The sequence below is a fragment of the Streptomyces sp. NBC_01428 genome (assembly GCF_036231965.1).
Lineage (GTDB): Bacteria > Actinomycetota > Actinomycetes > Streptomycetales > Streptomycetaceae > Streptomyces.
On the sequence record NZ_CP109499.1, the window covers coordinates 288,358 to 346,028 of the forward strand.

The following is a 57,671-nucleotide window of genomic DNA, read 5'->3' on the forward strand; positions in this document are numbered from 1 at the left end:
CTTCGCCCGCGCCCAGGTCCTGCCGTCGTCGTACGAGGCCTCGACGCGGACGTCCACCCCGTGCGGAGCCGTCAACCCGTCCTGGGCCCGGACCTTCACCCCGATCGTGGTCGTGCTCGCGGAACGCACCGTGTTGTGCGCGTCGACCGGTACGTCGTAGTCGAGTTGGAGCAGCGAGAGGGGTGTGGCCTGTGCCGTTCGGCCCGAACGGAAGGTCCAGGACGTCGTCGTGGCCGTGCCGTACTCCCAGTCGTCCGAGGAGCGCGCCGTCGACAGCTCCAGCCGGTACTTCGACGCACCCGCCGGAACCTCCACGTCGGACCAGGCACTGTCCATCTCCCCGATCTTCACTCCGTCCCGGTAGAGCTGTGCGGCAGCACTGTCACCGGCCTGCGCGGCGAGGGAGGTTCCGATGCCACCGTCGCCGCCCACCGCCAGGCGCGACCAGTGGCCGTTCTCCGAGTCGGTGAACTCGGGTATGCGCAGGCGCAGTTGATCACCGTCGCGGACGGTGGGTGTCTCGAAGTGGGCCGGGATCGACGGGCGGGCCACGGACCCCTGCCAGGTCTCGTGCCCCTGCGTACCGGCCTTGTAGGTGCGTGGCGCGTCCCGCAGTCCGACGGCGAGCGGCATGTCGACGTCGAACGTCGTGGTGTAGTGCACGAGATGCTGCCAGCTGGTGTCGTCCGCGCTGACGTATTCGGTCCGGTCGAACCCGGTCGGCACGAAGCGGGTGTACTGGAGCCAGGCCGTGTCCTGGTACGGGCGCCTGGCGAAGCGCTGTTCACTGGCCCACCCACTGCCCCCGTTATCAGCGTAGGCCGCGTGGACGACGGCGGTGTTCCGTTCGGAGACCGTGTAGGCGACGTGCTGGGGAATGCGCTGTTTCGAGACCTGCATGACGTCGTACAGGTAGGGACTCTCGGCCGTGCCCGAGAACCTCACGGTGATCGGGTGGGCGCGAGCCCGTGCCGCCAGCTGGGCGCCTGTGCTCGCTCCGACGCGGACGGTCGGAAGGGCCCACCGGTCGCCGACGGGTGACCAGCGCGTCCAGCCGATGTCACTGAAGTGCACCAGCATCAGTGCACGGACACCGGCGTGTGCGGCTTTCTGGGCCAACTCCTGTTCGTTGACGCCGTCGTTGTTGGTGACCAGCGCCAGGCGGCCTCGGGCGTGGGTGAACGAAGGGTGCGCCGCGTCGCCCGCGTCGACCGCGGTCAGGGTCGCCCCGCTGTTGCCGAACAGCGGCGAAGCGGGCATGTAGTAGACGTCCGGGGCCGGCTTCGTTCCCGGCACCTTCATGGTGAGGAGGGGCGCGACGAGCTGCCATCGGGAGGAGAACTCGAACGTTCCCTTGGTGACGGTGTCGGTGGGGCTGACGTACAGCCGTTTCGCGACGTCGAAGTACATGGTGCCCGCGGTCAGGCTGTGGCCGTCGAGCCGGCGGTACGTCTGGTAGCTGAAGATGCCGCGCTGTTCGGCGGGCTTGGGCGTGCGGATGGTGACCGGCGTGGTCTTGCGCGCGTCCAGGGTGACGGTCCTGTCCTTGGTCACCTCGACCTGGGGCAGGACGACCTGGCGCAGCTCGTCGCCGTCGCTCGCTTTGTCGGTGGTGGCGTAGTCCAGTTGGTAGACGCCTTCCTCGACGTCGGCGACAGCGTTGTCAGGATCCGTGTAGCCGACGAATCCGTCGGCGCCCCAGATGGTCGGCAGCGCCTGAACGCGCTTGCCGTCCTTGTCGTACGTCCTGACCGTGATCCGGTGGATCGGACCGTGCACGACCAGGCTGAGCGTGGTGTGCGCGGCGGCCTTCCCGTCGGAGGACGCGGCGGTCACGTAGCCGTAGTACTTGCCCTGCCGGGCCTTTGCCGGATCGACGGCGACGGGAACCTCGACCGTGCTGTGCGCCGGAAGCCGGACGGATTCGGAGCCGAGCCGCACGGCCCCCTCCCCCGGGGTCGTCCCGCCCTGGGTCGCCAGGTGGACGGTCAGCGCGAGAGTGACCTCGGCGTCGGAGCTGTTCGTGTAACGAAGGGGAAGCGTACGGGCGTTGCCGGAGCCGGTCTCGAAGGTCCCCAGCGTGACACCGCCGGTGGCCGTCACCGAGCCCAGTACGGCGGCCGGCAGGTCGATGCGACCGCCGCCCTGCTCACTGACCTCTTGTCCCGGCATCGTGTGTGCCGTACTCGTCAGGGCGTCCTTGAGCCGGGATCCCGTCCAGTCCGGATGGCGTTGTGCGAGCAACGCGGCCGCGCCCGCCACATGCGGGGTGGCCATCGAAGTGCCGGAGGCCGCGACGTAGTTCGCGTCGACCGGGTCACCCATGGTGGTACCCGCGGCCCGCGCCGCGACGATACCGACGCCGGGCGCCGTCACATCCGGCTTGACGGCACCGTCACCCACGCGGGGACCGCGGCTGGAGAACGGTGCGAGGGAGTCGTCCCTGTCCACCGCGCCGACGGTCAGGGCGGAGTCGGCCGCGCCCGGAGAGCCGACGGTGCCCGCGCCCTGCTCACCGCTGTTGCCCGCGGCCACGACGAACAGGGCGCCGGTACGGTCGCTGAGCTCGTTCACCGCCAGGCTCATCGGGTCCGTGCCGTCGGTGGCCTGGTCCGACCCCAGGCTCATGTTGACCACCTTGGCACCCTGCTCAGTGGCCCATTCCATCCCGGCGATGACCTGCGACTCCGAGCCGAACCCGTCGTCGCCGAGGACCTTGCCGACCAGGAGCTGTGCCGCCGGCGCCACTCCCTTACGTGTTCCTCCGGATGCGGCGCCGGTCCCGCCGACGATCGACGCGACGTGCGTACCGTGTCCGAAGACGTCGTTCGTGCCGGTGCTGCCGGAGAAGTCCTGTGCCTCGGCGATCCGTCCGGCGAGATCCGGGTGGGTCTGGTCCACCCCGGTGTCCAGCACCGCGACCTTGACACCCTCGCCGTGGTATCCGGCGTCCCACACCGCCGGGGCGCCGATCTGGGCGGTACTGCGGTCAAGGACGGCGTTCACCCGGCCGTCGAGCCACACCCGAGGCACGGTCTTGATTTCCGTGGCCTTCGTCCGGCTGTCGTCGGGCCCGGTGATCTCCTTCCAGAACGCGCCGAGGTCTCCGTCGGCCACCCGCACCGACTGGGCCCCGATGCTCTTGAGCCGGCGGACCGGGGACTTGTCCGCGGCGAACGCCGTCAGCCGGCTCACGGCCGCGGCTTCGACCCCGGCGGGCCGACTCACGATGAGCGGAAGAGCACGTGTGTGGGCGGTGTCGTAGTGCTGGGCGACCAGGGCCGTCACGTCGAAGAGGCCGCGGTCGAGCCGACCGGACGCCACCAGGTCACCGGCATCCGAGGGGAGGACCGTCAGGTGCCCGTCGTGTTCGAAGGTCCGGAAGAGGATGCGCTTCCGACCCGGGCCCGGCTCGACCGAGGCGACCTGCTTCCCGTCCGCGGAGGCCGCTACGGTCACACTGTCGCCGGTGAGCAGCCGCACCGTGGCGGTGGTGGTCGTGCTCGCCACCTTCGTGGATCCGGCCGCGTCCGCGCGAGCGGCCACTGGCGCCACCGCTCCCGCCGTCAGGGCCAGCCCCGCCGATATTGCCGCCATCAGGCGGATCCGTCTCATCAGTCTCGTGCCTTTCCTCGAACACAGGCTTTTGTTCACCCGGTTGACAGAATCCGGTGATCACGAGCCGGGTGTCACGCCTATCCGGTGGCACAGGTGCGACATGTCCCAAGGGCGACAGGCGCTCGCGCGATGACGGGGCCCGCAGCGACTGGTGTACGGAAAGGGTGATGCCCGGCAGTGGGGGCTGCCGGGCATCACCGTGGAGCGTCGTCACGTTCAGCAGGCGCCGAGATCCTGCCAGACGCCCCACTCGCCGGTGGTGCCGGGCTCCTCGCCCTGCGTCCACCACTTGGCTTTCCAGTTGTGGCCCTTGTGCGAGACCTGCTGGCCTCCGGTGTAGACCGTGCCGGTCGCCCAGGCGGCAGCCGTGCACTGGGCGCCGGAGCCGCCGGTGACGGTCAGGGCGTAGGTCGCCGTGTGACTGCCGGAGGCGCTCGTACCGGTGACTTTGATGCTGTACGTGCCCGAAGCGGTCGCCTTCGCCGTGCTGAGGGTGAGCGTCGACGAGCCGCCCGCCGTGACGGAGGCGGGGCTCAGCGAGGCGGTGACGCCCGCGGGGGCACCGCTGACGGTCAGGTTCACCGTCTTCGCCGTGCCCGCCGTCACCGCGGTCTTCACCGTGGCGGTGGTCGAGTTGCCGGCCGCCACCGATCCGGAGGCAGGGGCCGCGCTCACCGAGAAGTCGTCGCCGGGCGTGGTGGTGCCGCCGGTGAAGGGCGCGAAGACATGGGTGAAGTCCCAGGTGTTCTGCTGGATGCCGGAGCAGCCGTCGGCGGCCGCACCGCCGGGGCAGCTGCCGTTGTCGCGCTGGAGCGCCCAGAACGACAGGGTGTTGATTCCCTTGGCCACCGCCCAGTCGTAGACCTGAGCGGCATTGGCCAGGGTGAACGTCTCGGCCGGCCCGAAGTCGTCGACACCTGGCATCTCGGTGATGCCGATCATGCCCCACAGCTGGGCGGAGGTCTTGCTCGGGTAGAGCTGCGCGAGCTGGTCGTACAGCCCCTGCGCCGCGGTCTGGGTGTCGGTGGCCATGTTGTGGGTGGCGTTGTCGTAGTAGTCGAACGTCATGATGTTCGCTACGTCGACGCGCGCTCCGTTGGTGACCGCGCTGCGCAGGACCGCGAGGCCCTCGGAGGTCAGGCCGGAGGTGGTCGTCGGGAGCGTGTAGGAGATCTCCACCGTCCGACCGGCGGCCGCCGCCCAGTCCTGGACCAGCTTGATGGCCTTGTTCCGCCGGTTGATCCCCGCTGTGTTGTTCAGCGAGTCGACCTCGATGTCCATGTCGAGCCGTGAGATGTCGTAGGTCGTGATGACCTTCTCGTAGGCCGCGGCGATCTGGTTGACATCGGTGCAGCTGTCCGCGATCTCGGTGCCGGTGGTGTCCGCGGTGTAGCCGCCGAACGAGGGGATGACGTCCCCGCCGTTCGCCTGGATGGTGCGGATGTCGGAGCCGAAGCTGGCGGAGGAGACCGGCAGGCCGGTGTCGCCGCTCCAGTACGGCGTGCAGGAGCCCGCGGACGCGGTCTGGAGGAACGCCATGGTCAGGTGTTTGGCCCCTGACTGGGCGGCCAGGGCAGACGGGCTCTCGCCGGTCCACGCCTCGAAGTAGGGAGCGAAGACGTGCTTGGGCAGGGGGGTTGCCGCCTGAGCGGTACCGGCACCCGCCGCGGCCAGCCCGACGGTGGCCACCGTCGCGGCCACTGCGGCCAGAACCGCGCGGGCGGATCGTATGCGTCTCATCGGTGTCCCAGCTGTAGGGTCCGCCAACTCCGGTCTGTGGCATTGGCGTTCAGGTACGGAATACCGTGGCGGCCGCAGCCGGGTCAATGGTCTGGACCAAGAGAGGACTAGACCAATATCGCCAGTGGAGGGCCCGCTCGCTCTCCAGCAGGCGCATCGCGTGCTGGACCACTCCCCCACCCCCGCGACGATCGGGCGCCACGAGACACGGCGAAGCCGCACCCCGTTCCGATGGCGCCGGGTCCGACGGCGGCGACGCCAGGGCCGCCGGAGGGGTGCCCGCCCTCCCGGAGGATGGGCGGACCGGCCCCCGCTTCCGCATGCGACGGCGAGAAACCGGCCATAACCTCCGAATTGTGATTCCGCCGAGAAACAGGACGCAGAGACGCCCCACCACGGGCGTACCCCTGCGGGCCGGTCTGGCCCTCGCCGCCGCGGTCCTGGCGGTCGGCGGCCTGGGGGTGGCCGGGGCGCCGCAGGCGCAGGCGGACGATCCCGTCACCCTCTCGCAGCAGGGGCAGGTCACCGACCGGGTGGACGCGCTGGGCGACCGGAAGGCCTCCGTCACCTCCGCCCTCGACAAGCTCTACGCCGAGCACCGGATCCAGCTCTTCGTGGCGTACGTACGCGACTTCTCCGGGCGCTCCGCCCAGAGCTGGGCCGACGCCACCGCGGAGAAGAACGGCCTCGGTCAGAACGACGTCCTGCTGGCCGTGGCGACCGGAGCCCGGCAGTACGCCTATTCGGCCGACACCCGGTCCGGTTTCACCGAGCAGCAGCTGGCGACGGTCGCCCAGACCGCCATCGAGCCCGCCCTGAAGCAGAACGACTGGGCGGGCGCCGCCATCGGCGCGGCCGACGGGTATTCCGCCGTCCTCGACGGCGTGCCCGTCCCGGTGCCCACGATCACCCCCGGCCCGGCCGACCCGGGCGGCGCGGCGGACAGCGGGAACGGGGCGGGCGACTTCGTCCTGCCGGTGGTCGCGGTCGGCGCGGCCGGGGCGCTGGGCGCGTACGCCTACTCCCGGCGCAAGCGCGGCAACTCTGCCGGGCGCGGCACGACCACCGGCCAGAACTGGGGCGGCACGACCCCGGTTCCGTTGCCGGAACTGGACTCCCGGGCGAAAGGGCTGCTGGTGGAGACCGATGACGCGGTCCGCACCAGCACCGAGGAACTGGGCTTCGCTTCCGCGCAGTTCGGCGACGAGGCGGTCGGCCCCTTCACCGAGGCCGCGGAGTACGCCCAGAGCGAGCTGACCCAGGCCTTCCGGCTGCGTCAGCAGCTGGACGACGCCTACCCGGAGGACGACGCCACCCGGCGCCGGATGCTGGAAGAGATCATCGCCCGGTGCACGGAGGCGAACCGCAGGCTGGACGCCGAGTCGGCGGCCTTCGACCGGCTGCGGGACCTGGAGAAGAACGCGCCGCAGGCCCTGGCCACCGTCGAGGAACAGTTCCGGGCCCTGTCCGGTCGCACCGCCGCGGCGGAGGCGACGCTGGCCGCCGTCGCGCGGGAGTACGCGGACTCCGCGTCGGCGCCGGTGGCCTCCAACGCCCAGCAGGCCGAGGACCGGCTGCTGTTCGCGACGACCAGCCTCGACGCGGCACGTACGGCGGTCGGGACCGGGGACAACGGCAGGGCCGCCGTGCACGTCCGGGCCGCCGAGAGCGCGGTCGGCCAGGCCGCGACCCTGGTCGACGCGGTGGAACGACGGGCCCAGGAACTGGCGCAGGCGGCCGGGAAGTTGCCGGGCGCCCTCAACGAGGCCGAGACGGACCTCGCGGACGCCCGCGGGCTGCTCACCGGGACCGCGGAGGGTACGTCGACGGCGGATCTGCGCGGCCGGATCGGCCGGGCGGAGGCTGTCCTGGCCGACGTGCGCCGGGAGCAGGCGGCGGGCCGGTACGACCCGATCGACTGCCTGCGCCGGGTCGAGGAGGCCGACGCCGCGCTCGACGAGGCGATGGCCGGGGCGCGCGAGCGGGAATCCGGGCGTCAGCGCGCGGTGGCCCTGCTCGACCAGGCGCTGCTCTCGGCCCGCAGCGCGATCGGCGCGGCCACGGACTACGTCACGACCAGCCGGGGCGCGGTCGGCAGCCAGGCCCGCACCCGGCTGGCGGAGGCGGGCCGGCACCTGGAGCGCGCGATGTCCCTGGCCGCGTCGGACCCGCCCGGCGCGCTGGCGGAGGCCCAACAGGCGGATTCCCTCGCGCGTCAGGCGCAGCAGCTGGCCGAACAGGACGTACGGGGTTATCAGAATCCGTACGGCGGCCGGCGCTCCGGCGGCGGTCAGGGCGGCGCCGTGCTCGGCGGGATCATCCTCGGCGAGATCCTGCGGGGCGGCGGCGGCTTCGGTGGCCGGGGCGGGGGTTTCGGTGGCGGTTTCGGGGGTGGTGGCGCCGGCCCGGGCTCCTTCGGCGGCGGCGGAACCCGGGGCCGTATGGGCGGCGGAGGCCGCTTCTGACCGGCGCGCAGGCGGCGGCCGGGGCACCGGGCAGGCACCGGCCCGACCGACTCGCCGACACGCCGACCTGCTGACCTGCGGACTGCCGACTGCCGACCGGACGTGCCGCGCCCGCAGGTGCCCACCCGAACATCCCTCTCAGGCACACCCGACCCCTCAGGCTCACCAGGAGAGACCACCATGAGCAAGCAGACGATCGTCGGTCGCGTCACCCAGCTGGCCAAGGCCAACATCAACGCACTGCTGGACCAGGCGGAGGACCCGCAGAAGATGCTGGACCAGTTGATCCGCGACTACACCAACAACATCTCCGAGGCGGAGCAGGCGGTCGCCGCCACGATCGGGAACCTGCGGATGCTGGAGGCGGACCACAAGGAGGATGTGGAGGCGGCCGCCGAGTGGGGCGGAAAGGCCCTCGCGGCCAGCCGGAAGGCGGACGAGCTGCGCGCGTCGGGCTCGCCCGAGGTCGCCGGGAGTGCCGACAAGTTCGACAACCTGGCGAAGGTCGCGCTGGGCCGCCAGCTGCAGTCCGAGAAGGAGGCGACGACGGCCGAGCCGACGATCGCCGCCCAGACGGAGGTCGTCGACAAGCTCAAGTCGGGCCTGGACGCGATGAAGGGCAAGCTGACGGAGCTCCAGGCCAAGCGGGACGAGCTGGTGGCCCGGGCCAAGACCGCGCAGGCCCAGAACACGATGATGGACGCGGTGAAGAACATCGACGTGATGGACCCGGCGAGCGACCTGAACCGCTTCGAGGAGAAGGTCCGTCGTGAGGAGGCCATGGCCCTGGGCAAGCAGGAACTGGCCGCGTCCTCCCTCGACGCGCAGTTCGAGTCCCTGGAGGACCTCGGCAAGACCGCGGAGATCGAGGCCCGGCTGGCCGCGCTCAAGCAGGGCCGCGCCGCCTGACCGTTCCGGGACGCGACCCGGCCCGACGCGGACGGAACCTGGGGACCCAGGGTTGCGCCCGCCACACACGGCCGGGTCTCCGCCCCCCGGGAACCGCGCCCGCCCGGATCGGGGTGGCGTGGGCGTGGGCTTTGCCGTTGGGACGTTGAGACATCCGGACCAGTGGGCCCGGACCGGTGACGCGCCATCTCCTCGTCCGGACCGACACCTTGACACCGGATGGCGCTGATGGTCGCCGGCCCCGGCATCACAGCCGGTCCGAGCCTCGGTCGGCCGTCGTCGCCGCGTCGGGACGAGCAGACCGGGCAGACCTCGCAGACCTCACAGCAGGCGCATCGGCCTTCCCGGTAAGGGAGTTGAGCCGAACCAGAACTCGTGACCATCACCGAGTCGTGGGTCCGGGTACCTCCTCGCCTCCTGAACACCGGCTCCCCGGCCCCCCGAACACGGACCCTCCGCCGGTGACGTGAGCTCGGCTCCCGGCTCCCGCCGCCCGCGCGTGGACAAGGGTTTTCCCCGATGCCGTACGTCTCGGGGCGGCGCCACCCTGATGGGCAGACCGGTCTTCCTCCGGCCTCTCCCCCGTGAAGGGCTCTCCCTGCCATGAACCGTGAAGTGCTCTCCCGTGCGCGGTGGACGCGTGCGCGCCGCCCCCTGCTCGCGGGTGCCGCCGCCACCCTCCTGCTCACCGCCGGCCCGGCCATCGCCTCCGCCGGTGCCGTCCAGAACGACGCGCCCTCGTCCTCAGCTCCCGCACCGCTCGTCACCGCAATGCAGAATGACATGCACCTGACCTCCACGGAGGCGCGGTCCCGGCTCGCGCACGAGAACGACGCCGTTCACGTGGCGACCGCCCTGAACGCCACTCTCGGGCACCGCGTGACCAGCATGTGGTTCGACGGGCGCAGCGGACGGCTCAATGCCGCGGTGACCACGGCCGCCGACGCCCGCGCCGTGACACGGGCAGGCGGTCAGGCCCACCACGTGCCCTACAGCCGAGCCGAATTGGACGCTGTCGCACGGACCGTGGCTTCCCGGGCTCACGGTGTCCCGGCCGTCGTGGGCTGGGGCATCGACGCCCGTACGAGTCGGGTGGAGGTGATCCTCGACCGCACGCGGCGTACTTCCGCCACCGAGCGCTTCGCCCGGCGTATCGGCGAACTCGGTGACGTGGTCCGTGTGACGACGATCGCCGACGCGCCGGTGCAGCAGCAGGGCGACGTGGTCGGCGGCGAGAAGTGGATACCGGGCAGCGAAAGCCCCTGCTCCGTCGGGTTCTCCGTCAACGCGGCGGGCGGCGCCAAGGGCTTTCTCACCGCCGGCCACTGCACCAATGACGTGAACCAGCCCGCCTACGGCAAGGACGGCAGCCGGCTCGGCACGTCCAACCAGGGTGGCACGCACAGCGTCAACGCGCGGGAGGGCGACTTCGGGCTGGTCTCCGTGGACCAGGCGGGCTGGAACGTCAGCCCCACCGTGTCCGGCTACGGAAGCGGTGACGTGACCGTCACCGGCTCCGCCGACGGACTGGTCGGACAGACGGTGTGCCGCTCCGGCCAGACCAGCGGCTGGCACTGCGGTGAGATCACCAAGGTCAACCAGACGGTCGACTACGGCACTGTCGTGATCGACGGACTCTCCTGGACCAACACGTGCTCGGCCGGCGGGGATTCGGGCGGGTCGTACGTCTCGGCGACCGGCGGCAAGGCCGTCGGCCTGCACTCCGGCGGTGGCAGCGTCATCTGCGGACAGAGCGGTGAGACCAACACCATCTTCCAGCCCGTCAACGAGGCGCTGCAGAAGTGGAGTCTGACGCTGGCCACCGGTGCCCCGCAGCCCGGAGCCGTGACCGTGACGGCCGTCGGCGCGCAGAGCAGCACCGTCGGACAGAAGATCACCCTGGCCAACAGCGCCCAGGGCGGAACGGCTCCCTACACCTGGAGCGCGACCGGGCTGCCCGCCGGGCTCACCGTCGACCGCACGTCGGGCACCGTCAGCGGCACGACCACCACCGCGGGCTCCGGCTCCGTCACGGTGACCGCGACCGACGCCGCCGGCAAATCCGGGTCGACCACCTTCACCTGGACGGTCGGCGACACCGGCGGCGGCACCCTCTCGCTCGCCAACCCCGGCGGGCAGACCGTCTACGTAGGGCGTTCCGTCACCCTGCCGCTCAAGGCGACCGGGGGCACCGGGGTCCGCACCTTCACGGCCACCGGCCTGCCCGCGGGGCTGACTCTCAACAGGACGACCGGGGTGATCTCCGGGACACCCACCACCTGGGGCCTGGCCAACAGCCGCGTCACCGTGACGGACTCCGCCGGCAAGAGCGCCTCGCTCTCCATCAGTTGGAGCGTCTTCAGCTGATGCCCGGGCGTGAGGGGGACCGTACGCCGGTACGGTCCCCCTCACGACGTGCGCAGGGCGGCCGCGAGCTGGTTCCGGGAACGGACGTCGAGTTTGCGGTAGACCCTGCTGAGTACGGCCTCGACGGTCTTGACCGACAGGAACAGCCGCTCGGCGGCTTCCTTGTTGGAGGCGCCCGCCACGACCACTTCCACCACCTTGCGTTCCGTGGCCGTCAGCGTCGCAGGCCCGCGACGTGACAGATCCCCGCCGTCGGTCGCACGTCTGAACGTGAGGGCCAGATCCAACCACGGGCGGGCCCCGGCCTCCTCGAACAGTGCCGTCGCCTCGTCCACGGCCCGGCGAGCCGCCGCGCCCCTGCGGCGCGCCCGCTCGACGCGTCCGCGCGTCAGCTGTGTGCGTCCCTGTTCCAGGCGCAGCCCCAGCTCCGCGAAGCGGCTCGTCGCCCGGTCCAGCAGATCGATCGCGTCGTGCCGACGGTCGGTCCGCGCCAGATGCACGGCCTCGGACCGGTCGAGGCCCGCGCCCCAACCGGCGCCCAGGGCCGTTCCGTCGGCCCCGCGGCGCAGCGACTCCAGGACCCGCTCGGCTTCCGTGTGCCGCCCGCTCAGAGTCAGGGCCTCGACGAGTTCGGGCTGCCAGCGCAGCATCGTCACGTCCCGGACCCGCTGGAGCCGTTCCAGCTCCGCCACCTGCCCCAGGAGTGTGGCGGCCTGCGCGGGACGGCCGGTCACCAGTTCCACGGTGCCCAGCGCCCACAGATTGCGGGAGGTGAACACCAGGTCCCCCGCCTCGCGTGAGACCAGCGCGCCCATCCGCGCGAAACGTGCCGCGTCCTCGAAGGACGACCCCGCCGCGGCGGTCAGCGCACAGGTGTACCAGGCCGGGCCGAGGGACAGTCCCGCACCCCTGCCGATGGCGAGGGCCCGCTCGCTCCACCGCGCGGCTCGGACGCACGCGCCCCTGCGGACATCCAACTCCGCGAGGCTCCGCAGCACTTCCTGCAGGTCGTCCGCCGAACCGGACACCTCGGCGAGCGGGAGCAGGGTCATCAACGCCGTTTCCGCCTGGTCGAGTCGGTCGTCGAACAGCGCGTGCCGGCAGGCGAGGTATCGCGGTGTGTCCCGCAACGCCAGTGCGGTGGCGGACTGCTCCGCGCCGAGCGCGCGGCGCAGTGTGCGCTGCGCCGCCGGGTGGGCGGTGATGCGCTCCATCCGGGCCTGCATCGTGAGGGCCGCGACCGCGATCTGGGGCTCGTGCGCGGCGGATGCCTCCCGGGCGGCCCTGCGCGCGGCCCGCCGGGCTTCTTCGGGCCGGCCTCCGAGGTTGTGGCGTATCGCGCTGCGCAGGTCGACCGCGGCGAGCAGTCCCATGTCGGCCCCCGCGAGCCGGCGGGCGCGCGGGAGCAGTTCGTCCATCTCCGTCAGCTCCTGCCCGCTGGCGTCGACGGCGGCCAGCAGTGCGCCGACCTGGGCCCGCCCCGCCCGAGCGGTGGCCAGTGCGTCGGCGGCGCGCCGGGCGAGGTCGGCGCGGCCCGCCGCGCCCGCGTCCCGCGCCGCCTCGGTCAGCCGGCGTACACGGGACGCGCGCCGGTCGTTCGGGGTGCGTTCTGCCGCGGCGAGGAGGATGTCGGCCGACAGGGCGCAGTCTCCCCCGGCTCTGGCCAGCGCGGCGGCCTCGTCGGCACCGGTCAGCACGTCGTCGCCGGGCCGGTCCTGGCCGAGCAGGCGGTGACGGGCGGCGTGGACGGGGTCCGGGGAGGTCGCGGCCAGGGCCCGGTGCGCGTCGCTGGTGAGCCGCTCCGACGTGCCGTCGCCGGCCTCGTAGCGAAGCGCCTCGGCGGTGAAGACGACGCGGTCGCCGGGCAGCAGTCCCAGGATTCCCTCCTGCACGGCCGACGCCACGTGCGCGTCGCTGGAGGATCCCCAGGTGCGGCGCACCTGGAGCCTGGTCGGTTCGTGCGCGAGCGCGACACGTGCCAGCGTGCCGCGCACGTCGTCGTCGACGGTGGTGAGCCATGCGGAGGCGGCCTCTCTCACGCGCGTCCCGGCGGCGTCGGAGTACCGGCCCGCTGTCACACGCCGTCCTTCGGCGGCATCCTCGGCCAGTGCCCGGACCAACAGGGGGTGGCCCCCGCTGAGGTGGTGGAGCGCGACCCCGGCCGCGGCCCGTACTCCCCGGCTTTCGAGGTGGGCGACCGTCTCTTCGAGGGTGAGCGGTTCCAGGGCGATCGTCGGCACGTGCTCGCCGGTCACCCGATGTCCGAGCGCGGGACGCGTGACCGTGCGGACCGCGACGACCACCCGCAGCCGATCGGGAGGGACAGACCCCACGACGTGGCGGAGCACCTCGGCGCTCGTTCCGTCCAGCCACTGCGCGTCGTCCACCATCAGCAGCCAGCCGGGGCTTGCCCCGCTCGCCGTCACCAGCGAGGCAAGGGCGAGCCGTACGGCGAGAACGTCCAGGGACGGCGCCTCCTCCCCCACGATCTGCCGCAGGAGCGTCCGCTGCTCGCGCGGCAGAACGTCGGCGGTGTTCTGCGGCAGTGCCGCGAGCATCTGGGCCAGTCCGCTCAGGGGACGCCCCTCGTCGCCCGGTCGTGGACACGCCCGTACGACGAGGGCGTCCCGCTCGACGGTTCGGCCCAGTTGGGCCAGCAGCGTGCTGCGTCCCGATCCCCACGCCCCCGTCACGACGACGCCCTGGTGATGCTCCAGTGCCTCCCGGGCGGCTCGCAGCCGCACGTCGGCCGCCGGCCAAAGGAGGGCGTGTACGCGCTCGCCACTGAGGGGAGTTGATCCGCTGACAGCCACGCGACGACGGTACGAACGACCGTCCAGGTGTTCAACCCCGCTTCACGGTCGACCGGGGGGGTGACAACACGGCGGGAAACAGGACCGGTTGAGTTCGGAGACCTGGCGACCGTCCAGCCTGGTTTCCGGTCGGCCCGGCGCCACCCAGCCTTCGACCGGACCGGAAGTGCGACCTCCTGGGGCCGCTCACCTCCGACACACGGGAGCAACTTCCGCAGACAGTCGCGACGAGACCTCAAACCTGCCGTCCGGCAATCAACTGCCTTGCACAGGAGCCGCGTTCATCCGACCGGCACGGTCAGGCAAAGCCTTTCGTGATCTCTTGATCCCCCTCGTCGTTCACCCGACACTGTGGTCCCTGCGCACCCGCATCGGCGCGTGCCACGGAGGGGGACCACGGGGACATGAACAGACCGACAACGAGCACCGTCGACGTCTCGGTACGTCACATCCTCAGCGACCGGACGACAGGCTTCCTCACGCGGACGCGCAGGATCACCTGGCGGGACAGCCTGCACCGGGTGCGCCGGCCCGCCTCCGGCAAGCAGAGCGTCGAACTGACCTGTCCCGTGTGTGACGCCTCCCTGCTGGCCGAGGTCCGTACGGAGGCCCGCACCCGCCGAACCAGCGCCGTCCTGCTGGTCCTGGCCGCCCTGAGCGTCGTCGTCTTCTTCGTGGCCTTCGTCTACGCCGTCCACGAAGGCGGCCGCACCCTGCCGGAGGGCCAGTCGCTCTCCGTCCTGTTCCCTGTCAGCATCCTGTCGATCTTCGTCACCTTCGCCGCCGCTCCGACCCTCTTCCTCAGAGGCCGCCACTACAACGGCGTCACCATGCTGGACGCCCCCAAGCCTCGTCGGATGCACGGCATCAAGCCCGTACGCGGGTGAGCAGGCGGCCGGGCGGTGCGCGGCACCGGTCGAGGCGCCGGCTGTCGGCGCGGCCGGGTCGCAGCACTGCCCGCAGGTGATGTCGCCGGCGCAGCACGAGAACCGCCGTCGGATCGTCCGACCTGACCGGTCGGACGGACCCGGCGGAAACGGTGAGCTTCGTGGACTGCGGCCGCGCGGGGGATGATGGGGAGGGAACGACGGAACGCGAGGTCAGGAGCTTGCATGGCGAAGCTGGTTCACCAACCCCGTGAGGACGCGGAGTTCGATTTCATCCTGGGGATGAGCAAGGTGCCGGTCCTCGCCTACTTCACCGGGACATGGCCCAAGGCGATCGAGCCCTGCCGGGCCATGGACCTTGTCATCGGTGGCATCGCCGACGAGTACTCGGGCCGCCTGACGGCCGTCCGCACCGACATCACGCGCTGTCCGTCCGCCACCGAGCGATACGGGGTCACCGGAGCCCCGTCCTACGTCCTGCTGAAGCAGGGCGAGGCGGTGGCACACGGCACGGGACCGATGACCAGCTCCGAGGTACGCGACTTCCTGGACCCCCACGTCTGAGCGGTCGCTCCCACCGCCGCAGGGCACCCGGCACACTGCCGCCCCGAGCAAGCCGCGTGCCTCGGCCGGCCACGCACCGCTCCCCGTGCACGTCCCGGCACCTGTAGCCACCGAGGTTCCGCGCCGTCGGCGTCGGGCACGTGGGCCCGCGGACACCTCCTGTCGATCTTCACCAGTCGCAGGACGACTCCTCGAAGATGTCCGGGTCGGTCACCCAGCCCGCGTTGAGGACGAGCCGGGAGGTGCGGTGCAGGGCGAGGAAACCGAAGGGGCGGTCGAAGCGGACGCTGATCTCGCGGGCCCGGTGGGGACGCAGCGTCGGGCCGGCGGCCACCGCTCCGAAGGCGGTGACGGCTGCGGAGCGGAAGCCGCGTGCGCCGAACGTCGCCGTCATCGCCTGCGCGGCCTGCCGGACGGCCAGGGGCTCGGCGCTGATGCCGGGGAAGTGGCCCTGCGAGGCGTCCGTCGCCGTGCGCAGGCCGAACAGGTCGGGGTGTTCGAGCAGGTCGTGATGGGCTTGGACGGTGAAGGCCACGGTCGACACGTCGAGCGCGGGTTCGCCGTCGACGCTGGGGACGCGGCTCACGGTCAGCCCGGGGCCCGGGGCGCCGTAGGGGAGCCTGTCGCCGGGGACCACGGCTCGGCGGTTGTGGAGGGTGGCGACGGCGCCGGGCAGTACCTGTCGGGCGGTGGCGTCCGAAGTTCCGAGGTAGAGGTGGACGTCCATGCCATGGGCGCCGATGACCTGGAGTTCGGTGAGGGGGCCGGCCGGTGTGTCCGCGACGCCCACCCGATTCAGGAGGCTGGTGCTACGGAACAGCCCGGCCGTCTCCCTGCCGTGCCACGGCCCGGTCCCGGCTTCCATCACGCCTGAGGTGAAGGGCCGGATCCAGTCGGTGCGGAGGGTCAGAGCGCTCGCCAGCACCAGCTGGGTCTCCTCGTCCACCGTGACCGGCATCGCGTCGATGCGGCCGTCCGTATACCTGGCCGCCCAGGCGTCGAGGTGCGCCTGGTCGCGGACGTGGTCCCCGGTGAGCTGCCCTTGAACGGCGGCGGGCAGCTTGTCCCGCCAGGCCGGTTCGAGGGGGAAGGTGTCGCGGGTCCACAGGCCCAGGGCCGTCCTCAGGCCCCGCGTCGAACCGAGGACGGAGAGCAGGTCCCGTGCGGCTGTGGCGGCGCCGTCGGCCGGGACGCCGAGTGCGTCCGAGAGTTCGTTCCTGGCGGGACCCGCGGCGCCGTCGGCGAGAAGACCGAGAAGCGGCCACACCCCCGCTGCGGCGACCGCCGTGCCGGCGTCCGGAAGCGTCGCAGCCCACCGGGCGGTCAGTCCGTTGACGGCTTCGACTGTGCCGTGGCCGATCATGCCCGTCCCCCTCGTCGTTTCAAGATCCCCGCGAGAGTAGGGCCGGAGGCTGCCGGTGGGCGAATCGAGGGCTCCATCGACATCGCCGCCGACGGCCGGGGCACGCATCCCGGAGGCGGACACCGGGCCGAGCGTCCGCCGTACCGTCTCACCTCGTCATTGCGACCCTGCCGCCACGAGCGTCGCCGTGATGGGTTCGAGCTCGGCGATCAGTTCGTCGAGCTCGGCCGGGGACAGGGCATCGAACGGCGGGGCGGCGAGCTCGTCGGTCAGTGCTTCGATGCGTCGCTTGGTCTCGCGGCCGGCGTCGGTGAACCGGCCTTCGGCGTCGACGAGTCCACGCTCACGCAAGCCGTCCATGACCGCGGCGAGCCGCTCCTTCGGCAGGTGGTGGATGCGCCCGAACGATTCCGGCGGGTGGATGCCGCTCGCCAGCGCGCTGAGTACGTGGGCCTCCGTGCCGCCGATGCGCATGCCGACGAGAGCGGCGATGTGCCCGTCGCCACGGTGCTCACGCAGCATGGTCGCCGAGTGCCACAGGCGGGCGACCGGGTCGCTCGGCACGGCGAGGGTGCGCATCCCGGCGTACATCACCCGGCCTTCCGTGGGCGCGTTCGTCGCGGCCTTGGTGGTCAGATCGGCGGCGCGCACCAGGCCCGGGGAATCGGCCGACTCCTCGCCGAGGATGCGCCGCAGCGAGGCCGCGCTGCCCCGCTCGCGGGCGGCGACGGACGCCTCGGGCGGGATCGTCTCCCACGCGCTCGGGATGTGCCGCGCGGCCTCCCCGTCGGCGAAGTTGTAGAAGGCCGCGTGCACGACCTGCGCCGGGACCCGCCCGAGCGGCGCCGCTCGGCTGGCGAAGTATCCGTCCCAGTACGTGCGATGACCGAGCGCGGCCAGTTCCTCGTTGCATTCGTCCGCGAAGAAGGTGACCAGGCAGATCGGCTCCAGGAGCTCGAACATGCGACGGGCGGTGCCGGTCACCGGAACACCCGGTTCACTGTCTGTCATCGTGCAACCTCCATGAAGTCGGTGGAGCCGATCCGACGGGCCGGCCGGCTCGGTCGAGACGTCCCGGCTCGCGTTCGTACGGGATCTTCGTGCCGTCCTGATGATGACCCGAGTCCGTCGGGAAACTCATCGGTCCCTGCGCGGTCCACCTCGGGGGGGGGGGGGGGAGGCCCACGGAGGGAGCCGTCGAAGGGATCCGGCCGGGGCGGCGGCGGGACGGCCGGTGCACGGACCGACGACCGCCTTTTGACGCGAATTGTTCAAGAGGACACGCCTGTTGCGCGACGGCGCGGTAGGGTCGCGCATTCGAACGGTGTCCGTTTTCGTGGGGCAGGCGTCCACGCGGGCCCGTCGAGCGCGACGGCGCGGCCGACCGCACGGTCGGGGCCGCGGCATCGTCGCGCCTCACTCTGGGGGGTTCATGCGCAGGGCAGTCATGGGAACGTCTCTCGCCGTCGCCGGCGGGCTCGTCGCGGCCGGCGTCGGCCTGTGGACCGGCGCCGACCGGGCGACGGCGACCTCCGCCCAAGTGCGGTTCACCGCGGACGCTCTGCCCACCTGGCAGACGAACGGCATCGTGTGGGCGCTCGCGCACTCCGGGTCGACCGTCTTCGCCGGCGGTACGTTCTCGCAGATCCGTCCGCCGCAGGGCGGCTCGGGGGCCGCGCGGAACGCGGTCAACTTCGCCGCGTTCGACGCCGCGACGGGCAACCCGACGAACTGCAACCTGTCGTTCACCATCGGCAGCGGCACCGCGACCGTGCGCGCGCTCGCCGTGTCACCGGACGGCAAGACGCTCTACGCGGGCGGCTATTTCAGTGCCGTCAACGGCACGTCGGCCGGGAGTCTCGCGGCCATCGACATCGCGAGCTGCACGCCGAAGACCTCGTTCCGTCCCCAGATGAACGCGACCGTGCGGGCGCTCGCCGTCACCGCCGACACGGTGTACGCGGGCGGCGACTTCACCCAGGCGGGCAGCGAGAGCCGCGGCAGGTTCGCCGCCGTCGACGCCTCCAGCGGATCGGTCCTGCCGTTCGACGTGAACGCTGACGCGCCGGGCCGCGCCGTCACCGTCGCACCCGACGGCAAGCACGTCGTACTGGGCGGCGACTTCTTCACGGTCAACGGGACAAGTACGCACGCCCTCGCCGTCGTCGACGCCGCCAGCGGCGCGGTCACCACCCCGTACCCGGGGTTCATAGCCGACAACTCCGTGGTGAAGTCCCTCGCGGCCGACCAGGACGGCGTCTACACCGGCAACGAGGGCACCGGCCACCACGCCTTCGACGGACGGATCGGTCTCGACCCGGCCACGTTCGCCCAGCGCTGGCGCGACACCTGCTACGGCGCCACCCAGTCGGTGCTGCCCTACCGCAGCGTCCTCTACAGCGCCTCGCACGCCCACGACTGCTCCGAGGTCGGTGAGTTCCCCGACGGGGCGCGGCATCACTTCCTCGCCCAGTCGACCGGCGGCACCAGCCACTACGGCTGGTTCCCGCAGACCAACGACGGCCTCGGCGAGCAGATCGGCCCCCGCGCGCTCACCGTCGCGACCTCGGGGAGCACCGACTACCTGTGGTCCGGTGGCGAGTTCACCACCGTCAACGACGCACCCGCGCAGGGACTGACCCGCTTCGCGTCGACCGGCGACAAGGGCGCCCCGTCCACGCCGGTGGTCACCGCCGAGAGCGTGAAGCCCTCGGAGATCGCGGTGCACGTCCGCTCCGCCTTCGACACGGACGACTCCCGTCTGACGTACCGGATCTACCGGGACGGCGGCACCACCCCGGTCGTCACCCTCACCGGTGACTCCACGTTCTGGTCGCGCCCGCAGCTGACCTGGACCGACAAGGGCGTCACCGCCGGAGCGAGCCACAGCTACCGGGTCACCGCCACCGACGCGGCGGGCAACACCAGCGCCCTTTCGGCCTCGGTGTCGGCCAGCGGCGTGGCGAAGGCGGACGCCTATGCCTCGGCGGTCCTCGGTGACGGCGCCCAGCTCTACTGGCGCTACTCGGACACCTATCCGGGACTCGCCGCGGACACCAGCTCCGCCAACAGCAACGGCGTCCACGTGGGCGGCCCCGCGCTGCGCCAGTCCCCCGGCGCGGTCCCCGGCTCCACTGCGCTCGGCCTCAACGGCACCAGCCAGTGGGTCTACAGCGACCGCCGCTTCGCGCAGCCGGCCACGTACAGCATGGAGACCTGGTTCAAGACCTCCACCACCACCGGTGGCCTCCTCACCGGCTTCGGCGACAACACCGCGAAGGCGAGCGCCGCGTACGACAAGCAGGTGTGGATGAACAACGCCGGCCGCGTCGTGTTCGGAGTGAACTCCGGCGGCTGGAAGACCCTGTCCAGCAGTGCCGCACTCAACAACGACGCTTGGCACCACATGGTCGCCACGCAGAGCCCGAACGGCATGGCCCTGTACATCGACGGCAAGCTCCAGGCGAGCAACACCGTCGCGGCGAGCCGCGCCTACAGCGGCTACTGGCACGCCGGATACGACAACCTGCGTGGCGTGCCCGGCGCGCCCACGTCGTACTGGTTCAAGGGGCAGCTCGACGAGACGGCCATCTATCCGACCGCACTCACCGCCGCGAAGGCGCTGAGCCACTACAACCTGCGGTGAACAGGCCGGTCTGGGCCCGCCCGGTGGTTCGCCGGGCGGGCCCAGTCGTGCGCCGCCGGGGGCGGGCGCCACGTCGCGCCGCGTGCGCCGGTCGTGGTCACCGGTTCGGTCAGGAACGTGGTTCGAGAATCTCCAGCGCGCCGGTTTCGGTGTCGTAGCTGCGCAAGGTGGTGAGCCGGACCGACAGCGGCGGAGCCGGCAGGAGGTCGGGAACCCGTGGTCCGGCGAAGGCACCGGGCCGCCGCGTCCGGCCGAGGGTGACGTGGGGGTTCCAGCGCCCCGGCTCGTGGAACGGGTTGAGGGTGGCGGGCGGGCTGTCCGAGGCGACCGCCTCCCACACCCGGCGGTGCAGTTCGGCCAGTGTCGGGTCGAGGTCCAGTGCCCAGGCGAGCACCGAGGTCGGCCGTTCGAAGCGGACCACGCCGGTGAACCGCACGGGCAGGGGCAGAGCGGCCGCCACCTCGGCGAGCTCCCAGCGAAGGGGCGCCGTCAACTCCGCACAGGCGGCCAAGGTGAGGTGCGGGCTGTTGGTGGGTGAGGGGTGGAGCGCCTGGCTGGGCAGCCCCGCGTCCGCCAGCCGCAGCCAGGCCTCCCGGACGGACCGGTCCGCCGCCTCGTCCAGCAGAACTTCCACGGTGCGCACCGTTGCAGCGTAGCGGCTCCGTGATCCACGACGGCTAACGAAGCATGTGCGAGCGGTGCACCGCCATGTCGTCCGGGACGGATGGCGTCGGGCGCGCCGGTCACGCCGGTCACGCCGGTCACGCCGGTCACGCCGGTCACGCCGGTCACGCCGGTCACGTCCAGGATCTCAACAAGACGTCCCTGGGGTTCAACCGAGCATGTGGTGGGGCACGGCAAGCTCGCCGGTCGAGAAGAGCCGGGCCAGATCGGCGGCGTCGCCCCGGGCACAGACAGCGGCGGTGACGTCGATCAGGTTGTCGTAGGCGGCCGGCATCCGGCCCTCGTGGACCTGTGCCATCCGGCCCCAGACGTCCTCGGGCAACATCTCCACCTGACAGAGCGCCGCGAGGTCTCGGACCGTGGTGCAGCTGATCTCGACCGGCCCCCAACTCCGCTCGGTCCCGGTGCCTTTGTGCGGCATCCGTGTGAGCAGTCCCGCGCGATACCGCTGCCACGCCTCGCCCCCGGACAGGAACTCCCCCGGTGCCGGCTCCCTCGCACTGCCTCCGTCACCGGGCAGCTGCGGAAGCGTCCGTATCCAGCGCTGTTCCGGACCGGCCCAATGCTCGGTGATCCACAGGTCCTCACCCGTCAGATGGCCACCACGGGCCACGAATCCGGCTCGCACCCGTGACGGATAGCCCCTCGCCCTCATCAGCGTGCAGGCGAGCACGGCCGCATGGCGGCTTGGTCCCACGACACGCGCGGCGGGCGGCCGAGGGCGGTGCAGGCGCTCCGGGTAGAGCTGTGCGAGAACGGCGATGAGACTTCGTGCGGGCCTGATGTTCCGCTCCTCGATCCTGTGCTCGGGGAGGCCAAGCGCCCGGGCTTCCTCCGGGCGCACGACCAAGGCCTGGGCGACGGCGCAGATTTCCACGGGTTCGGCCGGTAGTTCCTGCAGCACCCAGGCATGAGCGGCGTCCACCCCGGTCAGTGGACCAGGGTGGAGGTAATCGATTACGTGGGCCATGAGCCAACACCTTAGGCTTCGGCTGTGCGCCGGTACATGGGTACGAGGGGAGTGGCTGAAACCTGACCGACCGATTGGTATGTACTTGAGGAGCCCGCTGCGTCGCATCGGATGGCACCAGGCCCGGAGAGCCGAGGACATCGTTCGGTCATGTGGTGCCGACCCGGCCGCGCCGCCAAGGACCGGGCCGCGAGGAACGCCGCACGTGCGCGCCGATGCTGGGGCGTTGAGGCGCCGGCCGGACGGACGCTTTCGAAAGGGATGAGCGTGGAGAGCATCACGAAGAACAGGCAGTCGCCCGCGACGCTGAGGGCCATGGTCGAGCGCGCGTACGGCCCACGACAGGTCCCTGAAGGGGACGGGTGGGCAAGCGAGTTGGGGCATGGCTGGTTCAACGTCGCCTACCGGATCCGGCTGAGGGACGGTGCCGAGGTCGTGTTGAAGATCGCCCCGCCGCGAGGGGTGGAGGTCTTGACCTACGAGCGCGGCGCCATGTCGATCGAGCTGAACACGCTGGACATCATCCGCACGCGGACGTCGGTTCCGGTCCCGGCCGTCGACTTCCACGACCGGAGCCACGAGCTCTGTGACGCCGACTACTTCTTCATGCCGTACATCGACGCCGACAACCTGGGGGTGATCACTGAGCGGCTCCCCGTCGCCGAACGCGACGCGTACATGGAGCAGCTCGGTGCACTCAACCGGGAACTGAACTCCGTACGGGGCAAGGCCTTTGGCCCACTGACCGGCCCGGGTGATCCACTCTGGCGACGGGTGTTCACCGGCCTCTTCGAGGACATTCTGCGCGACGGCGAGCGCCGACGGATCGACCTGGGCTGGGACTACGACCTCATGCGGACGATCCTCGCGGAGCATGCGGAGAGCCTGGACGAGGTCACCGAACCGTGCCTGGTCGAATGGGACTTGTGGGACAGCAACGTCATGGTCCGCGACGGGCGGATCGTCGCCGTCATCGACCACGAGCGGGCCTTCTACGGCGATCCGCTGATCGAGGCCGGCTTCGCCGCCACCCAGATACCCGCGTTCGGCGATTCGGCCGCCTTCATGCGCGGCTACGGCCATCCTCCCCTGACGAGGACGGAGGAGGTCCGCCGTCGGCTCTACGGGCTTCACCTGCTGCTGACCATGGTGATCGAGACGTCGTACCGGGGTCACTCCGACACCAAGCAGTACGACTGGTCCCGCACTCAACTCGACGCTCTGCTGGCGTTGTTCGGGCACCGCCACGCATGAGATGGGCGAGATCCGCTCCCCGGACGCGGCCACCGCCCGGCTCGGCACCCGTCCGCTGGGCCCGCTGCTGTGGTCGTCCTGCCTCCAGACCACGGCTGCGACGGGTGTCTACGGCGTGTACGCCCTCACCAACGCCTGGTTCGTGAGCCAGGGGATGGGCGACAACGCGGTGGCCGCGGTCAACCTCGTCGCTCCGCTGCTGCTGCTTCTCGGCGCGGTGTCCACCACGGTCGGTGCCGGCGGCGCCTCTCTGGTCTCCCGTGCTCTGGGTGGGCGAGACCGGGGCGCCGCGGCCCGGGCGGCGGGCAACTCCTTCACCCTGTTCTGGATCACCGCCGCCACGACCACGGTGGTGGGCCTCGCCCTGCTCGACCCCTTGCTGACCCTGCTCGGCGCCGACGATGCCCTCCGCGACGACGCACGCCCTTACGCGGTGGTGCTGTTGTGCGGGGCCATCGTGTCCACGGGGTTCTCCAGCCTGGTCCGCGCCGAGGGCCGGATCGGGTTCTCGACCCTGCTGTGGCTCGTGCCGGTCGCCGTACAGATCAGCTTGGACCCGCTGCTGATCTTCGGGTTCGGTCTGGGGGTCCGCGGGGCCGCGCTGGGCACTGTTGGCGGTCAGGCCGTCTCGGCCGCCATGAGCCTGTGGTTCTTCTTCGGGCGGCACGAGCGGCCGTACCGCGTGCGGTTCGAGGACCTGCGGCCCCACGGTCCCACGCTCAGGACGCTGCTCAACGTCGGCATGCCCTCGTTCCTCGCCGGTATGGGAGTCACCCTGCTGGCCGCACTGGTCAACGCGACCCTGGCCGCCACGGGCCCCGCCACCGCGCTGGCGGCGTACGCCGTGTGCGCCCGTCTGCAGACCTTCACGATGATGCCGCACATCGGTATCAGCCAAGGCCTGCAGCCGATCGTCGGCTACAACGCGGGAAGAGGCCTGCGCGAACGCGTCCTGCGGGCACGCTCCCTCGCCCTGAGAGGCTCACTGCTGTACGGACTGGTGACGGCCGCGCTGCTCGCCCTCCTGGCAGAGCCCTTGGTCGGGCTGTTCCTCCACGACCCCGACACCACGGGCACCGCCACGCGGGCCCTGCGCATCCTCGCCCTCGGCCTGGCCGTCGCCGGCATCGCTCCCCTGGTCGCCGCCTTCTTCCAGGCCACGGGACGCCCCGCCCCCGCGTACGTGATCTCCATCGGCGCGGTCGTGGTGATCAAGATGCCTCTCACCGTCGCCCTGGCACGCTTCGGTACGACCGGGGTCTGGACGGCCCTTGCGGCGGGCGAACTCGTCACCGCCACCCTCGCGTTGCTGCTCCTGAAACGCCTGACCGCGCAGTGAGGCCGTCGCCACCCCGACGTCGTTCCGAGCCGGCGTCCTGCTCAAGCCGTACGCCGCTCCGAGGCAGCGGCCTACTCGAGCCGTCGCAATCCGCTGAGCACCTTTTCGAGCAGCGTCACGTGAGGTCTGCCCCCGTCGGCTTCGTCCCCCTGAGGCTGCTGCACGACCACGAGACTCGTCTCCGCGAGGTCCGCCACGAGGATGCGGGCGACACCGAGCGGGACGGCGAGGAGCGCCGATATCTCCGCGACCGACCGGACCTCCCGGCACAGGACGCAGATCCGGTACGCCTCCGGCGACAGCCCACGCGCCTGCGCCACGTCGACTGCGGTGCTCACCAGCGCCTCGATGGCGAGGTGATGGCTCGGCCGGGTACGGCCACCGGTCATCGCATAGGGCCGCACCAGCGCGGACGGCGTCCCGCGACGGCCCGCAGCGGCCTGCGCGGGGGTACCGTTCGATGGGCCCGATGGATGGCGGTATGTGCCGTACTGGTCTCCGCCTGGCGACATCACCGTTCAAGCTCCATTCGAGTAGCGCACCCGACCCTCGGGCTCCGGCCACGGGCCTGCACCGGTGGACGCTGCGCAAGTGTGCGGGCTTGACCCGCCTCGGCCATAAGCGGCGCGACGGAACACCTTCCGGCACGGCACACGCCGGGCGGGGGCGTCCAGGCGCATCGGTCACGCGCACGCCACCGGTGTCGTAATCGATTACGACACCGGTCACAGGAGGACTGTAAACGGTGACTGTCACGAACGGTGGGGCTTCAACCAGTTAGTGCCATGACAAGGAAATCGGCATATGCCATGACCTCAGGGCCCGGTCTTCTTACCGGAGTTGCCGGGGAGGCGGTCGCCCGCTCCGGTCCCGGCGTCATCGGTCCCCGGCACATCCCGCGGACCGGGGAAGCGGGGGACGCGTCGACATCGGACGCCGTCAGACGCTGGCCCGCGACACGAACCGAGCGGCGACGTGAACCGTGCGGGGCTCGGTCCTCCCCTCGATCTGCTCCAGCAGCAGGCGAGCCGCGGCGGCGCCGACCTCCCGGGCCGGGTATCGAATGGTGCTGAGCCGCGGCCGGACGAGGGCAGCGATATCGATGTCATCGTGCCCGAGCAGCGCAACGTCACCGGGAATGTCCAGACCGAGGCGCTCCGCCGCGTCCATCGCGCCGACGGCCGTGACGTCGTTGACACACATCACGGCTTCGGGACGCTGAGGCAGGCGCATCAACTGCTCGAAGCCGGCCGCTCCGGCCTCACGCGTGTGCTCCCCGTGAACGATATGCTCGGGCAACACCGACAAGCCCAGAGCCGCTCCGTGCCGGGCGATGCGATCGAGTCGTGGATCTCCTCCGGTGGCATCGCCGGGCCCTGCGAGAACCCCGACACTGCGGCGCCCGGAGGCTGCGATGTGGGTCATGGCGTCGACGACAGCTCCGTCCGAGTCGGGAGTCACCAGGTCGACGTCCCCGAAGGGCGTGTCCGCGCTCACCACGACGGGGATCCCGGCTCCACGCATCGCCTCGAAGGCGTCGGTGGCAAGCCGGAACGGCGTCATGACCACGCCGGCGAAGCGCTGATGGAGCGCCTCCTCGAGCAGCGCTTCCTCCTCGTCCCGCTGCGCTCCGGTATTGGAGACCACCACGTGATAGCCACAGCCGCGCAGTTCGTCCTGTATCGAGCGGGCGAGCAGCGCGTAGAAGGGGTTGGCCAGATCGGGCACCACGAGAGCGACCATCGTCGAACGGCCCGTTCGGAGACTGCGTGCGACGGGATTGAGGGTGAAGCCCAGACGCTCGATGGCCGACTCCACCGACTTGCGCGTCTCCTCCGTGACCGGACGTTTCCCGCTCAACACGTATGAGACGGTCGCCGACGACACTCCGGCCGCACGCGCCACGTCGTTCATGGTCACCCGTTGCGCCATGCGGAAACACCCCTTCACCATCGCTTCGATCCCGGCGGGCAGCTGTTCTCAGCGCAGCTTCCCACGTACACGTTCCGCGACCACGATCTCCTGCTTCAATGATCATGAGTGAGACCAACCGCGCCCGAGAAGGCCGGGCTTCGGGGCCACCCGCTGCCGCTGCGGTCTCGTGCCCCATCTTCACGCCGTCACCACGTCAGCATCGGCGCCGACCTGCGACGGTGTACGGACCCCACCGCGCGGGTGTCCCTCCGGGATCGACCCGATAGAGGATCGTGGTCCCGGGGGACTCCCGCGCATCGGCGCCCGGCAGGCCGCCGGCTGCCGTTTCCCCGGGCGAAGTTCTACTCATCGGAGGATGCCAGGTGCTGCTGTTCGCCAGTGCGAGGAAGGGTGCGGCCATGAGACGCACGAAGAGGACGACGGCGGCAACGCGGCTGGCGGTCCCCGCCGTCGCCACGCTCCTCGCGGGCGGCCTTCTCGCCGGCTGCGGAGGCACGGCGTCCTCCAGCGACGACGGATCCGGGCGGGTCCTGAGGAAGGACGACGACTCCACCCTCTTCGAGCGTGCCGACGGCATACGCGTCGAACTCCGCTACCGCCCCGGCCGCGGACTCACCGAGCGGCACCGCGGGGACGGCGACTGGTCGGCGGAGAGCTTCGTGCACCGTACGAGGACGAAGCCCTGTCGCGGGATCACGGTGCGGGCGCACGGCGAACTGATCGCCGCCATCGCCGACTTCGCCCCGTACTGCCGCGACGGCGATCCGCCGACCGAGAACCTCGCCGTGGTCGGCGGCGGCCACGATCTGACCGACTGGGCCGCCAAGGCCACCCAGGGCAGCGACGGTTGGGAGAAGATCGAGTTCGGGGACCGCCGGGTCGAGTTCGAAGAGAGCTGGACCTCGGGATCGAGCACCCTGACGTGGACGAGCGGCAAGGGGTTCGGCTCGAAACGCACGCGGTACGAACCGATCCGGGCGGCCTTCATCGGCACATGGAAGGCCGAGGACGGCTCACACCAGCTCGTTTTCGCCCAGGCCGGTGAAGAACAGCCCCTCCTCACCATCAGCACGCTCAGCGGCGCGCCCTGCACGGTAGAGGTGCCCGTCCGCCAGGTGGGCGACACATCCGTGGAGACAAGTGGCGAGCCCCGCGTCACGCACGGCAGCAAGCAGCGCTTCTGTCCCCCGAAGCCCTTCGAGACGGCGTACGAACTCCAGGAGGACGACGGCTCGCTCACTCTCGTCGACTTCACCAGCAGCCCCCGCAAGCACCTGATGAGCTACAAGCGGGCACGATGACCGGCTCACAGAGCCACGACTCCGCCGTGGAGCCGGCCACGTCGTTCACCTGTGAACCGCGCCCTACGTACTCCCCCGGCGGGGCGCGCCGGAACGCAATCCGGCCATGACCAGGTCCAGAAGGCGGGACGCTCTCGGTTGCCAGTCCGTGTGCGGGTCGATGAGCCACAGGCCCGCGATCGCGAGCATGAAGTCGTCCGTCGTGACGCCCGGGCGGATGGTGCCGGCCTCCTCGCAGGCGGTCAGCAGCCGGCCGACGGCCTCCGTGAGGGGGCCGTGGGCCAGGCTCTTCAACGTGCCGGCGGCCGTCGCCTCCCGCAACGCCCCCGCGAGCCCCGCCTTCGCCATCGCGTACCGCGCGAGCCGGTCCATCCACTCGCGCAGCGCCACCTCCGGTGGACCGGTCTCCAGGAGCTGGCCCGCGGCATCGCAGACCTGCTGCACCTCGTACCGGTACACCTCCAGGACCAGCGCCTCGCGGCTCGGAAAATTTCGATAGAACGTGCCCTGCCCGACGCAGGCCTTCTTCGCGATGAGGCTGAGAGGCGTTTGGGCCGATCGGGTCAGTTCTGCGAGGGCAACCTCAAGAATGCGCTCGCGATTGCGCTGTGCGTCGGAACGGAGCGGTGTCCGCTTCGGCGGGTTGCTCACGTGTCCTCCAACGGTCGTGGCGCGGATACCTCCTTGATGAGCGGACAGTAGTCCACTACGTTCGGGAGATGCCCAGCGGACAACTGTCCGCTTTTTCTGCTCGTCCCCTTCGTCCGACCAGCGCCGCTTCTCCTCGCACCCCGAGACGCGAAAGAAGGCACTCCATGTCCCCAGCCGGGACGACGCCCCACCTCTCCCCCACGTCCAGCACCGTCACCCTGCACATCAACGGTGACAAGCACACCCTGCCTGTCGACCACCGCACCACCCTTCTCGACGCGCTGCGCGAACGCCTCGACCTGACCGGCACCAAGAAGGGCTGCGACCAGGGGCAGTGCGGCGCCTGCACCGTCCTGGTCGACGGCCGCAGGACCGTCTCCTGTCTGCAGTTCGCCGTGGCCGCCGAGGGCCGCGAGATCACCACCGTCGAGGGCGTCGCCCAGGACGGCCGACTGCACCCGGTGCAGGAGGCTTTCGTCGAACTGGACGGCTACCAGTGCGGCTACTGCACCCCGGGCCAGATCTGCTCGGCGCTCGCCGTTCTGGAGGAGCACGCGGCGGGCTGGCCGTCCGCCGTCACCGACGACGTACGCCCCGAAGCCGGGCCACCCGCGCTGACGCCGGAGGAGATCCGCGAGCGGATGAGCGGCAATCTGTGCCGGTGCGGTGCGTACATGTCGATCGTGCGGGCCGTCGCCCGGGCGGCCGAGCTCACCACGGCCGGGACCACCGGGGCCGAGGACGCCAAGGAGAACCAGGTATGAGGGAATTCGGATATGAGCGCGCCCGTGACGTGCCGGGCGCCGTCGCGGTCCTCGGCGCGGATCCTGACGCCCGCTTCCTGGGGGGTGGCACCAACCTCGTGGACCTGATGAAGGCGGGCGTCGAGCGCCCCGCCCATCTGGTCGATGTACGTGGACTGCCCCTGGACCGCGTCGAGTCGACCCCCGACGGCGGCCTGCTGATCGGGGCCACGGTCAGCAACAGCGACCTCGCCGCCCACCCCGAGGTCCGCCGCCGCTACCCGGCTCTCACCCAGGCCGTCCTCGCGGGCGCCTCCGGGCAGTTGCGCAACATGGCGACGGTCGGCGGCAACCTCCTGCAGCGCACGCGCTGCGCGTACTTCACCGACGTGACCAAGCCGTGCAACAAGCGCACCCCGGGAAGCGGCTGTCCCGCCGCGACGGGCGAGCACCGCAACTCCGCGATCCTCGGCGCGAGCGAACACTGCGTGGCCGTGCATCCGTCCGACCTGGCCGTCGCCCTCACCGCGTTCGACGCCGTCGTGCACTACGAGACCATCGACGGCGAGGGAGAGTTGGCGTTCGCCGACTTCTATCTGCCGGTCGGTGACACCCCGCACCTGGAGACCGCGCTGCCCGCCGGCGCGCTGATCACCGGCATCACCCTGCCGCCCGCGGCGGTCGCCGCCCACTCCCGTTACCGGAAGGTCCGCGAACGCGCCTCCTACGCGTTCGCCATCGGCTCGGCCGCCGCCGCCCTCGACGTCGAGGACGGTGTCGTACGGGACGTGCGGCTCGCCCTCGGCGCGGTCGCCTCCCGGCCGTGGCGGGCCCGCGCCGCCGAGGCAGCGCTGATCGGCCGGCCCGCGTCCGGTGAGACGTTCGCGCTCGCCGCCGACGCCGAACTCTCCGCCGCCGAGCCGCTGCCCCAGGCCGCGTACAAGGTGCCCCTGCTGCGCAACCTGCTCGTCGCGCTGCTCACCGAACTCAACGAGGAGGCCGCCCGATGACGACCGTCGCAGGAACGGACGCGGTCGGCGTCGCCCACACCCGGATCGAGGGCCGCGACAAGGTCACCGGCGCGGCACGCTACGCGGCCGAGATCCCGTTCGCCGACCTCGTCCACGGCTGGCTGGTGCTGTCGACCGTGACGCGCGGCCGCGTCCGGACGATCGGCGACGAGGCCGTACTGGGCATGCCCGGAGTCCTCGCCGTGCTGCACCACGGCAACGCGCCCCGGGTGCGGGACGACGTCGTGGGCGCGCTAGGCCGCCCCGACCCGATCATCGAGGTGTTCCAGCACGACCGGGTGCCGCACGCGGGGTGGCCCGTCGCCCTCGTCGTGGCGGAGACCTCCGAGCAGGCCCGTGAGGCGGCCGACGCGCTCGTGGTCGAGTACGACCGGGAGCCGCACGACATCGCCTTCCGCGCGGACCACGACGGCGCCCGCCAGGTGCAGGACGACGAGGTCGTCAAGGGCGACCTGGAGGCTCAACTCGCCGCGTCCGAGGCCGTGGTGGACGCCACCTACACCACGCCCGAACAGCACCACAGCGCCATGGAACCGCATGCCGTGACCGTGTGCTGGGACGGCGGGCGTCTGGAGGTGTTCGACTCCAACCAGGGCTCCAAGTGGATCGCCGACGACCTCGCGCACCTCTTCTCGCTCGACCCGTCCGCCGTCCACGTCCGCTCCGAGCACGTGGGCGGCGCCTTCGGCTCCAAGGGGCTGCGCTCCCACCATGTCGCCGCCGTGATGGCCGCGACCGAGCTGCACCGGCCCGTGCGGATCTCCCTGACCAGGCGGCAGGTCTTCGCGATCACCGGATACCGCAGCCCCACCAGCCAGCGCGTGCGGCTCGGCGCCGACGCCGGGGGACGCCTGCGCGCCTTCGGCCACGACAATCTCAACCTCACCTCCACGCTGCGCGAGTTCGTCGAGGGCAGCGCCGGGTTCGGGCGCACGATGTACGCGAGCGACGCCCACCACAGCGTCAACCGGGTGCTGCCCCTGGACATGCCCACGCCCACCTGGATGCGGGCCCCCGGTGAGGCACCCGGCTCCTTCGCCGTCGAGTCGGCGCTCGACGAACTCGCCGAGAAGCTCGGCATCGACCCGATCGAGCTGCGGGTGCGCAACGAACCCGCCGTCGGCCCCGTCTCCGGCCTGCCGTTCAGCAGCCGCAACCTCCTCGGCTGCTTCGAGGAGGGCGCCCGCCGGTTCGGCTGGGCAGGGCGGGACCCGCGCCCCCGCGTGCGCCGCGAAGGCCGCTGGCTGATCGGCACCGGCGTGGCCGCCGCGTCCTTCCAGGCCGGCGCGGCACCCACCACGGCCTCCGCCACGGCCGAGACCGACGGCACCTTCACCGTGAAGGTCACCGCGGCCGACGTCGGCACCGGTGCCCGCACCGCCCTCACCCTGATCGCCGCCGAGGCCCTGGAGGTCGCGCCGGACCGGGTCCGGGTGCGAATCGCCGACAGCGACTTCGGGCACGCCTGGGTCGCCGGCGGCTCGATGGGCACGCGCTCCTGGGGCTGGGCGGTGAGCGTCGCCGCCCGCCAACTGCGTGAACGGCTTGCGCTGTTCGGATCCGACCTGCCCAAGGACGGCGTCACCGCCACCGCTGACACCGCCGATCTCATCGCGGCCCTCGCGCAGAAGGAACGGCACGCGTTCGGCGCACAGTTCGCCGAGGCGGCCGTCGACGTCACCACGGGCGAGGTACGGGTCCGGCGCATGCTGGGCGTCTTCGCGGCCGGCCGGATCATCAACCCCCTCACCGCACGCAGTCAGCTGGTGGGCGGCATGACGTGGGGCCTGTCCATGGCCCTGCACGAGGAGGCGGTGCGCGACGACGCGTTCGGCGAGCACATCGGCGCCGACTTCGCGGGCTACCACTTCGCGGCCAACGCCGACGTCGCCGAGATCGAGGCCGACTGGATCGACGATCCCGACCCCGACGACCCCGTCGGCATCAAGGGCATCGGCGAGATCGGCATCGTGGGCGCCGCCGCCGCGATCGCGAGCGCGGTGTGGCACGCCACCGGCGTCCGTCACCGGGAGCTGCCGATCCGCCCCGACCGCGTCCTGCTCGCCGAAGCGGCCCGCACCGATGCTTGACCTCGCCGCGGAGCTGGCTCCCTGGGTCGCACAGGGGCGCGCGTTCGCCGTCGCGACCGTCGTCTCGGTGAGCGGCAGCGCGCCCCGCCCGGTCGGCGCGGCGCTCGCCGTCGACGCCGCGGGCGAGGTCATCGGCTCGGTGTCCGGCGGCTGCGTCGAGGGCGCGGTGTACGAGCTGTGCGTGAGCGCCCTCGCGGACGGGATTCCGGCACGGGAACGGTTCGGGTACAGCGACGACGACGCGTTCGCCGTGGGGCTGACCTGCGGCGGTGCGGTCGAGGTGCACGTCGTGCCGGTCCGGGTCGGCACGCCTGCCCGTACGACGCTGGAGACCGCGCTGGACCTCACAGCGCGCGGCGAGGCGGTGGCCCTGGCGCGTGTCCTCGACGCGGGCCCCGGGCTGCTCCTCGTCCGGCCGGACGGCACGTACGAGGGCGACCTCGGCACGGCCGACGACGCCGGGCTCGCCGCGCAGGCCCACGCGCTGCTCGACGTCGGGCGCACCGAGGTGTGCGCGGTACCGGAGAGCGCGGCGGACTGCGGCGCCGACATCACCCTGTTCGTGGAGTCGAGCGTGCCGCCCGCCCGGATGATCGTGTTCGGTGCGGTCGACTTCGCGGGAGCCCTCGTGCGGGTCGGCAAACTGCTCGGCTACCACGTGACGTTGTGCGACGCGCGGAGCGTCTTCGCGACCCGGGCCCGGTTCCCGGAGGCGGACGAGGTCGTCGTCGAGTGGCCCGACCGCTATCTCCGGACCACCCGCACGGACGCCCGCACGGTCCTGTGCGTCCTGACCCACGACGCCAAGTTCGACGTACCACTTCTGGAGGTCGCTCTGCGCCGGCCGGCCGCGTACGTCGGGGCGATGGGTTCGCGACGTACGCACGAGGACCGCGTTCGTCTCCTTCGGGAGGCGGGGGTGAGCGCGGCCGAGCTGGAGCGGCTGCGGTCCCCCATCGGCCTGGACCTCGGCGGGCGCACGCCGGAGGAGACGGCCGTGTCGATCGGGGCGGAGATCGTGGCGGTGCGGCGAGCGGGAAGCGGGGTGCCGCTGCGGGAACTGGACGGGGCGATCCACCGTCCGGCTTCGCCTCCCCATCGCTGAAGGCCTCTCGCCTTGGCCGGAACGCTGGGGATCGCGGCTTCAGCCGGCCCGTGGGCCTGCCGAAGCCGGCCTCGAACTCGCGGCCCCGCGCGGCCGGTTCAGCCGCCCGGCACCGGGACCGGTCTGGCCAGCAGCTGGTCCAGGATCTCGCCGAGGAAGCGGGTTCGATCCGTCACCGTTGTCGTGGTGCGCAGCGCGACGATCCCGTCCGGACGGACGAGCACGGCGCCGTCGTCGGGGAGCCACGGGACCGCGACGCGGTGCGCGGGAAGTCCGACGTCCGCCGCGGCGGTGAGCCAGCGCTCGCCGGCGACTCCGGCCAGCAGGGTCCACCGGGACGCCACCAGGTCGAGCGTGGACGTCCCGTCGATCCAGGCGTGCGGCACGCGTGAGCCCGGTGTGCCGTCCAGCACCAGGTCGACGGTGGACGGGAGTTCCGGTCGGGGATCGACGATGGCGGCCGAGTCGTACCGCTGGCCGAGGTGCACGACCGGCGCCGCCCACACCCCTGCCGCCGCCCTCGCCGCGTCGGCCTCCGGTCCGCGTCCCCAGTGCAGTTTCGGGTCGGCGACCCTGCGCAGCGCCTGGTCCAGCGTCGCCGCCGCGACCGGTTCCCGTTCGTGCGCGTAGGTGTCGAGCAGCCCGGCACCCGCCTCGCCGTGGTGGACGGCGGCCAGCTTCCACGCCAGGTTGTGCGCGTCGGCGACGCCGGTGTTGAGCCCGAACGCGCCCAGAGGCGACACGGTGTGCGCGGCGTCGCCGACCAGGAACACGCGGCCGACGGTGAAGCGTTCGGCTGCCGCGCTCCGGGGCCGCCAAGGGAGCACACTGCGCACTTCGACGTCGAGGTCCGGGTCGCCGACCGCCGAGCGGATGATCGTCGCGCATCGCTCGTGCGTGAAGTCCTCGGGGCGTTCGCCGCCGTCGGTGTCGCAGGCGACGTGGAAGACCCAGTTCGTCGCGCCGTCCACGGTGGCCAGCAGGCCGGGCGCCTCCGGTGTGGTGATGGTGCAGGTGGCGAAGGACATCCCCCGCAGATGCGGTCGGAGGTCGGCCCGGAACAGGATGTTGATCATCGACTTGCCGAGGTCGCCGGGCCCGGAGACGCCCACCCCGAGCGCCGTCCGTACGGTGCTGTGCGTGCCGTCGGCGGCGACCGCGTGCGTGCACCGCAGCGAGTAACGCCCGTCAGGTCCCTCCAGCTCGACATCGACTCCGTCGGCGTCCTGCCTGATGCCTGTCAGGCGGGTCGACCAGCGCAGGTCGGCCCCACGGCGTGCCAGGTCGGCCGCCACGACGGCGTCGAGCCGGTCCTGCGCGCAGACGCCGCGCAGTCTGAACGGCGTCGCGTCCAGTCCGTCTGCGGAGGGGGTCGGCATGGGCACCGTCACGACGTCGCCCTCACCCATCGCGACGACGGTCGGCGCGACGGCCTTGCCCACGGCGCCTCGGAGATCGACCGCGGCGGCGTCGACGGCGGCGTCGAGACCGATCTCGCGGAGGATCTCGACGGTGCGCGCTCCGATGCCGGTGGCGCGTGGGTGCACCGACGGCCCGGACCTGCGTTCGACGAGCACCACGGGGACTCCGTGGTGGGTGAGGAGTGCCGCGGTGAGCAGGCCGACGCTGCCGCCTCCGACCACGAGCACTGGCACTGGCACTGGCACTGGCACGTCTGGATACGCCGTTTCCGTCATGGCTACACCGTAGCCAGAAGGTAGGATGCGGGTCAACGAGGAAAGGAACCGCCCTGATGACCGAGCCCGTCCCCTCCTCGGTGTGGACCCGCCCGCGCCCCGAGCCACGTCGGCGCGCGCCCGGCGTGGACCAGTACGTGGCCGCCGCGCTGGCCGTCGCGGACGCCGAGGGACTGGCGGCGGTGTCGATGCGACGGGTCGCGGGGGATCTCGGCTCCGGAACCGCCACGCTCTACCGGTACATCACCAACCGCGACGAGCTGGTGGACCTGATGATCGACGCCGTTCAGGGCGAGGATCCGCTTCCCGAGCCCACCGGGGAGTGGCGTGCGGACCTGGGGACGGTCGCGCGCGCCTTGCGTACGACGCTGCTGCGGCACCCTTGGCTGGCCGGTGAACTGACGGGACGGCCCGCGCTCGGCCCCAACTCGTTGCGGCGGTCCGAGTCCACGTTGCGCGCCGCCGTCGCCCTGACGTCGGACATCACCCTGGCCTCGCAGGCGCTCGGTACCGTGCGCGCGTACGTGCTGGGTTCGGTCGCCGCCCAGCAGGCCGTTCGGCACGCGGAGCAGCGCACCGGGCTCAGCGAGGAGGAGTGGCAGCGCAGCGTCGGCCCCTACATCACCGAGGTCCTCGCGGCCGGTGAGCACCCGATGCTCGCCCGCCGCATCATCGAAGCCGAGGAACTCGACCCCGACGTGGAGTTCGCGTTCGGCCTCGACTGCGTGCTCGACGGACTCGCGGCCAGACTGGCCCGCTGAGCGGTGGGAACGCGCAGGGTCGACACCCTGGCGGGGGAACATCCCGGCGGGGAGGACACGAGACGCGGCCGGTCACCTGTCGACGGGCTCACCCACTGCCGGGCACCGCGCGACAGCCACGCTCCTCACCTCCTCACCTCGTCACCACCGCGCCGGCCCGGCCGTCGAGCCCGCAGCGGACAACTCCTAGAGGTCCGGGCCCAGAGCGCCACGGACCGCGGCCAGGATCGCTTCGGTGTCGGCGCCCAGGGCGCGGGCGGACGAGGTGAAATCGCGGGCGAGGGTGGCCAGTTGAGAGGCGTGCGGGGGCGTCGGGCCGGCCGGGGGTGCCGCGACCCGGGAGCCCGCCCCACGGCGGGTGCGGATCAGGTCGGCGGCTTCAAGTTCGCGGTAGGCCCGGGCCACGGTGCCCGGCGCGAGGCCGAGGTCCGTGGCCAGCTGGCGCACGGTGGGAAGCCGGTCCCCCTCGGCGAGTTGTCCGGTGAGGATCAGGGCACCGAGCTGCGCGCGGATCTGGGCGTACGGCGGTACCTGGCTGGTGGTGTCGACGCGGACGGCGGGCTCATTCATCGTCGGGGAACCCGCCTGCCACGTTGTCCCCGACGGCTCGCGGGGCCACCACGGTGACCAGGGACCACGCGACGGTGAACAGGTTCACGAGGGCCAGCGGGTAGAACACCCAGAAGGTGAGCAGTCCCATCGCGCCGGCGCAGCCGGTCTCCGTCAGCGAAATGGAGACCATCACGACGGCGTACAGCTGCTGGCTCGAGACCAGGAGGCCCCAGGCCCCGGTCACCGCCCACGCGCGGTCGCAGCGCTGTTGCTTCCCGCCCGGTCCGTCGGCGATGCGGCGCAGGGCCCACATGCACGTGGGAGTGGCTATGGCGAGTGCGCCGAACATCGGGAGGCTGTAGTACAGGCCGGGCCACGGGCCGAGGAGTGCCCGCATCCCGTTGCAGGTGACGGCGACGACCTTCCCGGCACTGAAGGTGCGGCCTGAGTCGATGGACGCCGTGATGGCCGTGATCACCAGCAGCACGGTGAGCGAGACGCCCTGAAGGACGATCAAGGGGCCCATCCGCGGCGGTACATGTTTTCTGACCAGGCGTGGCGCGAGGCTCGCGGTGCGCACCGCGTCCTGCGGGACCAGGGTCAGCGCGTCGGCGAGGAGGACTCCCGCCACCGCGCACAGGCCGAAGGCGGTGATGCAGAACACGACGCGCTGCTCGAACTCGACCTGCCCCAGCGTGGACAGCGCCTGTGCCGCGATGACGCCGATGGCCAGGCCGGACCAGCGGGCGTAGTGATCGGCGTGATCGAGGAAACGGCTCTGGAGCGGGGCGGTGCCGAGCATGGAGAGGTCCCCTCAGACATCTTGTATCAAGCGGTAAGCACAAGATGCCCTAGGCGGAATCTTGTGTCAAACAATCGATACAAGGCGGTCCAGGGGGATACGCGCGAGGACGGGGAGGGCGGGTCAGGGGAACGCCAACCCCTGACCCGCCCTCACGGAACAACGCGCAGGTACGACGGCCCATCGCACGGGCCACCTGCTGCGGGAAGCCGTCTACGCCGACAGCTCCCACACCGCGTACGCCAGCGCGTCCGCGTTCCGGTTCAGCGCCGTGTCGTTGATGTTCGAGGAGGTGTCGCACGAGGAGTGGTAGCAGGCGTCGAAGGCCTTGCCCGCGGTGCCACCCCACTTGGCGGCCTGTGCGGACGTCTTGATGTAGTCGGCACCGCTGAAGAGGCCGCCGACGGGGATGCCCGCACTCTTGAACGGGGCGTGGTCGGAACGTCCGTCACCCTCGGTCTCGATCTCGGTGGAGACGCCGATGCCGGTGAAGTACGTCTTGAACGTCTTCTCGATGGCCGGGTCGTCGTCGTAGACGAAGTACCCCGGGTTCGGCGAGCCGATCATGTCGAAGTTCAGATAGCCGCTGATCTTCGCACGGTTCGCGGTGGTGAGGCTGTTGACGTAGTACCGCGAGCCCACCATGCCCAACTCCTCGGCGCCCCACCAGGCGAACCGTAGGTGCTTGGTGGGCTGGTAGCCGGACCGGGCCACGGCGAGCGCCGTTTCCAGCACGGCCGCCGAACCGGAGCCGTTGTCGTTGATGCCGGGACCCGCGGTCACACTGTCCAGGTGGGAACCGGCCATGACGACCCGGCCGGTGTCGCCACCGGGCCAGTCGGCGATCAGGTTGTAGCCGGTGCGGCCGCCGGAGGTGAACTGCTGGACGGTCGTGGTGAATCCGGCCGCGTCCAGCTTGGCCTTCACGTAGTCCAGGGACGCCTTGTAGCCGGTGCGGCCGTGCGCGCGGTTGCCGCCGTTGGCGGTGGCGATGGACTGCAACTGGGTGAGGTGGGCCTTGACGTTGGCCACGGGGAGGTCGGGCGCGGCGGCCGCAGCCGTGGGGGCGGGGGCCGCCCCGGCTATGGAACCGCCGGTGAGCAGCGCGGCGACCGTGACGACAGCGGTCGCCGAGGCACGCCCAGGAATGGAGAGCTTCATGTGGGGGGCTCCGAATTCCAGGAAATCCGGCGGACTCCCACGTGGGGTGCGTGGGGTCCCTGGATTCCACGGTGAATGGGGTGCCTGGATGGTGAAGGTGGGACTGACTCACCGTCAAGAGCGGTATTCGGTCACGCGCGTTCGTATGTCGGAGGACTTCGGGTCGCCGAGTCGTTCCGACGCGGGCCAGCACGGCCGACTCGCGCGGTTCACGGCGCCCGCGGGGCGGCTCGACCGACGCCGGCCGCCACCGCTGACGCACGGGCCTGTCGCCCCTCGGACCGGCCGAGCATCGCCGGGACGCGACCGTCTCTCGCAAGGGGGCCTGCCCACCCGGCCGACCGGCTCGGGCGACGGGAGCTGTTCACCCACCCGGTGGGCTCGCTCGCGGTGTGATCCGGCCGGCCGCCCTCGACGGCGGCCCTATCGCCCCTGGGCTGCCCGCTCCACGTTCGACCGGTGCGGGCCCTGGAGCCACTCCGCGTGCGGCCCCAGACGCGCGTCGACCGGTTCCTCTCCGCGCCGGAGCGCGTCGACGTAGGCGCGGTCGGCCGCGAGGCGCGCCGCCACCTCGGGTCCTTGGGCCACGGCGCCGTGACCGGGAACCACGACATCGACGTGCCCGATAGCCTCACCGAAGCGGTCGAGCGCGGCCTCGTAGGCGGCCGGTTGACCGTCCTGGCGCACGTCGAAGAGCGGGATCAGGACGTCGGAGAGCATGTCGCCGGCGAGCAGGACGCCACGGTCCGCGAGGAGGATCGCGGCGTGGCCGACGGCGTGCGCCCGGTGGTCGATGATCTCCCCCGGCACCGGTCCGCCGTCCGCGGGCAGCGGGGTCACCTGGGCGACCAGGTCCAGAGGAATGCCGGACGCGCTCTCCGCCGCCATCGTCCGTGCCCGCTCGCGGGCTTGACGGGCGACCTCGGCGGCGGCCGGCGTGGCGTAGCGCGGGACGTCACCGAACCGGGGATGCCAGAGCAGGTGGTCCCAGTGCGGATGGGTGGCGAATCCGGCGAGCACGGGAAGGCCGAGCTGCTCCACGTCATCGGCGAGTTGGCTCAACTCCGTGCCATGGATGCCGGGATCGATCAGCACCAGCCCGTCGTCCACCCGCACCACGATGGAATTGCTCCAGACCCATTCGCTCTGCCGGACCCAGACGCCGTCGGCCACCTGATTCAGCTTGCCCATGTCCGCTCCCATCGTCGTTCGGTCACCCTGCCGAGACCGCGATCCGCGGCCACACTCATCGCTGTCCGCGGCCACTACCGGCCCCGGCTCCCCGGTGGAGGGGGAGGACGGTCGTGGTCGCCGCCGTGCGGATGTGCAGCCGACCGGCCGTCCGCGGCATGAGTCAGCCCGCATCTTGCATTAAGAGGACCGCCCCGGCGGGGAGGCGTTCCCGAACGCGGCCTCGGCAGCGTGAACGCGCTGATCGAACCGGAGACATCGTCTTCGCGGCCCGAAGGTCGGATCGCGAGCCATGACCGGCACGGCGCCCTTACGGACGACCGGATAAAGTGCGCGGGTTGCCAGTCTGGCTCCATGAGGAGGGGAAGCGTGACCGACACCGACAAAGCCCGATCCGCGGACGATGCAGCTCATGCCACCCAGCAGAGCCGACTGGGCCGTCTGATGCGTTACATCCCCTTGATCGCCCCCGTTCTGCTGTGGACCGTGCCCTGCGTGGTGCTGCTGTACACCGGCCAGCACTGGCCGCTCCCCGTGGCGCTGGGCGGCACCGCCCTGTTCGTCCTCGGGTTGGTCGCCATGCCGCTAGCGATGGCGCGCGGCCACGGCCGCCGCCAGCAGGACTGGGCGGCGATCGTCGGAGACACCCTTCTCGGGGGCAGCTGGATTCTGTTCACCTGGTCCGTCCTGGTCGGCATCGTGCTGCGCCTCGCCCTGACCGTGGCCGGCGTGGGCGACGGCCAGGACCGGGCACGGATCGTCACCTGGGCGGTCCTGGGCGTGGCAGCCGTGCTGCTCGTCTGGGGATACGCCGAGGCGCGCCGCGTACCGCGCGTGCGCCGGCTCGACGTACAACTCCCCCGCCTGGGCGCCGGATTGGACGGCACCCGGGTCGCCCTGATCACCGACACCCACTACGGCCCGCTCGACCGCGCCCGCTGGTCGGCGCGGGTCTGCGAGAAGGTCAACACCCTGGACGCCGATCTGGTCTGCCACACCGGCGACATCGCCGACGGCACGGCCGAACGCCGCCGCGCCCAGGCCGCGCCGCTCGGCACCGTGCGGGCCACCCGGGCCCGGGTCTACGTGACGGGGAACCACGAGTACTACAGCGAGGCCCAGGGCTGGGTCGATCTGATGGACGAGTTGGGCTGGGAGCCCCTGCGCAACCGTCATCTGCTGCTCGAACGTGGTGGCGACACCCTCGTGGTCGCCGGTGTGGACGACGTCACCGCCGAGTCCTCGGGCCTGGCCGGCCATCGCGCCCACCTCGCCGGAGCCCTGGACGGCGCCGACCCCGACCTGCCCGTCCTGCTTCTGGCCCACCAGCCGAAGTTCATCGACCGGGCCGCGGCCGGCGGCGTCGACCTCCAGCTCTCCGGCCACACCCACGGCGGCCAGATCTGGCCCTTCCACCACCTCGTCCGGATCGACCAGCCGGCCCTCGCCGGCCTCAGCCGGCACGGCACCCGCACCCAGCTCTACACCAGCCGCGGCACCGGTTTCTGGGGTCCGCCGTTCCGCGTCTTCGCCCCCAGCGAGATCACCTTGCTCGTACTCCGCTCACCGCACCAGTCCCCCACGCCGTAGACACTTCGCACGGCCTGGGCGTGCGGCCGCCTCGTTGCTCAGCCCTCGGTGCGGCTCGGCTCGGCACCGTCCTCAGCGGAAGGTGTCGCACCGGGCGACGCTGCCCGAGGTGTAGCCGGTGGAGAACCACTGCTGACGCTGCTTCGCGGAGCCGTGCGTCCAGGTGTCGGGGGTGACTTTGCCCTGGTACCGCTCCTGGATGCGGTCGTCGCCGACGGCGGCGGCCGCGTCGAGACCGCGGTTGATGTCGTCCTGGGTCAGCTTGGTGATCAGCGGCTTCCCGCTCTTCGGGTCGGGTGTGGTGGTGGCGTGGTGGGCCCACACTCCGGCGTAGCAGTCCGCCTGGAGTTCCAGCTTCACCGAGCCGCTGTTCCGGCCCTGCCCGCTGCCCCGGGAGATCGTGCCGCTCAGGTCCTGTATGTGGTGCCCGTATTCGTGGGCGATGACGTAGGCCTCGGCGAAAGGGCCGCCCTTGGCGCCGAACTTGCTGCTCAGGTCGTCGAAGAAACCGAGATCGAGGTAGACCTTGTCGTCGGCGGAGCAGTAGAAGGGGCCGACATCGGAGGTGGCGTTCCCACACCCGGTGTTCACGCTGCCGGTGAACAGGTACGTCGGCGCCTGCTCGTAGGACTTGCCCGCGGCCGTCTCCGTCTGCTTCCAGTACGCCTGGACGCTGTCGACCACGGCGACGATGCGGCATTCTTCCTTGCTGTTGGCGTCGGCCCCGGTTCGGCAGTCGGCCGCCAGGTCCGCCGCGGACGCGCCCGATCCCGAGCCGGTGTCCGGCGCGGTGGTGCCGTCCGAGCCGAGCAGGCCCGGATCCACCCCGAAGATCACCGACGCGATCACGACCAGGAGCCCGACCACTCCACCGCCCACGGTCTTGCCGCCACCCGGGATCCCGCCCAGTGCTCCACCACGGTTGTCCTGCACCTCGGACGTGTCCAGGCTGGCGTTCTCGTCGAATTCCATTCGCTGACTCTCCCTCAAGCAGCGCGTCGGCCCGCCCCGCATCGTGACGCCCGACTACCCCGTGCAAGGGGGTTCACGTCCGTCCCGTCGCGGTGGATCGAAGCCGTCGGAGCGACCGTCGGGGCGTTGCCGTCCCGTCCGGCGTGGTCCACGGCGGTGTGCGTCCTGATCGCTGAACGGCGGCCGGCACGATTCTCCTGGCCGGGGACGGGCCAGATGTTTACCAGGCGGCGCAGGGGTCACGCAGACAGGGCGGAATTCACTGCACCGCTGCGAGAACAGAGCTGGACGACGTCCTGAGGGAGGGCGTGGCCGCGAAGGCCGGGCGATGTTCCGACCGGGTGAAATCGCGCGCGTTTCCCTGCGCTGCTTCTGCTGCGAAGTGATCCGTGATGACTGACTCGCATGAGCCGGAGGGGCGCGGCTCAAGGACCCTCCGAGCCCCGCCGGGACCGCCACGGGCAGATGACGCTTTTGGCACCGGACAACGCTTCCCCGAGAGGTACGACCATGACTGAATTCGCCACTGCCGACCAGCTGCGTGACCTCACCGTCCTCGACCCGGAGGGCGAGAAGGTCGGCACCGTCGGCAAGGTGTACCGCGACGACGCGGACGGCCGGCCCGAGTGGGTCACCGTGAAGACCGGCCTGTTCGGCAGCAAGGAGACGCTCGTGCCGCTCACGGGCGCCCGTGTCAGCGGCGACGAGCTGCACGTCCCTGTGACGAAGGAGACCGTCAAGCACGCGCCCCGGGTCGACGCGGACGCCCGCCTCGACGCCGACGAGGAGAGCGGTCTGTACGCCCACTACGGGTTGACGCAGTCCACGTCCGCGCCGGTCGGCGTGGCCGGAACGGCTGCCGAGAGCGGCCGGCACACCGGTTCCGTGGACGGGGTCGACGACGACCGGTCCAGCACGGATGGAACCACCCGGGCCGCTGGCGGCCGCTCCGCGGCGGACCCGGAGAAGTGAGTGAGCACCTCCCGCTGACATCGCCGAGGTTCTGACGGTGCTCGCGGCCGCAGCGTGCGACGCAATGTCCCGCCTCCGGCGGGGCCGGTAACCGGTCGGACCGCGGTCAACGACGTTCGACGGGCCTGTGCGCATCCGCGCGCAGGCCCGTCGAACGTCGTCCTGTCAGCGATATCCGATGGTCACCGGTGTGTGCACGCTGCGCGGCGGCAGCGTGAGGGTGAGCGTGTGGGCGTCACTGTCGTAGTGCCATGCCTGGGACGACAGCCCTTTGCTCCCGACGGTGATGCTCTTGGGCGAGGTCACGCCGAGCAGCGTCACCGTCCACCGCCTGCTCTTGACCTGACCGCGGAAGGAACCCGTGGCAGGGCCGATGGTGACGGTGTGCCGGGCGCCGCTCTCGCGATAGTGGATCTTCGTGGTGGCGCTGTGCCCGGGACCGGTCGTGGTGCCGTCGTCCTCGTACAGGGACGAGGTGCCGTCGGCGCCGGTCGCCACGGTGAGCGTGGCCTTGGTCAGGGGCGCCTTGTCATGGCTGGTGACGTTGCCCGTCCGGGTCGGGATCGTGGCGCCCGCCTTGACGAACACCGGCATACGGTCGAGACCGGTGGTGATGTTCTGCGTGGTGCCTCCGGTGTAGGTCTGTCCGGTGAAGTAGTCGGTCCACCAGCCGGGCGGGAACCACACCGACGTGGTGGCCGTGGTGCCGGGCGTCGTCACGGGTGCCACGAGCATGTCCGAGCCGTAGAAGTACTCGCTGCCCGCGGTGGCGTAGGCCTGTGGCTCGTCCGGATACTCCAGGTACGTGGCGCGGACCACGGGGGTCCCGGTGGTGGCGGCCTCCTGCGCGAGCGAGTACGTGTACGGCACGAGGTTCTCGCGGAGGTTGAGGAAGGTGTCGGCCGACCGGCGGGCCTCGGTGCCGTACTGCCAGGGAAGGCGGTCGCTGTGGTTGCTGTGCAGGCGGTCGATCGGCTGGAAGGTGCCGAGTTGCACCCAGCGGGCGTAGAGGTCGTCGGGCAGTTTGTGCGTGGTGCGGGTGCTGCCTCCGTCGGTGTAGGTCTCCGAACCCGTCAGCCCCGTCGTGTCGTTGTGGCCGCCGATGTCGTGGCTGACGGCCGACATGCCGGTGGCTGCCGACTCGCCCGGTGTGTAGCCCACTTCGGAACGCAGGGTGCCCCAGGTGGACGAGGTGTCCCCGGTGAAGTGCACGGTGGTGCGCTTGTCCGCCCACGGCCCGGTCGGCAGGCCCTGCTGGCCGCTGTAGCCGCCGGCCTGGAGCGATCCGTAGGCACGGGAGATGACGAACCCGCGGCCGATCGCCCGGTCGGCGTCGGCGGCGTACTGCTGGTTGATCCACGCGTCCGGTGTGACGCCCGGCACCGACGACTGGGAGTTGTCGCAGCACCAGTCGAGCCACCAGAAGTCGTTGCCCTGGTCGTCCAGGCTGCGGTGCAGATCCATGTACGCCTTGAGCTGGTCGGGGTCACCGAAGTCGAAGGTGTAGCAGTCGCCGCCGGCGCTCGCGCCGGACGCGCAACCCCCCTTCGTCAGCTTGCCCTTGGCGGTCGCCTGGGCCTGCGCGAACTGTGGGTCGGAGGCCAGGATGCTCGGGTGGGTGTTGAGCGTGTTGTGCAGTCCCTGCGATGCGGACCAGTCGAAGAAGCCCTTGGGGTCGGGGAACTTCTTCGTGTCCATCTCCCAACCGCTCCAGGTGTTGGGTGACTTGAAGTCGGTGTCGGTCACCAACACGTCGAGCGGGACGCCTTCGGAGCGGAAGGCGGGCAGGATCGTGTTCTCGTAGTCGGCGGCCGTCCGGTCGATGTACTCCGAGTACCAGGTGCCGTACGTCCACTCGGGCAACAGCTTCGGCGGGCCGGTGAGGATGGCGAGGTCGGACAGGGCCTTCTTGTAGTCGTGGCCGTAGCCGAAGACGTAACCGTCCTGGTAGGGCGTGCCGTTGTGGGACGGCCGCTGCGTGACCTTCTTGGTGGCGGTGTCGTACAGCGCGGACGTGGTGTCGTCCAGCAGATACCAGCCGTCCTTGTGGAGCAGGCCGGGAGTGGTGGTCGGGTCGCCGTTGTCGCCGTTCAGCCCGTCCAGGCTGCGCCGGTAACCGCCCAGGGCGAGATGCGGCTGCGGGGCCGCCGCGCCGGATGCCGTCACGGACACGGTGTCGAGGTTGATGTGACAGCTCGCCGCCGCCGGGCAGCCGATGGTGATGTCGTCGGCGCCGGCCTTCAGTGCCACGGGTACCGAAGCGGTGCGCCAGGTGTCCCAGCTGCCGGTCACCGGGAGCGACAGTGTCTGTGTCGTGCCGCCGGAGGTCACCGAGGCCGTGCGCGTCTGGTTCAGGCCGTCGCCGCCGGCCGCGTTGGCGTAGCGCACCTGGACGGCGTACGTGCCGTCGGAGGGAACGCCGACCACGTGGGCCGACACGCTCGACCCCTGGTTCAGTTCGGCGAGGAAGCCGTCGCCGGAGTACGAAGCGTGGTCGCCGGCCACCTTCGCGGAGCCCGCGATCCGGTCGTCCTCTGCTTCGCAGCTCGTGCCGAAGGCGCAGTCCGTGATCGCGGTCGTCGAGGTCGGTGGGAAGGTGCCGCCCGGGGTCACCAGGGCGACGCTGTCGACGTTCACGTTTCCGGAGTCGGCGGCGGTCTTGGTGAGCGTGACGGTGTGGTGCCCCGTGCCGAGCTGCACGGCGCTGTTCGCCAGGCTCCAGGTGTCCCAACTGCCGGTCACCGGAAGGCTCAGCGTCCTCGCCGTGCCACCGTCCACGGTCAGGGTGAGGGTGCGCGTGACGTTCTTCCCGTCACCCGCGAGCGAGTTGGCGTACCGGACGTCGAACTGGTAGGCCCCGGCGGTCGTGACGTCGACGTCGGCCGTCAGTGAGCTGCCCGTTCCCTGGAAGCCGGCCAGGAATCCGGCGCCGGTGTGTCCGGTGTGGTCCGAGGCGAGGCCCAGCCCTCCGTACGACAGGCTCTCCGCCTCGCACAGCGCGCCGAGGGTGCACGTCATCTGTCGCCAGGGCGCCGCGGTCACCGGCTCGGCCCCGGCCGTCAACCGCACCGCGAGATTGCGGGCGTTGAACGGCCCGGAGCCCACCTGATAGCGCAGGGTCACCGCGCTGGTCCTCACCGTCAGCCACCCGTCGACGGTGCTCGACGTGTACGCGGTCGGCGTGAAGTCGGCGCGGCCGATGGCGTTGTACGTCGCCTGGTCGGTGAACTGGCCGTTCTGCGCGTACTCGGTACGGATCAGGGTCGGCGACAGCACCTGGAAGCGCGCGTTGCCCGAGGTCACCGCCGGGACGGTGCGCTCGCCCGGATGCTCCGCCGGTCCCGCGGCGGCCTGCCCGGCCAGGGTCATCCCCGCCAGGCACGCGGCGAGCGCGACACCCGTCATCCGTCGCCGTAGGAAGTGCGCCCCGCGCCACGCTGGTCTCGTTCTCACGGAAGACTCCGTCCTGGAGCGGGCCTCTCGGCCCGTCACGGGTTCCTGCTGACATCGAGCTACTGCTGACATCGTTGTCACCTTCGCCCCTTCCGGGGCGCCGGCGGGATCGGCTCAACCTGCTGCGCGCACGACGGAAGGGGGGAAGGCACTGCGGGTGCCCCGACAAGTTCTATCGATGTAAATGATGCCCGTGGCATGACAACACAGCCGCGGGCGGGTGTCCATATGCGGGGCGGACAACGCCGGGAGGACGCCCGGATCCGGCCGACACAGCCGACGCGCGGACGTCGGGTCCCGGGCAGCGGCACGGCCCGGTAGCGTGATCGTCTGCCGCGTGGAACGTCCATGCGGCCGACCGGCCCGCGCGAGGGATTCCGGTGGCGAGCGACGGGACCGTGATGAGCGAACTGGCAAAGCCCCGCATCGAGGTCCCGGAGGGCGAACCGCCGGCCGAACTGACGATCCGGGACTTGGTGGTCGGGGACGGACCCGAGGCACAGCCCGGCAGGGTGGTCCAGCTTCACTACGTAGGGGTCGCGTTCGCGTCCGGCAGGGAGTTCGACTCCTCCTGGGAGCGGGACCAGCCGTTCAAGTTCGCCGTGGGCGGCGGCAGAGCCATCAAGGGCTGGGACCGGGGCGTGCGGGGAATGAAGGTCGGCGGCCGCCGCGAGATCATCGTTCCCCCGCGTCTCGGCTACGGCAAGCAGTCACCCTCTCCCTTGATCCCGCCCGGCTCGACCCTGATCTTCGTCGTCGACCTGCTCACGGTCGTGGGCGGTCCCCCGCAGCGAGTGACGGCCTGACCGGCTCGGCCTGAACTGGCGCTCCGGAGGAACGGGGAAGCACCACGCCGCCGCCCCGTTCGGACAGCGGCACTCCGAGCGCCAAAGAGCCAAGACCGCCTCTCCGGCCGGGGCGAGACGTCGCTCGAGCGCTTCCCGACACGGGGCCGACCCACCCCATCCGCCGCTCTTTTCTCCAGAGAATCAGATCCACCCCCTTCCCCGTACCGACTGGTCGGTACTAGCGTCGCCGCGTCGAGCACGCACTGCCGCGTGCCATGGCGACCTCCAGGGAGGCACTGTGTCGATTTCTCCTCCGGCGACCGACGGGCCGCGAGCCACGCGGGCGTCGGCGCCACTGCGGGGCCTCGCCGAACGACGGCTCCAGCACTATCCCGAACGCGGAGCCCGCTACTGGTACTTGGCCCTCGTCGTACTCGTCACGATCGTCCTGTACTACCAGTTGTACGTGCAGTACGCGGTCTCCACGGCCGTCATCGCCCAGTACCACATGACGTTCATGTACTTCGTCTACATCTCCGTGGCAGCGAACGCCGTCGGCGCCTTCGCCTCCCTCGCGGCCGGACTGGCCGACCGCTGGGGCCGGGCGAACATCGTGGTCTACGGCCTGCTGGTGGTCGGCGTGCTGACCACCTTCGCACTGCCCAACGCGCCGGGGAAGCTGAGCTACCTGCTCATCTACAGCGCGATCGCCCTGGTCGAGGGCATGATCCTGGTCGCCACCCCCGCGCTCATCCGTGACTTCTCGCCGCAGTTGGGGCGCGCGTCCGCGATGGGGTACTGGACCATGGGACCGGTCATCGGCAGCCTCGTCGTCACCGCCGTCACCTCCCGTACGTACGGCACCTCGGCCACCTGGCAGGACGAGATCCGTTACGCCGGGATCAGCGGTCTGGTGCTGTTCGTCGTGGCATTCGTCGGGCTCCGCGAGCTGGCACCGGCGCTGCGCGACCAGATCATGGTGAGCCTGCGCGACCGAGCCCTGGTGGAGGCCCGCGCGCAGGGCATCGACACCGAGGCCGCCCTCAAGGGGCAGTGGCGGCAGATGCTGCGGCTCGACGTCATCGGCTCGGCCGTCGCCGTCGCGCTCTTCCTGCTGCTGTACTACGCGGCGGTCGGCAACTTCGTCGTCTACTTCGCCACGACCTTCGGTTACACGACTCAGCGCGCGAACGCCCTGCTCAACTGGTACTGGGGCGCGAACGCCGTCTCCCTGGTGGTGGCAGGTCTGCTCTCGGACCGACTGCACGTGCGCAAACCGTTCATGCTCGGCGGCGCGTTGGGCACGATCGGATTCACCCTCGCGTTCACGCTGCGCGCCACCGAGCCGGACACCGGCTATTACACGTTCGCGTTCATCGTGGCCGGCATCGGCGTCACGAGTGGCTTCGCCTACTCGCCATGGATGGCGAGCTTCACCGAGACCGTCGAGCGGCACAACCCCGCGGCCACCGCGACGGGCCTGGCGATCTGGGGCTGGATCGTACGCATCACCGTCGCGCTGTCGGCCGCCTTCCTGCCGCTCGTGGTCAACACCGTCACCCCGATCGTCGAGCACGGCGCCGAGGTCAAGCAGGCGTCCGTACAGGCCACCGACGCGCTCGCCATCACCCGGGCCCACCCCAAGGTGTTCGCGGAACTCGGCCGCTACGCGCCGGGCAAGGTGCCGCCGGCGCTGCTGAAGCAGGCCGTGCAGGAAGTCGGCGCGCAGGACCTGGCCACCGTGCAGAAGGCCGCGCCCCAGCTCAAGGTTCTCCGGGAGCACGGGGCCGAGGTGCAGAAGGCGAGCGCCGACAACCCGGGCAAGTGGCAGATCTGGTGGTGGGTGTCGCTGGCCGGACAGGTGTTGTTCGTACCGTTCGTCTTCCTGATGTCCGGCCGCTGGCGACCCCGTGACGCCCGGCGCGACCTGCGCGAGCACGAGGAGGCGGTGGCCCGCCAGGTCGCCGGGATGCGCCAGGCGGACTCGCAGGAGGGTGCGCCCGCGTGAGCATCCCCACCGCACCGCACGCGCTCACCGCCCTGGAGCAGGCCGCCGCCGTCCGCACCGGCGGGATCTCCCCCGTCGAGCTGGTGCGCCACCACCTCGCCCGCGCCGAGGAGTTCGACGGGCACTACGGGGCGTTCCTCACCCGTACGCCCGAGGCAGCCCTGGACAGGGCGGCCGCGCTGGAGAAGACGCCGCGCCGTGCGGCGCCGGGCGCCCTGACCGGCGTACCCACCGCGGTGAAGGACCTGGTGGAGACGGCCGGGGTGGTGACGACGTACGGCTCGAAGGTGTTCGCGGGGCACGTGCCGGAGGTCGACGCGCACAGTGTGCGGCGGATGCGGGAGGCCGGCACCGTCAGCCTGGGCAAGACCAACACCCCGGAGTTCGGCTGCTGTTGCTACACGGACAACGATCTGGCCGGCCCGGCCCGCAATCCGTGGGACCCGTCGCTGTCGGCCGGCGGGTCCAGCGGCGGTGCGGCCGTCGCCGTGGCGCTCGGCCTCGTGCCCGTCGCGCACGCCAGCGACGGCGGTGGCTCGATCCGGATCCCGGCCAGTCTGTGCGGGCTCTTCGGCCTCAAGCCCGCGCGGGGACGCGTGAGTTCGGGGCCGGCCGGAGCCGAGGTCACCGGGCTGGCCGTGCAGGGGCCGTTGGCCCGCTCCGTGCGCGACGCGGCGGCGCTGCTCGACGTCCTCGCGGGACCCGAGCCCGGCGATCCGCACTGGGCGCCGCCGCTGCCGCCCGGCGAGACGTTCCTCCAGCACGCCGAGCGTGATCCGGGCAGACTCCGGATCGGCCGGTACGCGACCCCTGCGGCGAACGGGATCGCCGTGGACCCCGAGTGCGTGGCCGCCTGGGAACACGTGTCACGCCTCCTGGAGAGCCTCGGTCACGAGGTGGAGGACATCCCGACCCCCTTCGGTCCGGAGATCGGCGACCACTTCGTGACGGCCTGGGGCGTGCAGTCGCTGGGCCGGACGGTGGACCCGGAACAGGAGGAGTTGCTCCGACCGGTGACACGGGCCTGGCGGGAGTACGGACGGCAGGTGACGGGCGAGCAGTTCGCCGTCGCGGTCGACGGGATGCAGCGCGCGGCGCGACGTGCGGTCGAGGCGACGCAGGCGTACGACGTCGTCGTCACCCCGACCCTGGCGACGCTGCCCCAACCCGTCGAGCACTTCGACGAGTCGGGCGACCCGCTGGTGAATCTGCGTCGCCAGAGCCCGTTCAGCGCGTTCACCAGTCCGTACAACATGACGGGTCAGCCCGCGGTCAGCCTGCCGCTCTATTGGACCGCCGAGCACGGACTCCCCGTCGGAGTGCAACTCGTGGGCCGCCCCGCCGGTGAGGCGACCCTCGTCGCGCTCAGCGCACAACTGGAGGCGGCGGCGCCGTGGCGGGACCGGTACGGGGCGCTGCTCTGAGCACGGGGCACGGGGCACCGGCGAGGCCTTGCCCCTTCGACATCGAGGAGCAGCGGTCCTCACATGCTCGCCGGGATTCGGGCATCCGACCTGTGCTCGGCTCCCGGGGGCGGTGCACGTCGAGGGCGCCGTCCGACCGTGTTCCCCCGGGCCGTCGTGGTGGAGTCGATGTCACGACCTCCACCACGACGGGCTTCGACCTGTCCGTAGGTCCCTGGGTCCTCACAGTGCGCAATACATGATGTGAAGGCCTACGTAGCCGTGCCGGGGGTGGTGAAAGCCTTCCGGCAGGGTGCCGAGCACCTCGAACCCCAGTGACCGGTACAGCCCCACGGCCCGCTCGTTCGTCTCCACGACCGCGTTGAACTGCATGCCCCGGAAGCCGGCCGCTCGGGCCCACTCCATCGTGTGTGCGCACAGCGCGCGGCCCACTCCCCCGCCCTCGAAGGCGGGATCGACCATGAAGCTGGCACTGGCGATGTGCGAGGCGTTGCCCAGGTGATTGCGGTTCATCTTGGCGGTTCCTACGACCTTGCCCGCATCGTCGACGGCGACGACGGTCCGGGCCGGTGCGGGCAGCAGCCACCACTCGCTCCCTTCCTCCTTCCCCAGGTCGACGGGGTAGGTGAAGGTCTCCCCCGCCGTGACGATGGGCTGGAAGAAGGCCCAGATCGCAGGCCAGTCCGTTGCTTTCGCTTCCCTGATCACCATGCGGGCAGCATGCCAGTTTCCTGCTGTCCGTACCGAAGCAACGATCGAAGATCGATGGGCGCGAATCCGCCATCTCGTTGCCTCCCCCAGCACGGCGCTCGGTGTGGCCCGCCAACGCCACAGGTCGTGAGGGGCGTTCGCGGCTCCAGCGCGGTCTCGATGGCCGGGCTCACACGAGGGCGACGACCAGCAGGGCGAAGGCGGCGACGATGACGGCCACGCGGACGTAGTGGTAGCGGTTCCACTGGTTCACCTGCTGCTTCCAGTCGGCGGGCCGGTTCTCGGGGGTCCACGTCTTGTTCCGGTTGTTGATCGGGACGAGCAGCAGGATCGACATGATCACGCTGAGGAGCAGGAGCGCGCCGGCGGTGACAACAGGGCCTGTGCCGTCGTGGTGTCGTCCGGCGACGGCCCAGACCGAGACGAGGACGAGGGAGCCGATGTACCAGACCGGCATCACGGCACCGAGCATCCGGCCTCCGTGGGCGTGGGCGAGTTGGGTGCTGTCCTCGGGGAGCGCGTTGAAGATCGGGTTCATGACGAAGGCGACGGAGAACTCCACCCCCACCATCAGTCCGACGATCACGGTGGTGACGACCTCAAGTGCGTTGAGCATGATGACCCCTCCAGAATCTAGCGGCGCTAGATGACAGTGCAACGCTAGACCTACTGCCGCTCGATTGTCTAGCGATGCTAGGATCGGGTCATGTCGGTACAGGAACGCAAGCAGCGCGAACGGGCCGAGCGCGAGCGCCTCATCGTGGCGACGGCCCGCGAACTCGCCGAGCAGCGAGGCTGGGACGCGGTCACCACCCGCCTCCTCGCTGAGCGCATCGAGTACAGCCAGCCGGTTCTCTACAGCCATTTCCGCGGGAAGCGCGAGATCATCGGCGCGGTGGCCATCGAGGGTGCGGCCGAAATGGCCGCGGAGCTACGGACCGCGACCTCCGCCGCGGCCGGCCCGCGCGCCCGGGTCACCGCTCTCGCTCACGCCTACCTCGACTTCGCCGAGCGGAACACGGCGGTGTACGACGCCCTGTTCCAGCTCGACGGCGGCCTCACGTTCGCGAACGAGGACACCCCGGAACCTCTGAAGGACGCCTTCGCCGCTCTGATGGAGACATTGGGCGAGGTCGCCGGGGACGGCGTCCACCCAGGGCTGTTCACCGAGGTGTTCTGGGCGGCCCTGCACGGGCTGGCGACCCTGACCCGGGCGGGACGACTGCCACGGGGGGACGCCGAGCGGAGGGTGGAGCTGTTGGTGGACCGGCTCGCCCAGTTCTGACCCGCGACCAGGCGGGCAGGCTGGGCCGTTCCGGCGGATGCGGACGAGTGCCGCACCGGCCGGAACCTCGTCAGCGCGCCGGGATCGGCTGGGTGAGGTTCACCGGGTTGCCGTCGGGGTCCTTGATGTGGGCGACGCGCTGCCCCCATGGCATGTCGTTGGGACCGCCGCTGACCGAGCCGCCCAACGCCGCCACCCGGGCGAGCGTCTCGTCCACGTCGTCGACATCGACGCTGAGGAGGATCCGGGACGCCGCGCCGGTCGCAGCGTCCTCCCTGGCCACGAGACCGAGGTCGGAGTCGCCGATGCGCAGGCCCACGTAGAAGGCCGGGCCCTCCGCCGGCACCCGGAAGCTCTCCTCGGCGCCGAACAACTTCGTGTAGAAGCCGAGCAGGGCGTCCTGGTCTGCCGTCACGATCACTGGCTGGATGGTGGACATGTCACTCCTGTCGTGAACGGTCGTGTCGTCGGGTAGACCGCTCGAAAGCGGCGAACTCATCGGCCTTCATCGGCGGACCGTCCAACCGGGAGATCAGCAGTACGGCGATGTGGAAAGCCCCGAACCCGCCCTCACCGCCTCGGATCTGCACGTGGTGATGTGCTGTGCGATGTGCACCGTTACCTGTACGCCATGCTGAGCTGCACTGTGTAGGGGGAGTCGAACCCCCGCGTTGCTCTTCACGCGCCAGGAGTGGGCCGGAAAACCGCCGGCCCTCGGCGTACGCACCTGCATTTCGCCCCGCCAGGTCCCTGACCAGCCACTCCAGGGGGCCGCAAGGGTCCGGAGCCGACCGCCCGTCCCCGCCCGGCCGCCGCGGCTCCGACAGGCCGCCTCACTCCCTGCGAACAGCCGTCACGTCGCCGCCTCGCCCCGATCGCTCACGTCCCCGGTCAGAGCCGTCCGCGCCAGGTCGCGCAGCCACGCGTGTGCGGGGTCGGTGTCGTAGCGCTGGTGCCAGGACAAGTACACGGGAGCCGACGGCAGTTCGAGCGGCAGCGGGAGGAGAACCAGACCCAGGTGCGCGGCGGCCGAGCGGGTCGTCGTTTCGGGAGCCGTGACGAGAAGGTCGGACTCGCGCACGAACTCCAGCCCGGTCGCCTCGGTGGGCGCGGTCGCCACCACCCGTCGCGTGAGGCCGAGTTGGGCCAGTGCTCCGTCGAGCGCGTTGTCGAACCTTCCCCTCCTGGAGATGGAGATGTGCTCGGCCTCGGCGTATCGCGCGGGACTGACCGTCTTCACGCGGGTGAGGGGATGCCCTTGCCGTACGACGATGACATGCCCGGTCTCCGCCAGCAGTTCGCCGTGGATCTCGGACTGGGCCGGACGATTCGCGTTGGCTTCGAGGTCGACTTCCCCGCGACGCAACTCAGGTGTGTCGACGCTCGATTCGGCGAGGAAGCGCAGCCGCACACCGGGCGCCTGCCTCCGCACCGCCGCGAGGAGACCGGGGCCGCCGTGGGCGACGAGGGAGTCGTGCCAGCGAAGGGTGAACGTTCGGTCCAGTGTCGCGAGGTCGAGTGCCCGACTCGGCGCCAGCACGCCGTGGACCTGCTGGAGCAGCTCATGCACCTGTTCCCGGACCGCGATCGCGTACGGAGTCGGGGTCATGGTGCGTCCGGTGCGCACCAGGATCTGATCCCCCGTCGTCCTGCGGATACGGCCGAGGCTTCGGCTCATCGCGGGTGCGGTCACGTGCAGGCGATCGGCGGCACCGGCCACGCTCCCTTCGTCGAGGAGGGCGTCGAGGGCGGCCAGCAGATTCAAATCCAGTTGCATGGGAGTCATTCTATCCGTGTTTTACATGCACTTGAGGTTATGGCTGCCTGCTCGTACCTTCGAGATGTGGGCAGGAGAGATCGACGAACTCCCCCGCATTCACCGCCCCTGCTGAGATGGGAGTACCGCCATGTCCGACTCGATTCAGAGCACAGGGAATGCCGCAGTCGCCGAGGCCGCGTCCGATGCCGACCTGCTGGCCGAGACCGCGATTGCCGTAGGCGCGGCGGGCTCGGTGCTGCGCGAGCGCTTCGGCGATGTGGTCCGCTACCGGACACGCGAGGAACTGATGAGCGCGCTCGCCGCCAACGACGACGCGGCCCTCGACGTCCTGCGCCCGCGCCTCGAGAGCCTGCGCCCTCAGGCCGGCTGGGTGGAGGAGGAGCTCGCGGGCGGGGCTCTTCCTTCCGGTGAGTGGTGGGTCGTCGATCCCGCCGAGGGCAATGTCAACCACCTGCACGGTCTGCCGGACTGGGGCGTCACCGCCACGCTCGTGCGCGACAACCAGCCGGTACTCACCGCGGTCCACCTTCCGCTGACCGGCGAGACATACACCGCGCTCGCGGGCGGTGGCGCCCACCTCGACGGCCGTCCGCTGCGCGTCTCCGAGACCACGGATCTCGGACTGAGCCTGGTGGCCACGAGCCAGGCCAGGCCGGACGAGGACCAGGCGGTCACCCGGCGCATCGGTTCCTCGATCACCGCGATGCTCGGCGACGCACTCGTGGTGCGCACGTCGGTGCCCGCGACCCTGCACCTGCTGAACGTCGCCGCAGGCCGGATCGACGCGTTCTGGCAGTTCGCCGGAGCCCGCGCGGACCTGCTTCCCGGCGCGCTCCTCGTGACCGAGGCCGGCGGGCGGATCTCCGACGCCGAGGGCCGCCCCTGGACGCCGGCGAGCGAGAGCCTGCTGGCCGCCGCACCCGGGGTGCACACCGCCGCCGTCGCCACGCTCTCCCGCTGACCACCCCTGACATCCAGCAACACCGGAAGGACCAGATCGCCATGACCAAGATCGCTGTACTCGGAAACGGCCGCGTCGGCGGCACCCTGTCCGCAGCCCTCACGGGGGCCGGGCACGACGTGACCGTCGCGGACAGCTCGCCCGGCGCTGCCGCCGAGGCTGCGCTCGGAGCCCAGATCGTCGTCAACGCGACGCCGGGCGCGAGTTCGTTGGAACGGCTCCTCGCTCTGCGGGAGGAGCTCGACGGCAAGATCCTCGTGGACGTCTCGAACGCCACCGTCGACGGCCCGGACGGGCTGCCCGCGGGCCTGCTCTACCCCGGCTCAAGCCTCGGCCGGCACCTCCAGGACGCCCTCCCCGGCACGCACGTGGTCAAGACGCTCAACACCATGCTGTTCACGGTGATGACCGCGCCCACCGCCCTCGCCCAGTCGCCCACGGTCTTCCTCTCGGGCGAGGACGCGGGAGCCAAGCAGGTCGTCCGCGGGCTTCTCGAAGACCTCGGCTGGCACCAGGACTGGATCACGGACCTCGGCGGGATCGAGACCGCGCAGGCGACCGAGGCCGCCGTGCTGTTCGTACCTCACGTGATCCGCTCCAGCGGGTTCGCCCCCTTCGCCGTCTCGATCAGTCGCTGAACGGGGCGAGCAGACCTCGCCGCACGTCGAGCCGCCGGCGGCCGGTCACGTGCTGAGCGCGCTGATGGCGTCTCCGATGTACTTGGCCCCCAGGATGCCCAGCACCGTGGTCATGATGGCGGCGTTGTGGGCCGACATCCATCCCTTCCAGCCGTTGAGCGTCTGGGCGGAGCGGTCGCCGCCGAGGAGGTAGACGGCCAGCGGCACGGTGGTGCAGAGCGAAGCGATCAGGACCATGACGACGCCCGCGACGGCCTTGCCTCCCGTGCCTGCCGTGCTCGCCGCGATGGCGAGGGCGCCGCCGAGGAGCAGGACGAGGTTCTTGGGATTGACCACCGCGAGGGCGGCGGCGAGGCCGGCCGCTCGGCCCGGGGTGAAATGATCGATGGCCTTCATCCAGCCGGGCTGTCGTGCCTCACGACCCTCACGCGGCCGGCCGGTGAACTGCTTGGCCGCGAGCAGGATGAACACGAGGCCCAGGGCCAGCTTGAGCCAGCTCGTCCAAGTGGCGGGCGACCCGCTGCCGGTGGTGGCGTCGCCGTTCGATCCGAGGACGACCAGGGCGGCCGTCGCACCGGCCAGACTCAGCGTCCAGCCCACGGTGAAGGCGATGCCGTTGGTGCGGCCTTGCGGGGTGGCGAGCATCAGGATGACGGCCACGAGGGGCAGCGGGCTGATCGCGATGCCGACCGCTGAGGGCAGCATCTGTCCGATGGCGTCCCCCATGGTCAGCGCCGCCCCGCGGTGAGGGCGGGAAGCTGCCAGGTGCCGTCGAGTACCGACGGGTCCGGTCCGTAGATGCGGATGACCACGGAGAAGGGGCCGTCGGGAGCGGGCAACCAGTTCGCCGCCCGGCGCGGGTCCTGGGGCCTGGCGTGCTGGACGTACAGGGTGAGGCCGCCGTCGCGGTCGTGGACGAGCCCCTCGGTGCGGTCGCCGATGGAGTAGCGGTCGAGGGGGTTGTCGACCAGAAGTCGCTCGGGCAGTCGATACAGGGTGGCCGACCAGAAGAACTGCGCTTGAGGCAGCCGATCGGCGCCGAAGTGAATCGTGTAGTCACGTTCGGCGGAGTCGGGCGGGCGGTTGCCCTCGCTGTCGACGGCCCAGCCGCCGTACCAGGCTTCCGCCGGCGGGAGACCGTACAGACCCTTGTCCGCGCCGACACCGCGGGCGAGGTAGTCGTCCCCCAGCTCCGCTCGGGTACCGAAGCATCCGGCCGATGTGGTCGCGCGGGCCTTGGCCTCCTCCAATCGCGCACGCCCGTCGGCGATCCCCTGTTCCATGGCGGCCCGGACGTCGGGCTCGAGGCGGGAGGGCTCGAACGTGCCGGCGCCGTTCACGCCGAGAGCCGCCAGTTCCTGCCGGAGTCCCTCCTGTTCGGAGAGGGCGGGGAAGAACCCGAGCAGGAAGTCCAGCACCGTGAAGAACTCGATGCTCGTGCCGGACTCCT

At 71.2% G+C, this 57,671-nt stretch carries 44 protein-coding genes and 1 pseudogene (2 of these 45 only partly in view); 22 read left to right on the forward strand and 23 right to left on the reverse strand.

The genetic code is table 11. From position 1 onward, the window contains the following. Positions 1-3,615, reverse strand: partial view of a S8 family peptidase gene (locus tag OG406_RS01060; RefSeq protein WP_329183291.1) — the 5' portion only. 156 nt of this gene lie to the left of the window's left edge; only the first 3,615 of its 3,771 coding nucleotides appear in the window; the start codon lies at positions 3,613-3,615; its stop codon lies off the left edge, out of view. A gap of 219 nt (positions 3,616-3,834) precedes the next feature. After that, on the reverse strand, positions 3,835-5,358 hold the full coding sequence (locus OG406_RS01065) for a glycosyl hydrolase family 18 protein (protein WP_329183293.1): 1,524 nt from the start codon (positions 5,356-5,358) through the stop codon (positions 3,835-3,837). Positions 5,359-5,714: 356 nt separating this feature from the next. Between OG406_RS01065 and OG406_RS01070 the strand changes: the two genes are divergently transcribed. The 3 genes from OG406_RS01070 (at position 5,715) to OG406_RS01080 (ending at position 11,099) form a co-directional block, all read left to right on the forward strand. Beyond that, positions 5,715-7,823, forward strand: coding sequence for a TPM domain-containing protein (locus tag OG406_RS01070; protein WP_443067036.1), 2,109 nt, complete (start codon positions 5,715-5,717; stop codon positions 7,821-7,823). A 180-nt stretch (positions 7,824-8,003) separates the two neighbouring features. After that, on the forward strand, positions 8,004-8,732 hold the full coding sequence (locus OG406_RS01075; RefSeq protein ID WP_329183295.1) for a PspA/IM30 family protein: 729 nt from the start codon (positions 8,004-8,006) through the stop codon (positions 8,730-8,732). Between the two features lie 603 nt (positions 8,733-9,335). Further along, the gene (locus tag OG406_RS01080) at positions 9,336-11,099 is read left to right on the forward strand and encodes a putative Ig domain-containing protein (protein WP_329183297.1); all 1,764 of its coding nucleotides are present in this window, start codon (positions 9,336-9,338) and stop codon (positions 11,097-11,099) included. 41 nt (positions 11,100-11,140) lie between these two features. On the opposite strand, the gene OG406_RS01085 is transcribed toward OG406_RS01080, so the two are convergent. Further along, positions 11,141-13,912, reverse strand: coding sequence for a helix-turn-helix transcriptional regulator (locus OG406_RS01085; protein WP_329183298.1), 2,772 nt, complete (start codon positions 13,910-13,912; stop codon positions 11,141-11,143). Positions 13,913-14,316: 404 nt separating this feature from the next. On the opposite strand from OG406_RS01085, the gene OG406_RS01090 reads away from it, so the two are divergent. After that, positions 14,317-14,799 carry a hypothetical protein gene (locus tag OG406_RS01090; RefSeq protein WP_329183300.1) on the forward strand — a complete coding sequence of 161 codons (483 nt, stop codon included), beginning with the start codon at positions 14,317-14,319 and terminating at the stop codon, positions 14,797-14,799. Between the two features lie 225 nt (positions 14,800-15,024). Then, complete coding sequence (locus OG406_RS01095; protein ID WP_266619546.1) at positions 15,025-15,363, forward strand: thioredoxin family protein; 339 nt, start codon at positions 15,025-15,027, stop codon at positions 15,361-15,363. Between the two features lie 169 nt (positions 15,364-15,532). Here the strand turns inward: OG406_RS01095 and OG406_RS01100 are convergent, their stop codons facing one another. Both OG406_RS01100 and OG406_RS01105 read right to left on the reverse strand, forming a co-directional pair. Beyond that, the gene (locus tag OG406_RS01100) at positions 15,533-16,726 is read right to left on the reverse strand and encodes a serpin family protein (protein WP_329183304.1); all 1,194 of its coding nucleotides are present in this window, start codon (positions 16,724-16,726) and stop codon (positions 15,533-15,535) included. Positions 16,727-16,882: 156 nt separating this feature from the next. Continuing rightward, positions 16,883-17,737 (reverse strand): SCO6745 family protein, encoded by an 855-nt coding sequence (locus OG406_RS01105; RefSeq protein WP_327407599.1) that lies wholly within the window; start codon positions 17,735-17,737, stop codon positions 16,883-16,885. 436 nt (positions 17,738-18,173) lie between these two features. Here OG406_RS01105 and OG406_RS01110 point away from each other — a divergent pair, with 436 nt between their 5' ends. Beyond that, a complete protein-coding gene (locus OG406_RS01110; protein ID WP_329183307.1) occupies positions 18,174-20,372 on the forward strand; it encodes a LamG domain-containing protein in 2,199 nt (732 codons plus the stop codon). Between the two features lie 109 nt (positions 20,373-20,481). Here OG406_RS01110 and OG406_RS01115 read toward each other — a convergent pair whose 3' ends face one another. Both OG406_RS01115 and OG406_RS01120 read right to left on the reverse strand, forming a co-directional pair. Then, entirely contained in the window at positions 20,482-21,015 is a 534-nt protein-coding gene (locus tag OG406_RS01115) for a 2'-5' RNA ligase family protein (RefSeq protein WP_329183310.1), read from the reverse strand. A gap of 189 nt (positions 21,016-21,204) precedes the next feature. Further along, positions 21,205-21,981: a transglutaminase gene (locus tag OG406_RS01120; protein ID WP_329183312.1), complete on the reverse strand. Its 777-nt coding sequence runs from the start codon at positions 21,979-21,981 to the stop codon at positions 21,205-21,207. A gap of 312 nt (positions 21,982-22,293) precedes the next feature. Between OG406_RS01120 and OG406_RS01125 the strand changes: the two genes are divergently transcribed. Together OG406_RS01125 and OG406_RS01130 are read left to right on the forward strand one after the other, a co-directional pair. After that, positions 22,294-23,280, forward strand: coding sequence for a phosphotransferase family protein (locus OG406_RS01125; RefSeq protein ID WP_329183313.1), 987 nt, complete (start codon positions 22,294-22,296; stop codon positions 23,278-23,280). Between the two features lies 1 nt (position 23,281). Further along, the gene (locus OG406_RS01130) at positions 23,282-24,619 is read left to right on the forward strand and encodes an MATE family efflux transporter (RefSeq protein ID WP_329183315.1); all 1,338 of its coding nucleotides are present in this window, start codon (positions 23,282-23,284) and stop codon (positions 24,617-24,619) included. 71 nt (positions 24,620-24,690) lie between these two features. On the opposite strand, the pseudogene OG406_RS01135 reads toward OG406_RS01130, so the two are convergent. Further along, positions 24,691-25,128 (reverse strand): annotated as a pseudogene (locus OG406_RS01135) (DUF742 domain-containing protein); the annotation flags it as partial. Between the two features lie 430 nt (positions 25,129-25,558). After that, on the reverse strand, positions 25,559-26,551 hold the full coding sequence (locus tag OG406_RS01140; RefSeq protein WP_329183317.1) for a LacI family DNA-binding transcriptional regulator: 993 nt from the start codon (positions 26,549-26,551) through the stop codon (positions 25,559-25,561). 401 nt (positions 26,552-26,952) lie between these two features. Between OG406_RS01140 and OG406_RS01145 the strand changes: the two genes are divergently transcribed. Further along, the gene (locus tag OG406_RS01145) at positions 26,953-27,855 is read left to right on the forward strand and encodes a hypothetical protein (RefSeq protein WP_329183319.1); all 903 of its coding nucleotides are present in this window, start codon (positions 26,953-26,955) and stop codon (positions 27,853-27,855) included. A 63-nt stretch (positions 27,856-27,918) separates the two neighbouring features. Here the strand turns inward: OG406_RS01145 and OG406_RS01150 are convergent, their stop codons facing one another. Next, the gene (locus tag OG406_RS01150) at positions 27,919-28,506 is read right to left on the reverse strand and encodes a TetR/AcrR family transcriptional regulator (RefSeq protein ID WP_164375982.1); all 588 of its coding nucleotides are present in this window, start codon (positions 28,504-28,506) and stop codon (positions 27,919-27,921) included. A gap of 164 nt (positions 28,507-28,670) precedes the next feature. Here OG406_RS01150 and OG406_RS01155 point away from each other — a divergent pair, with 164 nt between their 5' ends. The 4 genes from OG406_RS01155 to OG406_RS01170 are packed head-to-tail and all read left to right on the forward strand — an operon-like array spanning position 28,671 to position 33,475. Further along, the gene (locus OG406_RS01155) at positions 28,671-29,270 is read left to right on the forward strand and encodes a (2Fe-2S)-binding protein (protein ID WP_164375981.1); all 600 of its coding nucleotides are present in this window, start codon (positions 28,671-28,673) and stop codon (positions 29,268-29,270) included. Continuing rightward, positions 29,267-30,259: an FAD binding domain-containing protein gene (locus OG406_RS01160; protein ID WP_164375980.1), complete on the forward strand. Its 993-nt coding sequence runs from the start codon at positions 29,267-29,269 to the stop codon at positions 30,257-30,259. The genes OG406_RS01155 and OG406_RS01160 overlap by 4 nt, the downstream gene beginning before the upstream one ends. Further along, on the forward strand, positions 30,256-32,370 hold the full coding sequence (locus OG406_RS01165) for a xanthine dehydrogenase family protein molybdopterin-binding subunit (protein ID WP_329183326.1): 2,115 nt from the start codon (positions 30,256-30,258) through the stop codon (positions 32,368-32,370). Before OG406_RS01160 ends, OG406_RS01165 begins: the two co-directional genes overlap by 4 nt. Then, entirely contained in the window at positions 32,363-33,475 is a 1,113-nt protein-coding gene (locus OG406_RS01170) for an XdhC family protein (RefSeq protein WP_267049885.1), read from the forward strand. Before OG406_RS01165 ends, OG406_RS01170 begins: the two co-directional genes overlap by 8 nt. Positions 33,476-33,573: 98 nt before the next feature. Here the strand turns inward: OG406_RS01170 and OG406_RS01175 are convergent, their stop codons facing one another. Beyond that, the gene (locus OG406_RS01175) at positions 33,574-35,136 is read right to left on the reverse strand and encodes an FAD-dependent monooxygenase (RefSeq protein ID WP_267049884.1); all 1,563 of its coding nucleotides are present in this window, start codon (positions 35,134-35,136) and stop codon (positions 33,574-33,576) included. 92 nt (positions 35,137-35,228) lie between these two features. On the opposite strand from OG406_RS01175, the gene OG406_RS01180 reads away from it, so the two are divergent. After that, on the forward strand, positions 35,229-35,933 hold the full coding sequence (locus OG406_RS01180) for a TetR/AcrR family transcriptional regulator C-terminal domain-containing protein (protein ID WP_266619518.1): 705 nt from the start codon (positions 35,229-35,231) through the stop codon (positions 35,931-35,933). A gap of 186 nt (positions 35,934-36,119) precedes the next feature. Here OG406_RS01180 and OG406_RS01185 read toward each other — a convergent pair whose 3' ends face one another. The 4 genes from OG406_RS01185 to OG406_RS01200 all read right to left on the reverse strand — a co-directional run bounded on the left by OG406_RS01185 (position 36,120) and on the right by OG406_RS01200 (position 39,639). Beyond that, positions 36,120-36,503 carry a GntR family transcriptional regulator gene (locus OG406_RS01185; RefSeq protein WP_266850006.1) on the reverse strand — a complete coding sequence of 128 codons (384 nt, stop codon included), beginning with the start codon at positions 36,501-36,503 and terminating at the stop codon, positions 36,120-36,122. Further along, positions 36,496-37,287 carry a hypothetical protein gene (locus OG406_RS01190; protein WP_267049883.1) on the reverse strand — a complete coding sequence of 264 codons (792 nt, stop codon included), beginning with the start codon at positions 37,285-37,287 and terminating at the stop codon, positions 36,496-36,498. The genes OG406_RS01185 and OG406_RS01190 overlap by 8 nt, the downstream gene beginning before the upstream one ends. Before the next feature lie 213 nt (positions 37,288-37,500). Continuing rightward, positions 37,501-38,448, reverse strand: a complete 948-nt coding sequence (locus OG406_RS01195) for a M28 family metallopeptidase (RefSeq protein ID WP_267049882.1) — start codon at positions 38,446-38,448, stop codon at positions 37,501-37,503. Between the two features lie 423 nt (positions 38,449-38,871). Further along, positions 38,872-39,639, reverse strand: a complete 768-nt coding sequence (locus OG406_RS01200; RefSeq protein ID WP_267049881.1) for an MBL fold metallo-hydrolase — start codon at positions 39,637-39,639, stop codon at positions 38,872-38,874. Positions 39,640-40,008: 369 nt separating this feature from the next. Here OG406_RS01200 and OG406_RS01205 point away from each other — a divergent pair, with 369 nt between their 5' ends. Then, positions 40,009-41,229 (forward strand): metallophosphoesterase, encoded by a 1,221-nt coding sequence (locus tag OG406_RS01205; protein WP_327407611.1) that lies wholly within the window; start codon positions 40,009-40,011, stop codon positions 41,227-41,229. A 72-nt stretch (positions 41,230-41,301) separates the two neighbouring features. On the opposite strand, the gene ypfJ is transcribed toward OG406_RS01205, so the two are convergent. After that, positions 41,302-42,201 (reverse strand): KPN_02809 family neutral zinc metallopeptidase, encoded by a 900-nt coding sequence (gene ypfJ, locus OG406_RS01210; RefSeq protein ID WP_164375971.1) that lies wholly within the window; start codon positions 42,199-42,201, stop codon positions 41,302-41,304. Positions 42,202-42,711: 510 nt separating this feature from the next. On the opposite strand from ypfJ, the gene OG406_RS01215 reads away from it, so the two are divergent. Then, the gene (locus tag OG406_RS01215; RefSeq protein WP_443067037.1) at positions 42,712-43,173 is read left to right on the forward strand and encodes a PRC-barrel domain-containing protein; all 462 of its coding nucleotides are present in this window, start codon (positions 42,712-42,714) and stop codon (positions 43,171-43,173) included. A gap of 165 nt (positions 43,174-43,338) precedes the next feature. Here OG406_RS01215 and OG406_RS01220 read toward each other — a convergent pair whose 3' ends face one another. Further along, complete coding sequence (locus OG406_RS01220) at positions 43,339-46,542, reverse strand: TIM-barrel domain-containing protein (RefSeq protein WP_329190602.1); 3,204 nt, start codon at positions 46,540-46,542, stop codon at positions 43,339-43,341. Between the two features lie 485 nt (positions 46,543-47,027). Here OG406_RS01220 and OG406_RS01225 point away from each other — a divergent pair, with 485 nt between their 5' ends. The 3 genes from OG406_RS01225 to OG406_RS01235 all read left to right on the forward strand — a co-directional run bounded on the left by OG406_RS01225 (position 47,028) and on the right by OG406_RS01235 (position 50,846). Next, the gene (locus OG406_RS01225; protein ID WP_329183338.1) at positions 47,028-47,432 is read left to right on the forward strand and encodes an FKBP-type peptidyl-prolyl cis-trans isomerase; all 405 of its coding nucleotides are present in this window, start codon (positions 47,028-47,030) and stop codon (positions 47,430-47,432) included. Positions 47,433-47,712: 280 nt separating this feature from the next. Further along, entirely contained in the window at positions 47,713-49,422 is a 1,710-nt protein-coding gene (locus tag OG406_RS01230) for an MFS transporter (protein ID WP_329183340.1), read from the forward strand. Further along, the gene (locus OG406_RS01235; protein WP_329183341.1) at positions 49,419-50,846 is read left to right on the forward strand and encodes an amidase; all 1,428 of its coding nucleotides are present in this window, start codon (positions 49,419-49,421) and stop codon (positions 50,844-50,846) included. Before OG406_RS01230 ends, OG406_RS01235 begins: the two co-directional genes overlap by 4 nt. A 222-nt stretch (positions 50,847-51,068) precedes the next feature. Here the strand turns inward: OG406_RS01235 and OG406_RS01240 are convergent, their stop codons facing one another. Continuing rightward, positions 51,069-51,557 (reverse strand): GNAT family N-acetyltransferase, encoded by a 489-nt coding sequence (locus OG406_RS01240; protein WP_266850021.1) that lies wholly within the window; start codon positions 51,555-51,557, stop codon positions 51,069-51,071. 169 nt (positions 51,558-51,726) lie between these two features. Further along, positions 51,727-52,173 (reverse strand): DUF1772 domain-containing protein, encoded by a 447-nt coding sequence (locus tag OG406_RS01245; protein WP_329183343.1) that lies wholly within the window; start codon positions 52,171-52,173, stop codon positions 51,727-51,729. 90 nt (positions 52,174-52,263) lie between these two features. On the opposite strand from OG406_RS01245, the gene OG406_RS01250 reads away from it, so the two are divergent. Then, positions 52,264-52,842: a TetR/AcrR family transcriptional regulator gene (locus OG406_RS01250; protein WP_266619493.1), complete on the forward strand. Its 579-nt coding sequence runs from the start codon at positions 52,264-52,266 to the stop codon at positions 52,840-52,842. Between the two features lie 70 nt (positions 52,843-52,912). Here the strand turns inward: OG406_RS01250 and OG406_RS01255 are convergent, their stop codons facing one another. Together OG406_RS01255 and OG406_RS01260 are read right to left on the reverse strand one after the other, a co-directional pair. After that, entirely contained in the window at positions 52,913-53,281 is a 369-nt protein-coding gene (locus OG406_RS01255) for a VOC family protein (RefSeq protein WP_267049876.1), read from the reverse strand. 414 nt (positions 53,282-53,695) lie between these two features. After that, the gene (locus tag OG406_RS01260; protein WP_329183346.1) at positions 53,696-54,619 is read right to left on the reverse strand and encodes a LysR family transcriptional regulator; all 924 of its coding nucleotides are present in this window, start codon (positions 54,617-54,619) and stop codon (positions 53,696-53,698) included. A gap of 130 nt (positions 54,620-54,749) precedes the next feature. On the opposite strand from OG406_RS01260, the gene OG406_RS01265 reads away from it, so the two are divergent. Together OG406_RS01265 and OG406_RS01270 are read left to right on the forward strand one after the other, a co-directional pair. Continuing rightward, positions 54,750-55,583 (forward strand): inositol monophosphatase family protein, encoded by an 834-nt coding sequence (locus tag OG406_RS01265; protein ID WP_164375961.1) that lies wholly within the window; start codon positions 54,750-54,752, stop codon positions 55,581-55,583. A gap of 41 nt (positions 55,584-55,624) precedes the next feature. Then, positions 55,625-56,221, forward strand: a complete 597-nt coding sequence (locus OG406_RS01270) for an NADPH-dependent F420 reductase (RefSeq protein ID WP_329183348.1) — start codon at positions 55,625-55,627, stop codon at positions 56,219-56,221. A gap of 45 nt (positions 56,222-56,266) precedes the next feature. Here the strand turns inward: OG406_RS01270 and OG406_RS01275 are convergent, their stop codons facing one another. Both OG406_RS01275 and OG406_RS01280 read right to left on the reverse strand, forming a co-directional pair. Beyond that, on the reverse strand, positions 56,267-56,947 hold the full coding sequence (locus OG406_RS01275; protein ID WP_267049873.1) for a GAP family protein: 681 nt from the start codon (positions 56,945-56,947) through the stop codon (positions 56,267-56,269). 2 nt (positions 56,948-56,949) lie between these two features. Further along, on the reverse strand, positions 56,950-57,671 hold the 3' portion of the coding sequence (locus tag OG406_RS01280; RefSeq protein WP_329183350.1) for a DUF1254 domain-containing protein. Its footprint extends 601 nt past the window's final position; 722 of the gene's 1,323 nt are visible here — the last part of the coding sequence; the start codon falls outside the window, past its right edge — the gene reads right to left on this strand; its stop codon occupies positions 56,950-56,952.

Excerpts from the sequence above, each read along its gene's own strand:
- OG406_RS01065 (WP_329183293.1), bottom strand. The coding sequence starts at position 5,358 with ATGAGACGCATACGATCCGCCCGCGCGGTTCTGGCCGCAGTGGCCGCG.
- OG406_RS01240 (WP_266850021.1), bottom strand. The coding sequence starts at position 51,557 with ATGGTGATCAGGGAAGCGAAAGCAACGGACTGGCCTGCGATCTGGGCC.
- OG406_RS01145 (WP_329183319.1), top strand. The coding sequence starts at position 26,953 with ATGAGACGCACGAAGAGGACGACGGCGGCAACGCGGCTGGCGGTCCCC.
- OG406_RS01095 (WP_266619546.1), top strand. The coding sequence starts at position 15,025 with ATGGCGAAGCTGGTTCACCAACCCCGTGAGGACGCGGAGTTCGATTTC.
- OG406_RS01190 (WP_267049883.1), bottom strand. The coding sequence starts at position 37,287 with ATGCTCGGCACCGCCCCGCTCCAGAGCCGTTTCCTCGATCACGCCGAT.
- OG406_RS01265 (WP_164375961.1), top strand. The coding sequence starts at position 54,750 with ATGTCCGACTCGATTCAGAGCACAGGGAATGCCGCAGTCGCCGAGGCC.
- OG406_RS01195 (WP_267049882.1), bottom strand. The coding sequence starts at position 38,448 with ATGAAGCTCTCCATTCCTGGGCGTGCCTCGGCGACCGCTGTCGTCACG.
- OG406_RS01170 (WP_267049885.1), top strand. The coding sequence starts at position 32,363 with ATGCTTGACCTCGCCGCGGAGCTGGCTCCCTGGGTCGCACAGGGGCGC.
- OG406_RS01105 (WP_327407599.1), bottom strand. The coding sequence starts at position 17,737 with ATGACAGACAGTGAACCGGGTGTTCCGGTGACCGGCACCGCCCGTCGC.
- OG406_RS01245 (WP_329183343.1), bottom strand. The coding sequence starts at position 52,173 with ATGCTCAACGCACTTGAGGTCGTCACCACCGTGATCGTCGGACTGATG.
- OG406_RS01080 (WP_329183297.1), top strand. The coding sequence starts at position 9,336 with ATGAACCGTGAAGTGCTCTCCCGTGCGCGGTGGACGCGTGCGCGCCGC.
- ypfJ (WP_164375971.1), bottom strand. The coding sequence starts at position 42,201 with ATGGAATTCGACGAGAACGCCAGCCTGGACACGTCCGAGGTGCAGGAC.
- OG406_RS01110 (WP_329183307.1), top strand. The coding sequence starts at position 18,174 with ATGGGAACGTCTCTCGCCGTCGCCGGCGGGCTCGTCGCGGCCGGCGTC.
- OG406_RS01100 (WP_329183304.1), bottom strand. The coding sequence starts at position 16,726 with ATGATCGGCCACGGCACAGTCGAAGCCGTCAACGGACTGACCGCCCGG.
- OG406_RS01090 (WP_329183300.1), top strand. The coding sequence starts at position 14,317 with ATGAACAGACCGACAACGAGCACCGTCGACGTCTCGGTACGTCACATC.
- OG406_RS01270 (WP_329183348.1), top strand. The coding sequence starts at position 55,625 with ATGACCAAGATCGCTGTACTCGGAAACGGCCGCGTCGGCGGCACCCTG.
- OG406_RS01160 (WP_164375980.1), top strand. The coding sequence starts at position 29,267 with ATGAGGGAATTCGGATATGAGCGCGCCCGTGACGTGCCGGGCGCCGTC.
- OG406_RS01185 (WP_266850006.1), bottom strand. The coding sequence starts at position 36,503 with ATGAATGAGCCCGCCGTCCGCGTCGACACCACCAGCCAGGTACCGCCG.
- OG406_RS01255 (WP_267049876.1), bottom strand. The coding sequence starts at position 53,281 with ATGTCCACCATCCAGCCAGTGATCGTGACGGCAGACCAGGACGCCCTG.
- OG406_RS01075 (WP_329183295.1), top strand. The coding sequence starts at position 8,004 with ATGAGCAAGCAGACGATCGTCGGTCGCGTCACCCAGCTGGCCAAGGCC.
- OG406_RS01155 (WP_164375981.1), top strand. The coding sequence starts at position 28,671 with ATGTCCCCAGCCGGGACGACGCCCCACCTCTCCCCCACGTCCAGCACC.
- OG406_RS01180 (WP_266619518.1), top strand. The coding sequence starts at position 35,229 with ATGACCGAGCCCGTCCCCTCCTCGGTGTGGACCCGCCCGCGCCCCGAG.
- OG406_RS01140 (WP_329183317.1), bottom strand. The coding sequence starts at position 26,551 with ATGGCGCAACGGGTGACCATGAACGACGTGGCGCGTGCGGCCGGAGTG.
- OG406_RS01215 (WP_443067037.1), top strand. The coding sequence starts at position 42,712 with ATGACTGAATTCGCCACTGCCGACCAGCTGCGTGACCTCACCGTCCTC.
- OG406_RS01250 (WP_266619493.1), top strand. The coding sequence starts at position 52,264 with ATGTCGGTACAGGAACGCAAGCAGCGCGAACGGGCCGAGCGCGAGCGC.
- OG406_RS01220 (WP_329190602.1), bottom strand. The coding sequence starts at position 46,542 with ATGACCCTGGCCGGGCAGGCCGCCGCGGGACCGGCGGAGCATCCGGGC.
- OG406_RS01130 (WP_329183315.1), top strand. The coding sequence starts at position 23,282 with ATGGGCGAGATCCGCTCCCCGGACGCGGCCACCGCCCGGCTCGGCACC.
- OG406_RS01165 (WP_329183326.1), top strand. The coding sequence starts at position 30,256 with ATGACGACCGTCGCAGGAACGGACGCGGTCGGCGTCGCCCACACCCGG.
- OG406_RS01260 (WP_329183346.1), bottom strand. The coding sequence starts at position 54,619 with ATGCAACTGGATTTGAATCTGCTGGCCGCCCTCGACGCCCTCCTCGAC.
- OG406_RS01275 (WP_267049873.1), bottom strand. The coding sequence starts at position 56,947 with ATGGGGGACGCCATCGGACAGATGCTGCCCTCAGCGGTCGGCATCGCG.
- OG406_RS01200 (WP_267049881.1), bottom strand. The coding sequence starts at position 39,639 with ATGGGCAAGCTGAATCAGGTGGCCGACGGCGTCTGGGTCCGGCAGAGC.
- OG406_RS01225 (WP_329183338.1), top strand. The coding sequence starts at position 47,028 with ATGAGCGAACTGGCAAAGCCCCGCATCGAGGTCCCGGAGGGCGAACCG.